Origin of the sequence: Streptomyces sp. NPDC048142 (assembly GCF_043202835.1) — a bacterium.
Lineage (GTDB): Bacteria > Actinomycetota > Actinomycetes > Streptomycetales > Streptomycetaceae > Streptomyces.
This window is the reverse complement of the sequence record NZ_JBIDBC010000001.1, coordinates 1-56,620: the sequence shown is the minus strand read 5'-3', so window position 1 is coordinate 56,620 and position 56,620 is coordinate 1. Positions and strand designations below refer to the sequence as shown.

Here is a 56,620-nt window from a genome sequence, read left to right as displayed (position 1 = left end):
CGGCGAGATGAACAGCTCCTCGGCGATCCTGCGGTTGGTGTGCCCGGCCGCGACCAGCCGGTGCACGTCCTGCTCGCGCGGGGTCAGCCCGAAGGACGCCACGGCGGCGACGGCGGGGTCCCGCTCCTCGGCCGACAGCGGCCCGGGGCCCTCTCCGTCGGGTACGACGGTCAGGACGGCCGGGTGGATCCCGGTGTCGGAGCCGGGTGCCGCGCCGGAGCCGTCCAGGGTGATGCGGGCCCGTGCCGCCAGCTGTTCGACCGCCTCGGCGAGCGGGCGCGCGCCGAGCCGGTGGGCCACCTCCCGGGCGCGGTGCAGCAGGGCCGTGGCGGTGGACCGGTCGCCGGGGGCGATGAGCAGGGATTCGGCCCAGCGTCGGTGGACCTGGGCCAGTTCGTACGGGCGGCTCAGCGGGCCGAAGGCCTCGGCGGCGCGTGCCCAGTGTCCGGGGGTGTCCGTGCCCTCCGCGCGGGCCAGCTCCGCGTCGATGAGAACGCCGTACGCCGCCCATACGGGGACGAGCATCGGGAGGTTCTTCACGCACCGGCGGATGAGCGCGAGCAGCTCAGGGCGGTCGGGTTCGGCGGCGGGCAGTCCGCGGGCGTCCGCCTCGATCATGGCGGCGGTCTGGAGCAGGGGCAGGGCGTAGCGCTGGGTGCCGGGCGGGAAACCGGGCCGGGCCAGTTCCTCGAACGCGGCCCGCGCCTCGGCGAGCCTGCCCTGTGAGGCGGCCAGCACCATGGCGTGCCGGACGGGGGCGATCAAGTGCTGGGGCTGCGGGTCGCGCTGGCCGAAGTGCTTCCGGGACAGGGCGAGCAGCTCCTCCCCCTGGGCGATGTCCCCGCGGGCGACGGCCAGTTCGGTACGGCGCAGGGCGGCGAGGCCCTTCGCCTTAGGGGCCAGTGCCAGGCGGGTGGCGGACGCGGCGGCTTCCTCGCTCCGGCGCCAGTGCCCGAGGGAGAACAGGGACTGTGCCTGGTTCGCGTACACCCAGGCCCCGGAGTCCGCCAGGCCGCGGCTGTGGCAGATCTCGATGCCGTGGTCGGCGGCGGCGACGGCCTCCAGCGAGCGGCCCATCGCTTCGAGCGAGGAGGGCAGATTGACGCTGACCCGGCCCAGGAGGTTCGTCAGGTGCAGCTTCTCGGCACGGTCCCGGACGGCGTACATCTCGGCGAGACCGTCCTCGATGCCGCCCGCGTCCGCGGTGAGCCAGCCCCGGGTGAGGCGGGCGTGCAGCTCGATGTACTCGTCGCCGACGAGCCGGGCGTACTCCACGGCGCGGTCGCTGTCGGCGAGCGCCTGCGGGCCCGGCTGGTGCAGCGCCCGCCAACTGGCCACATTGGTCAGGACGTCGGCCTGCACGGGGGATGGCGGCAGCCCGCGCACCAGCTCCTGCGCGGTGGCCAGCTCCTCCCAGCCGTCCCCCTTGTCGAGCCCCTGCATCAGGCGGGACCGCTGCACCCAGAACCAGGCCTCGCGCAGCGGGTCGGCCTCGGCGGCCAGGACCCGCATGGCCTTCTTGGAGATGGTCAGGGCGCGTTTGCGGTCGCCGCCGAAGCGGGCGGCGACGGTCGCCTCGGCCATCACGTCCAGGTAGCGCAGCGGCGCGTGCTCCGGGTCGCAGCCGGAGGCCGGGTAGACCTCCGCGTAGTCGAAGGGGCGCAGCGTGGCGAGCACCGCGTCGGGAACGTCGTCCCAGAGCTCCATCGCCCGTTCCAGCAGCCTCAGCTGCTCGGAGTAGGCGTAGCGCCGGCGGGCCTCGACGGCGGCCCGGAGCACGGCGGGCAGGGCCTTGGCGGCGTCGTGGGCGGCGTACCAGTAGCTGGCGAGGCGGGTGGCACGTTCGTCGTCCCGGACGAGGGAGGGATCGGCCTCCAGGGCTTCGGCGTACCGGCGGTTGACGCGGGTGCGTTCACCGGGCAGCAGGTCGTCGCTGACGGCCTCGCGGACCAGGGAGTGCCGGAAGCGGTAGCCGTCGCTGTCCGGCGCGGGTTGCAGCAGGTTGGCACCGACCGCGGCGCGCAGGGCCTCGTCGAGGTCGTCCTCACCGAGTCCGGCGACGGCGGCCAGCAGTTCGTGTTCGACGCTGGAGCCGCCCTCGGCGACGGTCCTGGCGATCCGCTGGGCGTGCTCGGGGAGCGCCTCCACGCGGACCAGCAGGAGGTCGCGGAGCGATTCGGTCAGCCCTGAGCTGTCGCCGCAGCACTCCACGGAGCGAGCCAGCTCCTCGACGAAGAAGGCGTTGCCGTCGGAGCGGTCGAAGATCTCGTCGACGAGTGCGGCATCGGGGGTCTCGGCGAGGATGCCGGCGAGCTGGCGGCCGACCTCGTCGTGGCTGAACCGGTCGAGTTCGACGCGGGTGACGCTGCGCAGCCGGTCCAGCTCGGCGAGGAGCGGGCGCAGGGGGTGGCGGCGGTGGATGTCGTCGGCGCGGTAGGTGCCGACGATCATGAGGCGGCCGCTGCTCAGGGTCCGGAAGAGATAGGCGAGCAGGTGCCGGGTGGAGGCGTCCGCCCAGTGCAGGTCCTCCAGGACGAGGACGACCGCCCGGTCGGCGGAGATCCGCTCCAGCAGTCGTGCGGTGAGTTCGAAGAGGCGGGCGATGCTGTGCTCGTCGGTCGCGTCCCGGTGGACCTCGCCCAGTTCGGGCAGGAGCCGGGCCAGCTCGCCCTCCTGGCCGGCGCAGGCGGCGGCCATCTCCTCGGGCAGGGCCCGGCGCAGGGCGCGCAGGGCGGTCGGGAAGGGGGCGAACGGCAGCCCGTCGGCCCCGATCTCCACACAGGACCCGACGGCCACCACGGCGTCGCGCCGCTCGGCCGCCGCGGTGAACCGCTCGACCAGCCGGGTCTTGCCGACGCCCGCCTCGCCGCCGATCAGCAGCGCCTGCGGGTCGCCGGACGCGGCACGCGCGAGCGCCTCGGTGAGCGAGGCGAGCTCCTCGGCGCGCCCGACGAACACGGGGCTGACTGACCTGGTCTCCACGCCGCTGAGCATCGCATACGCGTACGAGGCGGCGGGACCATTTTCGCCGACGGTGATCATGCTCCCGGTCAGGCCGCGGGGGCGAAGCGGGTGCGCCTGTCCTCCACCACCTTCCCTTCGGGGTCTCCGCGTCCGGTGCGGCGGGCGGCCCGGCGGGCGAGGCGGGCCCGGCCGATCTCGCGCTCGGCGTCGGCCCGGCGGATCAGCTCGGCGGAGGTGGAGCGGTAGAGCTCGTACTCGTACATGGGGTGCCCCTGGTTCCTGGTCGTGGCAGCGGACCGGAGGGTTGCCCGGCCGGTCGGCCGGGGCCCTGTGTTCGCTGTGTGTCCACTGTCGTCGGCCAGGAGGGGGCGCCGCATCGGGCGAGTTCCGCATCTTCGCGGCGGTGGGGGCCTTAGTGGGGGCCTTGGACGGGCTCACCCCGTGTCCGAGGGGTGCTTAGGGCGCCGTGGCCCGGCCGTCAGCCGGCGGCCGGGGTGCCCGCGGTGGGCAGCGCGACGAAGAGGTCGAAGTACATGCCCGCGGAGATCAGCACGCCGAGGACGCCGAGGGCGACACCGGCCAGGGCGACCGCGCGGACCCAGGTGGGCTGCGGCTTCTCGGAGGGGGCGCCGAAGGCGGGGCGGACCAGGACGAAGACGCCGACGAGCAGCGCCAGGACGGCGAAGACGCCGTTGACCAGGGCGGTGGTGTGCCAGGCGTCCCCGTAGATCTCGGAGATCTGCTGGGCCGCGCTGCCGCCGCCGGAGGTCTTGATCTGGCCGATGAGCGTCTCGCGCTCGGCGGCGACCCGGCCGGTCCAGGCGCCGGTCAGGGCGACGACGCCCAGGGCGGCGGAGACGACGGCGGCCGCGCCCGTGCCGACGCCGTGCCGGGCCTCGCCGAAGGGGTCGTCCAGGTCCTCGTCGTCGTTGAAGGGGTCGGGCTCCAGGTCCTCGTCCTCGTCGTCGGCCCGCCCGGCGATATCGCCGGAGTCCGTCGCGAAGTCGGTGGCGTCGGACGGTGTGCCGGTGGCGTCCTTCGCGAAGGCGCCCTTCGCGGTGGCCTCCCCCGTGGTGGAGTCCTGCGCGGTGGTGTCCGCCGTATCGGCGTCTGCGGGATCGGTCGTCCCGGCGGGCGGGGTGGTCGTGGAGGTCCTGGAGGGGGTGGTGTTCATACGCCGCACGCTAAGGGGCCCGGATGAGAGCCCTCTTAACGCCGGGGCCGCGCCGGGGCCGCGCCGGGGCCGTCCCCGGACTCCGCCGGGGCTCAGCGCCCGGCGCGGGCCCGCCATTCCGGGGCGAGGACGGACCATATCTCCGAGTCGTGGCGCACGCCCCGGTGCAGGTAGTTCTGCCGGATCACGCCGTCCCGGGTCATCCCTAGCCGCTTCGCCACCGCGATCGACCGGATGTTGGATGCGGACGCGTCCCACTCCACGCGGTGCATACCGCGCTCGTACACCGCCCAGTCGATGAGGTGCCCGGCGGCGCGGGTGACCAGTCCGCGGCCCTGGGCGGCGGACTCCAGCCACACCCCGATCTCGCAGTTGCCGGACCGCACGTCGAAGACCCGGAAGAGGACGCCGCCGACGAGGGTGCCCTCCAGCCAGATGCCGTACAGCCGCCCGGTGTCCGCCGCCTGCTTCTCCGCGTACCGCTGGAGCAGGGCGCGCGCCGAGTCCGGGTCGGCGGCGAAGGAGGCGAAGGGGATCCAGGGGTCGACCGCCTCCCGGGCCCGGTCCAGGTGGGCGAGGAACTCCTCGGCCTGCCAGACCTCCAGCGGCCGCAGCTCCGCCGTGTCGTCACCCAGGGATATGGCGAACATCGTGCTCCTTCTCGGACTCCCGTACCAGGTGGGCACGGTCCCCCGACGGTTCGATGCCCTCGTCCGAGCGCGCCCCCGGAATCCTCGCACGCAGCGGTACGCAGTCGGGCGGCTCGATGCTGATGCGGGGCAGCCGCCGCTCCAGCCGGCCCGGCAGCCACCAGTTCGCCCCGCCGAGCATGTGCATCAGGGCGGGCACCAGCAGGGTGCGCAGGACGAAGGCGTCCAGGGCCACGGCGGTGGCCAGCGCGATGCCGAACATGGCGATGACCCGGTCGCCGCTGAGCACGAAGGCGAGGAAGACGGAGATCATGATCACGGCGGCGGAGTTGATGACCCGGCTGGTCTCGGCGAGGCCGACCCGGACGGAGCGCCGGTTGTCGCCGGTCTCCAGCCACTCCTCGTACATCCGGCCGACCAGGAAGACCTGGTAGTCCATGGAGAGGCCGAAGAGGACCGAGACCATGATCACGGGGAGGAAGGGTTCGATGGGCCCGGCGCTGCCGAGGCCGAGCAGTTCGCTGCCCCAGCCCCACTGGAAGACGGCCACCACGACGCCGAAGGAGGAGGCGACGGCGGCCACGTTCATCACGGCGGCCTTGAGCGGGATGCCGATGGACCGGAAGGCCAGGAGCAGCAGCAGGCAGCCGAGTCCGATGACGACCCCGACGAAGAGCGGCAGCTTCCCGACGATGATCTCGGCGAAGTCGTCGTAGCTCGCTGTCATCCCGCCGACGTAGGCCTCCAGCGAGGTGTTTTCCTGGACCGGCGGCAGCACGTCGTCCCGGATCCGGTCGACCAGTTCGCTGGTGTCCTGCGACTGGGGGGACGAGTCGGGTACGACGGTGAGGAAGGCGGTGTCGCCGGCGCTGTTGTAGGTGACCGGGCCGACCGAGGCTATGCCGTCGGTGGCGCTCAGCTGCTCGGGCAGTGTGTCCAGCGCCGACCGGTCGTCCGCGCCGTCGAGCTGGGCGGCGATGGTGAGGGGGCCGTTGACGCCGGGGCCGAAGCCGTCGGCGAGCAGGTCGTAGGCCTGCCGGGTGGTGGCCGTGGCGGGGTTGTTGCCCTGGTCGGAGGTGCCGAGGTGGAGGCCGAGGGCGGGCAGGGCGAGCACCAGCATGACGACGGCCGCGATCCCGCCCAGCAGCTTGGGGTGGCGCTCCACGAAGGCCGACCAGCGGGCGGCGAAGCCGGTGGGCAGCTCGGGCCGTGGTCCGTGTTCGGCGAGCTGCCGGCGTTCACGGCGGCTGAGCGCCCGCATCCCGATGAGCGAGAGCAGGGCCGGCAGCAGGGTGACCGAGGCCATGACGGTGAGGACGACGGTGAGCGAGGCGGCGATGGCGACGCCGTTGAGGAAGCCGAGCCGCAGGATCAGCATGCCGAGCAGCGCGATGCAGACGGTGGCGCCGGCGAAGACGACCGCGCGGCCGGTGGTCGTGACCGCGTTCTGGGCCGCTTCGTCGACCGACATGCCGCGCCGCAGTCCTCTGCGGTGCCGGGTGACGATGAACAGGGCGTAGTCGATGCCGACGCCGAGCCCGATGAGCATGCCGAGCATCGGGGCGAAGTCCGCGACGGTCATGACGTGGCCGAGCAGCACGATGCCCGCGTAGGCGGTGCCCACGGAGACCAGGGCGGTGGCGATGGGCAGCAGGCTGGCGGCGAGCGAACCGAAGGCGAGGAAGAGCACGACGGCCGCGACGACGACGCCGATGCCCTCGGCGAGGTGGGCGGTGGGCGCTTCGGTGAGGGCGACGGCGCTGCCGCCCAGCTCGACCTGGAGCCCGTCGGCCTCGGCGGCCTTCGCGGTGTCGACGAGGGCCTGTGCCTGGGAGGCGGGGATCTCGTCGGCGGACCGTTCGAAGGTGACCGTGGCGTAGGCGGTGTGGCCGTCCTCGCTGATCTGGCCGGGGCCGGCCGCTCCGTAGGGTCCGGTGACCGCGCCGACGCCGGGCAGGTCCTCGATCGCGTGGAGCGTCCGGGTCATGGTCTGCTCGACGTCGTCGGCCCGGACCGTGGAGCCGGTGGTGTGCCAGACGACGGTGTCGGTGTCGCCGCCGAGGTCGGTGAAGCCGCGCGAGAGAAGCTCGGTGGCGCGGCCGGATTCCGTGCCGGGGACCTCGTAGTCGTTGGAGTACGCCGAACCCGCGAAGCCCGCCGCGGCGGCGGTCCCGCCGAGGGCGGCGAGCCAGATGAGGACGGCGACGAGACGGTGCCTGATGCACCAGCGGGCAATGGCAGCCAACGGACGAGCTCCCTGTGGGTTCGTGGACCTTTACCCACAGATAACGCGATCTGCCCGTAAACGTCTCATGACCTGAGACTGCCACTCTGACAGCAGAACCTCATCATTTGTCCGCTTCGTGGCCACGGTCACAGGGCTTGATCTGTTCCCTACACGGGATGGATCAAGCCCGGTGACCACCGGATCCGGTCAGCCGGAGACGCTGGCGCGGCCGTTCTCGATGTGCCCCATGAGCCGCCGCCGGAAGCCGTCCTCCCCGTCGACGGTGACGGCGAGGTCGTACCAGCCGTGGGCGTCGGCCGCCGAGTGCACGAGCGCCCGGCTGCGGCCCGGCTTGACCCTGACACGGCGGGTCCAGTCCCGTACGTCCTCCTCGTCCACGTAGCCGAGCGGCCGCACCAGGAAGGTCAGGGTCCGGCGGCCGGTGTTGCGCAGGATGAGATGCAGGTCGCGGTCGCGGTGATCGATGCGGGTGGCGACCTCCGCTCCCCCGTCGGCCGGTCCGGCGAACTCGCGGCGGAAGCCGTTCGGCCCGGTGACCGTGAAGCGGTACGCCTCGCCCGTCAGCGGGACGGTCCAGTGCGCGCTGCCGTGGACGTCCTTGTGCTGCGGGGCCGGGAACTCGCCCGCGTACGGGTACAGCGCGAAGTGCGCCGAGGACCGGCCGGTACTGGCGAGCTCCACCCGCAGGGCGTCGCCCGACCGCCGCACCCGGGCGTCCGGCCGGTACGGCAGCGGGCGCGCCGGGCGTGCGCCGGGCTCCTGCTCGGGGAGCTGCTGGACGGCGGGCGGCTTCGGCTGCCAGCGTCCGCTGAAGGGCGGGATCGCCCCCGGCTGCTCGACGACGGGCCGCCGCCGGGGCCGGTCGAAGTCGAAGGCGGAGGTGAGGTCGCCGGTGACCCGGCGCCGCCAGTCGCTGATGTTGGGCTCCTTCACACCGGTCCAGCGCTCCAGGAAGCGGATGACGGAGGTGTGGTCGAAGACCTCGGAGCAGACGTACCCGCCGACGGTCCACGGCGAGACGACCAGCAGCGGCACCCGGATCCCGAGGCCGGTGGGACGGCCCTCCCACTGCTCGTCGGTCACCTCGGGGGGTGCGACGGGCGGCGGGACGTGGTCGAAGAAGCCGTCGTTCTCGTCGTAGTTGATCAGCACGGCGGTGTGCCGCCACACCTCGGGGTGCTTGCCGAGCGCGTCGAGGATCTTGTAGACGACGGTGGCGCTGTGCACCGGCGAGGAGACGCTCGGGTGCTCGGAGTCGATCGCCGAGGGGACCAGGTAGGAGACCGCCGGGAGCGTCCCGGCCGCCACGTCCTTGGCGAACTCCTCCGCCAGCGTCCCGGTCGGAACCCGGCGCAGCCCCCGCTCGAACAGGCTGCGTTCGCGCCGGGTGAGGGTGGCGACGCCCTCCTCCAGCAGCCCGAGCAGCCGCTCGCGCTCGGCTTCGGACGCGCCCCGGACCTTCGCGTAGAAGGCTTCCATGTAGGTGTGGCCGCCGGTCCTGGCGAGCGCCTTGCGGGCGATCGCCTTGAAGGAGGCGAAGAACTCGATCTGGTTGTCGGTGAAGTTCTCCCACTCGGTGTACGTACGCCAGCTGTGCCCGGCCTTCTCAAGCCGCTCGGCGTAGGTCGGCCAGTCGTAGCCGGGGTGGGTCCCCTCGCTGTACGCGTCGTTGCCGACGGCCCGCTTCCCGTTCGCCTCGAAGCCGGTCCTGCCGCTCCACAGGTGGTTGCGGTTGGGGCTGGTGGAGGTGTGGATCGAGGAGTGGTAGGCGTCGCAGACGGTGAAGGTGTCGGCCAGCTCGTAGTGGAGCGGGATGTCACGGCGGTCGTAGTACGCCATCGTGGCCGCGGTCTTCGCGCTGATCCAGCCGTTCATCCAGCCGCCGCCCCAGGCCTTCGCACCGCCGTTCCAGGAGTGGTCGAGGGCGCCGATGTACTGGAGGTCCTTCTGCTGCTCCTCGGCCGCTCCGCGCACCGGGAAGGGCAGCACGGCGGAGCCGGCCGCGCCGGGCTGCTCGAACACCGTTCCGCCGGTGGGCAGCTCGATGGCGTTACGGTCGCCGAAGCCGCGTACCCCGCGCAGGGTGCCGAAGTAGTGGTCGAAGGAACGGTTCTCCTGCGTCAGGATCACCACATGCCTGATGGAGCCGAGGCCTCGCCCGCCGGACCCCGCGTGGGCGGGCTGCGCGGCGATGGCGGCCTGGAGCGACGGCGGCAGGAACGATCCGGCCGCAGCGGCGCCGAGTGCTCCGCCGCCCAGCGCGAAGAGCCGTCGCCGTGACATGTCCGTGGTCAAAAGAGCCTCCTGGTTCCGGTGGGTACAGCCGGGAAGCTAGTCAGCCCAGGTGGCATGGGGAAGGACTGCGTACGGACCGGTGGTGAACGTCCAACAGGCCGGACCGGAAGTCCAACCCACCTGCCGCCGCTCTACGCCGAAGGGGCGGTGCGCCCGTGGTACGGGTGCACCGCCCCTTCGGGGTGGTGATCGGCCGGTCAGCCCTCGACGCCGAGCTTCTCCAGGATCAGCTCGCGCACCCGCGCCGCGTCCGCCTGGCCGCGGGTGGCCTTCATGACCGCGCCGACGAGCGCGCCCGCCGCCGCGACCTTGCCGCCGCGGATCTTGTCCGCGATGGCCGCGTTGCCCGCGATGGCCTCGTCCACGGCCGTGGACAGCGCGCCCTCGTCCGAGACGACCTTCAGGCCGCGCTTCTCGACGACGGTGTCCGGGTCGCCCTCGCCCGCGAGGACGCCCTCGATGACCTGGCGGGCCAGCTTGTCGTTGAGGTCGCCCGCGGCGACGAGCGCGGCCACCCGGGCGACCTGCGCCGGGGTGATCGGCAGCGCCTCCAGGCCGCGGCCGGTCTCGTTGGCGTTACGGGCCAGCTCGCCCATCCACCACTTGCGGGCCTGGTCGGAGGGTGCGCCCGCCTCGGTCGTGGCGACGATCAGATCGACCGCGCCCGCGTTGAGGATGGACTGCATGTCGTGCTCGGTGACGCCCCACTCCTCCTTGAGCCGCGCCCGACGCAGCCGGGGAAGCTCGGGGAGGCCCTTGCGGAGCTCCTCGACCCACTCGCGGGCCGGCGCCACGGGCACCAGGTCCGGCTCGGGGAAGTAGCGGTAGTCCTCGGCGTTGTCCTTGATGCGGCCGGCCGTGGTGGAGCCGTCCTCCTCGTGGAAGTGCCGGGTCTCCTGCACGATCGTGCCGCCCGAGGACAGCACGGCGGCGTGCCGCTGGATCTCGAAGCGCGCGGCCCGCTCGACGGAACGCAGCGAGTTCACGTTCTTCGTCTCGGAGCGGGTACCGAACGCCTCGCGGCCGTGCGGGCGCAGCGACAGGTTCACGTCGCAGCGCATCTGGCCCATCTCCATGCGCGCCTCGGAGACGCCGAGAGCCTTGATCAGCTCGCGGAGCTCGGCGACGTACGCCTTGGCGACCTCGGGGGCGCGGGCGCCGGCTCCCTCGATCGGCTTGGTGACGATCTCGATGAGCGGGATGCCGGCCCGGTTGTAGTCGAGCAGGGAGTGGGACGCGCCGTGGATCCGGCCGGTGGCACCGCCGACGTGGGTCGACTTGCCGGTGTCCTCCTCCATGTGGGCGCGCTCGATCTGCACCCGGAAGATCTCGCCGTCCTCCAGCTGGACGTCCAGATAGCCGTTGAAGGCGATCGGCTCGTCGTACTGGGAGGTCTGGAAGTTCTTCGGCATGTCCGGATAGAAGTAGTTCTTCCGGGCGAAGCGGCACCAGTCGGCGATCTCGCAGTTGAGCGCGAGACCGATCTTGATGGCCGACTCCACGCCGATCTCGTTGACGACCGGCAGTGCGCCGGGCAGTCCGAGACAGACCGGGCAGGTCTGGGAGTTGGCGTCCTGCTTCAGCTCCGTGGAGCAGCCACAGAACATCTTGGTCTTGGTGCCGAGCTCGACATGGACCTCGAGGCCCATGACGGGGTCGTAGGACGCGAGCGCGTCCTCGTACGACACCAGGTCAGTGACAGTCACGGTGAAACTTTCCCTCTCTAGCCCAGCAGGACGTCATCGTCGCCGAGACGCTTCAGTTCGCGATAGAGGATCGCGAGTCCGGTGGCGATGGCGGCCGCGGAGACGGCCGCGTCGACGAGCCGCAGCATGTCGTTCTCGTTGCGGGCGAGCTTCGCCTGCTTGGCGACGCTGATCGCGCCGAACGCGGTGCTGCCGAGCGCGATGTACACGCCGGTCTTGGACTTCTTGAAGTTCTTGGCCTTCTTTGCCATGGCACTCACAGCGACGGAGCCTCCTCAAGCAGCGGATGCCCCCACTTTTCCACGAAGGCGGCCTCGACGGCCGCTCCGACCTTGTACAGCCGGTCGTCCTTCATGGCGGGGGCGATGATCTGCAGTCCGACCGGCAGACCGTCCTCCGGGGCCAGGCCGCAGGGCAGCGACATGGCGGAGTTGCCGGCCAGGTTGGTGGGGATGGTGCACAGGTCCGCGAGGTACATCGCCATCGGGTCGTCGGCGCGCTCGCCGATCGGGAAGGCGGTGGTCGGGGTCGTCGGGGAGACGATCACGTCGACCTGCTCGAAGGCCTTCTCGAAGTCCTGGGTGATGAGGGTGCGGACCTTCTGGGCCGAACCGTAGTACGCGTCGTAGTAGCCGGAGCTGAGCGCGTACGTCCCCAGGATGATGCGGCGCTTGACCTCGTCGCCGAAGCCGGCCTCGCGGGTGAGCGCGGTGACGTCCTCGGCCGACTTCGTGCCGTCGTCGCCGACCCGCAGGCCGTAGCGCATGGCGTCGAAGCGGGCCAGGTTGGAGGAGCACTCGGACGGGGCGATCAGGTAGTACGCGGAGAGCGCCAGGTCGAAGGACGGGCAGTCCAGCTCGACGATCGTGGCGCCCAGCGACTTCAGCAGCTCGACCGACTCGTCGAAGCGCTGGAGCACACCGGCCTGGTAGCCCTCGCCGCGGAACTGCTTGACGACGCCGACGCGCATGCCCTGTACGGAGCCGTTGCGGGCGGCCTCGACGACCGGCGGGACCGGGGCGTCGATGGACGTCGAGTCCAGCGGGTCGTGCCCGGCGATGACCTCGTGCAGCAGCGCCGCGTCCAGGACCGTACGGGCGCAGGGCCCGCCCTGGTCGAGGGAGGACGAGAAGGCGACCATGCCGTAGCGGGAGACGCCGCCGTAGGTGGGCTTGACGCCGACCGTGCCGGTGACGGCGGCGGGCTGGCGGATCGAGCCGCCGGTGTCCGTGCCGATGGCGAGGGGGGCCTCGTAGGAGGCGAGGGCGGCGGAGGAGCCGCCGCCGGAGCCGCCGGGAATGCGGGTGAGGTCCCAGGGGTTGCCGGTGGGTCCGTAGGCGCTGTTCTCGGTGGAGGACCCCATGGCGAACTCGTCCATGTTGGTCTTGCCGAGGATGACGACGTCGGCGGCGCGCAGCTTCTGCGTGAGCGTGGCGTCGTACGGCGGGACCCAGCCATCGAGGATCTTGGAACCGACGGTGGTCGGCATGTCCTTGGTGGTGAAGATGTCCTTCAGCGCGAGCGGGACGCCGGCCAGCGGGCCGAGCTTCTCGCCCGCCTCCCGCTTCGCGTCCACGGCACGGGCCTGGGCGAGCGCGCCCTCGCGGTCGATGTGCAGGAAGGCGTGGACCTTCTCGTCGACCGCGTCGATCCGGGCCAGATGGGCCTCGGTGACCTCGACGGCGGTCAGCTCGCCGGAGGCGATCTTCCCGGCGATCTCGGCCGCGGTCAGCTTGATGATGGTGCTGATGTCCGTCATGGCGATTAGTCCTCCCCCAGGATCTGCGGCACCTTGAAACGCTGCTGCTCCTGGGCCGGGGCGCCGGAGAGCGCCTGCGCGGGTGTGAGCGACGGACGGACCTCGTCCGCGCGCATGACGTTGGTCAGCGGCAGCGGGTGGGAGGTCGGCGGTACGTCTTGGTCGGCGACCTCGGAGACGCGGGCGACCGCGCCGATGATGTCGTCGAGCTGACCGGCGAAGTGATCGAGCTCTTCGCCCTTCAGCTCCAGACGCGCCAGCCGGGCGAGGTGGGCGACCTCCTCGCGCGTGATGCCAGGCATGCAGCGATCCTCAGGGGTTGGTGTGTGGTTCTGGCCGGGGCCGGTGGCACATTTCCGCGTCCGTCCGAAGGACGGGCCGCGCGGCGTCCGGTGCGTGCGATCGCAAGGCGCCGGAGCGCCCTCGTGGCGGAGTCACGTGGGCGTTTCGGCAACGCGGCGAGCGTGCGTGCCAGGCGTCGCGCGGCAGGTGGAAATGTGCCACCGGCCCCCAATCCTATGGGGTCTCCCGCGAGCGGGTGCCCCACCCCGACCGGCCCACGCCTTTCCGGCGACCCGATCATGATCACCGGGACGCCCCCGAGCGGCCTCATGGGCTCTCGGTCTCCGCCGTGCCGTTCACCGCGCCGTTCAGCGACGCGTTCATCGAGCCGGTCGCCGACCCGGTGGCGGCGGCCGCCGCCTGGGCCCTCAGCTCCGCGGGCCGCCGCCAGCCGTGCTCGCCGCGCGCCCGCAGCCAGGCCGTCGTCTCCTGGGGCGGCATCGCGGCCGCCACCAGCCAGCCCTGCACCGCGTCGCACCGCAGGTCCCGCAGCCGCTCCCACGTCTCGTCGTCCTCGACGCCCTCGGCGACGACGACCAGGCCGAGCGAGTGGGCCAGGTCGATGGTGCAGCGGACGATCTCCGCGTCCTCGTGGTCGACCGCCAGCCGGGCCACGAAGGAACGGTCGATCTTCAGCTCGCTCACGGGGAGTCTGCGCAGGTGGACCAGGGAGGAGTAGCCGGTACCGAAGTCGTCGAGGGACATCTTCACGCCGTGCGCGGTGAGTCCGGCCAGGGTGTCGGCGGCACGCTGCGGATCCTCCAGCAGCACATGCTCGGTGATCTCCAGCTGGAGCGCTCCCGCGGGCACGCCGTGGCGGGCGAGGCGGGCGGCGACGCCCCCCGCGAAGCCGGGGGTGTGGACGTCGCGCGGGGAGACGTTGACCGCGACCGGCACGAACAGGCCCTGCGCCCGCCAGCGGGCGACCTGGGCGAGCGCCGTCTCCAGGACGTACTCCGTGAGGTGCGGCATCAGGCCGGAGGACTCGGCGATGGCGATGAACTCGTCCGGGGGAACCCGGCCGCGCTCCGGGTGCACCCAGCGCACCAGCGCCTCCAGGCCGGCGACCTGCCCGTCGAAACGGACCTTGGGCTGGTAGTGCAGCTCGACCTGGCCCGCGTCCAGCGCCCGGCGCAGGTCCCCGAGGAGCCCGAGCCGGTCGGGGGTGTTGCTGTCCCGCTTGGACTCGTAGACCTCCACGCCCGTGCGGTCCCGCTTGGCCTGGTACATCGCGACGTCCGCCCGCCGCAGCAGGCCCTCGGCGTCCAGGGCGTGGTCCGGGTAGACCGCGACCCCGGCGCTGGCCTCCAGGACGAGGGTCAGCCCGTCGAGGTCCAGCGGCGAGGACAGCTCGGCGACCAGGTGGCGGGCGACCTGCTGGGCGCTGGTGGTGGAGTCGGTGTGCGGCAGCAGGACGGCGAACTCGTCGCCGCCGAGCCTGGCCGCCTCCGCGCCGCGCGGCAGAGCGAGCCGCAGGCGCTCCGCTATCTGCAGCAGCAGCCGGTCGCCGGCCAGGTGGCCCAGGGTGTCGTTGACCGCGCGGAAGCGGTCCAGGTCGATCAGGACCAGCGCGGAGCGGGTGCCGATGCTCTCCGCGTCCTCCAGCGCCGACCAGGTCCGCTCCAGCAGCCACTGCCGGTTGGGCAGCCCGGTCAGCGGGTCGCGCAGCTGCTCCTCGGCGCGGGCACGGGCGATCCAGAGTGTGGAGTCCAGGGCGATCAGCGGCACCGCGAAGAGCGGCAGCAGGACGGGCATGGACATCGCCACGGCGCAGATCAGCGGGGCGAGCCCGAGGAGCGCGACGGCGACGAGCCCCTGGCGCAGCATCGCCGTACGGGCGATGGTGGGCAGCCCGCCGTTGTGCGGAGCCTGGGCGTACCACAGCAGGACCCGGGTGACGAGCAGATACGTCGACGCCGTCAGGAGCAGTTCCGGGACGGCCGCGATGCCCCAGTCGAGTGGCTGCCAGGGCTTCTCGACGGTGGGCACCTCGCCGAAGGCGGCCAGGACGAGGGCGGCCGCGCCGATGCCCAGCATGTCCACCCCGCCGTGCAGCAGCCCCTGCCACCAGCGGTGTCGGCGGGCGGTCCCGACGAGCACCACGACGGCGAGGCTGACCAGCACGGCCGGCAGCCAGCCGTACAGCAGCAGCACGGCGAGGGTGAGGGCGGCCCCGGAGCCGGTGCCGCCCCACCAGCGGTCGCGGCCGAGCGCCACCAGGTGGCCGACGATGATCCCGGTGAGCACGGCGAGGGACCAGCCCACCGCTCCGTCCGGGAAGAGCGCGTGCCCCTGCGACACGGTCCGGTAGGAACCGACCGCCAGCAGTAACGCGGCGATCCCTACGACGGCGGCGCCCACGGGGGGCGTGAGGCCGACGAAACCTTGCAGCCGCGACACCGTTGCGGCGCTCTCGGTCGGTTTCATTCCGTCCCTCTCACAGCCGGCGGTGCCGATGGCCCTCGGTGGCGCCCGGTCCCGTGGCGCCACGGCCCGGTCGAGCGGCCGTGCACGGCGGGCGCACCCCTCAACAGTAGGCCGCTAAAGGCTTCCAGGGGCAGCGCTCTACAGCTCTTGCCCGAATGCGAACCGACCACCCGTCACCATCTGCTAGTGCACCGAACGGGTGGTGCGGCAGGGCCGTTCGGGGAGCGGCGGACCCTTCTTCACCCCTCTGCCCCGTTTCCTTCCCCGCTCGGGCCGCGCCACGCCGGGGCAGCGTCTCGATGGCGTCTCGATCCGGAGAACAGTGGGCGAAGGGCGGCCCGGCGGTCGGTTACTCGCCGCTGTCCCCCGGGTCGGTCCCGGGCGCGGCTTCCGGGGCGGGCAGCGCCGCTTCCTTGGCACGTTCGGGTCCCTGTTCGAGCAGGATCGCGAATCCGTCCTCGTCCAGCACGGGCACCTTCAGCTGCATCGCCTTGTCGTACTTGGAGCCGGGGTTGTCGCCGACGACCACGAAGGCGGTCTTCTTCGACACCGATCCGGCGACCTTCGCGCCGAGGCTCTGGAGCGCCTCCTTCGCACCGTCGCGGGTGTGGCCCGTGAGGGTGCCGGTGACGACGACGGTGAGCCCTTCGAGGGGGCGGGGGCCCTCGTCCTCGTCGGAGCCCTCGTCCGCCATCCGTACCCCGGCCTCGCGCCACTTGCGCACGATCTCGCGGTGCCAGTCCTCGGCGAACCACTGCTTGACCGAGGCGGCGATGGTGGGTCCGACGCCGTCGGCGTCGGCCAGCTCCTGCTCGGTGGCCTCCTCGATGCGGTCGACGGAGCGGAACTGACGGGCCAGCTCCTGGGCGGCGACGGGCCCGACGTGCCGGATGGAGAGCCCGGTGAGGATCCGGGCGAGAGGAGCTTCCCTGGCGGCGGCGATGCCCTCCAGCATGGCGACGGCGTTCTTCTTCGGCTCGCCCTGCTGGTTGGCGAAGACCGTCGCGATCTTCTCCTCACCGGTCTTCGGGTCGCGCTTGGGCAGCCCGCTGTCCTGGTCCAGGACGTACGCCCGGATCGGCAGCAGCTGGTCGATGGTGAGGTCGAACAGATCGCTCTCGTCCCGCAGGACGGGCTCGGCGGGCTCCAGCGGCCGGGTCAGAGCGGCGGCGGCCACATAGCCGAAGTGGTCGATGTCCAGGCTCTTGCGCCCGGCGAGGTAGAAGACCCGCTCGCGCAACTGGGCCGGGCAGGTGCGGGCGTTGGGGCAGCGGAGGTCGATGTCGCCCTCCTTCATCGGGCGCAGCTCCGTGTCGCACTCGGGGCAGTGGGACGGCATCTCGAAGGCCTTCTCGGTGCCGTCGCGCAGGTCGACGACGGGGCCGAGGATCTCGGGGATGACCTCGCCCGCCTTGCGGATGACCACGGTGTCGCCGATGAGGACGCCCTTGGCCTTGACCACGTTCTGGTTGTGCAGGGTGGCGAACTCGACCTCGGAGCCGGCCACTTCGACCGGCTCGACCTGGGCGTACGGAGTGACGCGGCCGGTGCGGCCGACGCCGACGCGGATGTTGACCAGCTTGGTGTTGACCTCTTCGGGGGCGTACTTCCAGGCGATGGCCCAGCGCGGGGCGCGCGAGGTGGAGCCGAGGCGCCCCTGGAGCGGGATCTCGTCGAGCTTGACGACGACGCCGTCGATCTCGTGCTCCACGGAGTGCCGGTTCTCGCCGTAGTACGCGATGAACTCCCGTACGCCGGCGAGGGAGTCGACGACCTTGTTGTGCCGGGCGGTGGGCAGGCCCCAGGCGTGGAGGAGGTCGTAGGCCCCGGAGAGGCGGTCGATGCTCAGGCCCTCGTGGGCGCCGATGCCGTGCACCACCATGTGCAGGGGGCGGGTGGCGGTGACCTTGGGGTCCTTCTGGCGCAGTGATCCGGCCGCCGCGTTGCGGGGGTTGGCGAAGGGCTTGTCGTCGGCGGCGACCAGCCGGGCGTTCAGCTCCTCGAAGTCCTCCATGGGGAAGAAGACCTCGCCGCGGATCTCGACGAGCGCGGGGATGTTCTCGCCCTTGAGGCGGTGCGGGATCTCGGCGATCGTACGGACGTTGGGGGTGATGTCCTCGCCGGTGCGGCCGTCGCCGCGGGTCGCCGCCCGGGTGAGGCGGCCGTGCTCGTAGGTGAGGTTGACGGCGAGGCCGTCGACCTTGAGCTCGCACAGGAAGTGGTGGTCGGGGGTGCCGACGTCCCTGGCGACCCGGTCCGCCCAGGCGGCCAGCTCCTCGTCGTCGAAGGCGTTGTCCAGGGAGAGCATGCGTTCGCGGTGTTCCACGGAGGTGAACTCCGTGCGGTAGGGCCCGGCGACCTTCTGGGTCGGGGAGTCCGGGGTGCGCAGCGCCGGGTGCTCCTCCTCCAGGGCCTCCAGGAGACGCATCTGCCGGTCGAACTCACCGTCGCTGACGACCGGCTGGTCCTTCACGTAGTAGCGGAAACGGTGCTCCTCGATCTGCTCGGACAGCAGCGCGTGCTTCTCCCGCACGTCCGCCGGAACCGAGCTCTCCTGCTCCACCCGCTGTTCGCCGGCCATCTTCCCGTCCTCCCGTTTGCCCGTCGTCCCCGTCACTCAGGGTTGTCCGCGAGCGACCTCGCCGCTCTGGCGCTGTGGGCGAGCGCGGTGCGGGCGTACGCGGGCGACGCACCCGCGAGACCGCACGACGGGGTGATCGCGACGGACTCGGCGAGAGTCCCCGGATTCAGCCCCAGCCTGCTCCACAGCGTCCTGACTCCCATGACGCTACCGCCCGGGTCTGACAATCCGTCCGAGGCGGCATCCGTGGAGGGCACCACGCCGAGGAGGAGGTGGGTGCCGCCCTCGACGGCTTCCCCGATCGCTTCCTCCTCACGCTCGGTGAGCAACGAGAAGTCGAACGAGATCCCGTCGGCCCCGGCCCGGCGCAGCAGCGCGAACGGCACTTCGGGGGCGCAGGAGTGGACGAGCGTCGTCCCGTCCTCGCCCGCCGCGGCCAGGACGTCGCGCAGGGTCGCCTCGACGACCTGGCGGTCGACGGCGCGGTAGGTGCGGTAGCCGCTGGCGGAGCGGACGCGGCCCAGCAGGACGGCGGTCAGGGAGGGTTCGTCCAGCTGGAGGACGACCTTCGCCCCGGGCATCCGGCGGCGGACTTCCGCCAGATGGGCACGGAGTCCCTCGGCGAGGGATCCGGCCAGGTCGCGGCAGGCGCCGGGGTCGGCCAGCATGGCTTCGCCGCCGCGCAGTTCCAGTCCGGCGGCCAGGGTCCAGGGTCCGACGGCCTGGACCTTGAGCAGGCCCTCGTACCCCTGGGTGAACTCCTCCAGGGCGTCCAGGTCCTCCCCCAGCCAGGAGCGGGCGCGCCGGGTGTCGCGGCCGGGCCGGTCGCTGATCCGCCAGCCGCTCGGCTCGACATGGCCGTACATCTCGACGAGCATGCCGATGGTCCGGCCGATCATGTCTGCGCCCGGCCCGCGCGCGGGCAGTTCCGCCAGGTGGGGGATGCCCTGGCCGTCGGCGAAGGAGCCGGTGACGGTCTTCGCCGCCTCCCTCGCGTCTCCTCCGGGCATCGACCCGATGCCGGTCGCCGGACACCCGCTGAACTTGCTCTTCTCGCTCACGCGGGAAGCCTACGGTCACCGGCGGGGAAGCCGCTCTCCAGGGCGTCAGCGTCCGGGTCGGACGGTGAGGTCGTTGACCTCGGCGTCGCGCGGCAGGTCGAGCGCCATCAGGATCGTGGTCGCCACCGACTCGGGGTCGATCCAGCGGGCGGCGTCGTACTCCTTGCCCTCCTGCTGGTGCACCTTGGCCTGCATGGGGCCGGCGGTACGGCCGGGGTAGACGGTGGTGACGCGCACGCCGTTGCCGTGCTCCTCGTGGCGCAGCGAGTCGGCGAGGGCCTTGAGTCCGTGCTTGCTCGCGGCGTACGCGCTCCACCCGGCGTGGGCGGCCAGCCCGGCGCCGGAGTTCACGAACAGGACCTGCCCCTGGGAGACACGGAGCTGCGGGAGCAGGAGGCGGGTGATCTCGGCGGGGGCGATCAGGTTGGCGTTGAGCTGGAAGTGCCAGGCCTTGGGGGTGAGCTCGCCGACCTCGCCGAGCTCGACGACGCCCGCGATGTGCAGCAGGGTGTCGATGTGCTCGGGCATGGCCTGCTGGCCGAACGCCCAGGACAGCCGGTCGGGGTTGCCGAGGTCGCCGACGAGCGTGCGCGCTCCCGGGTAGAGGTCGGCGAACTCCTTGGCGCGGCCGGCGTCGCGGGCGAGCAGGACGAGGTCGTCGCCGCGCTCCTGGAGGCGGCGGGCGACAGCGGCCCCGATGCCGGATCCGGCGCCGGTGATGAGGTGGGTAGACATGGGGCGATCCTAGGTGGAGCGGTGATCACCGGGTCCGACGGACTCCCCTGCTCACTGGTGACCGGCGGCCTCTTCCAGGTAGGCGAGCGCGCCGACGCCGTCCTTGGCGAAGAAGACCAGGTCGGCCAGGGGGACGGGGAGGAAGCCCTCGTCCTCCATGCGCTGGAACTGCTGGCGCAGCCCGTCGTAGAAGCCCGCCGTGTTCAGCAGGACGACCGGCTTGGTGTGCTTGCCGTGCTTCTTCAGCTCCAGGATCTCGGTGGCCTCGTCGAGCGTCCCGGTCCCGCCGACCATGATCACGACGGCGTCGGCCTTCGCCAGGAGGAGCGCCTTGCGCTCGGCGAGGTCGCGGGCGATCACCATCTCGTCGGCGTCGGTCCGGGCGCTCGCGGCAAGGAATTCGACCGACACTCCGACGAGCCGCCCGCCCGCAGCCCGTACGCCGTCCGCGACGACCTTCATCAGGCCGCGCTCCGATCCGCCCCAGACGAGGGTGTGCCCGCCTCTGCCGAGCAGTTCGGCGAACTCCCGGGCGGGCACGGTGTAGTGGTCGTCGAGGTCGGCGGCGGAGAGGAAGACGCAGATGTTCATGGGAAAACCGTACGACCCGCCTCGGACACTCCCCTGCTCGCTCCCTCGTTCACTCCCCGGTTCACTCCCTCGTACGCTCCCTCGTTCCGGGGAGGATTCCGGCCACAGCAGAGGAACGGGGAAGATTACGGACCCCTGCGCCGCTGGAACAGGCATGACTGCCACGCGAGGACACCGCATCACCGTCGAGCCGGGCACCGAGCACGTCCGGGTCGTGCACGACGGACAGGTGCTGGCCGACAGCCGCCGCCCGCTCGTGCTCCGCGAGACGGGCTTCCCCGCCCGCTACTACCTGCCGCCCGAGGACGTCCGCACCGAGCTGCTTTCCCCGTCGGACACCAGTACTCACTGCCCGTTCAAGGGGGACGCCTCCTACTGGTCGCTGCCCGGGGCCGCCGATCTCGTCTGGGCCTACCCGGACCCGAAGCCCGAAGTCGCCGCGATCAAGGACCACTTCTGCTTCTACGCCGCGGAAACGGTGCCGGAGGGAGAAGAGACGCGGATGGTGCCGGAGGCGAAGACGGAAGCGCCGTGAGCGGTGCCGGGAACACCGTCCGGATGACCGCCGGTTCGCCTTCCTGGAATTTTCTTCCGCCGGAACGATGAGTTTTCCGGACCGCCCCGGTCTCCTCTCCCATGGACAGGACTCTCTCCGCCGACGGCACCCCTATCGCCTACCGCCGTCAGGGCGAGGGGCCGCCGCTGGTGCTGGTCGGCGGGGCGCTGAGCGCCGGGGCGGCCGGCGCACCGCTGGCCGCCCTGCTCGCGCCGCAATTCACGGTGCTCACCTACGACCGCCGGGGCCGGGGCGCCAGTGCTGACGCCGGGCACTGCACCGTGGCGCGGGAGGTCGAGGATCTGGCCGCCGTCGTCGGTGCGGCCGGTCCGGGCGCGTCGGTCTTCGGGATGTCGTCCGGCGGGGCGCTGGCCCTGGAGGCGGCGGCCGCCGGGCTCCCGGTGGAGCTGCTCGCCGTGTACGAGCCGCCCTACACGCCGGGCGCGTCCGACCTGCTGTTCAAGGCCCGCTGCACGGTCCGGCTGCACCGGCTGCTGGCGGCCGGGGACCGGGGCGGGGCGGTGGAGCTGTTCCTGTCCATGACGGGCGTCGCCGAGGAGACGGCCGCCCGGATGCGGCGCACCCCGGTGTGGGCGGAGCTGGAGGCGATGGCGCACACCCTGGCGTACGACGACGCCCTGCTGGGCGACGGGTCGGTCCCGGCCGAGCGGTTCGCGGCCGTCGCCGCCCGGACGCTGGTGATCTGCGGCGGCTTCAGCAGCGCCCCGGCACGCGCGGCGACCGGGACGCTGGCCGAGGCCCTCCCGCGCGGCCGGCACCGCACGCTGACGGGCCAGATGGGCGAGGTGGCACCCCAGGTGATCGCCCCGGTGCTGGCGGACTTCTTCGCCACGAACGTGTACGCGCTCCGGCAGACGTCGTGAGCCGGTGGGCCGGTTACGCGCGTCGGGCGTCAGGCGTCGCGAGCCGGTAGGACGGCCGGTTACGCGCGTCAAGCGCCGTGAGCGTCCCCGGCCGGTCCGGACGAAGGGCGCGGGCTCAGCCGCCCGTCGCCACCCGCTCGCGGCGGGACGTCGTGGCGATGGTGGCCGAGCCGACCACGCGCGTGCCGTCGTACAGGACGACCGCCTGGCCGGGGGCCACGCCCCGGACCGGCTCGGTGAAGGTGACGTTCAGCTCCGTGCCGTCCACCAGCTCGGCCGTGACTTCGCTCTCGCCGCCGTGGGCGCGCAGCTGGGCGGTGTACGTACCTGGGCCTGCCGGGGGCGTACCGCACCAGCGGGGCTTGATGGCGGTCAGCGAGGTCACGTCGAGGGCCTCGACCGGGCCGACGGTGACGGTGTTGTTCACCGGGGAGATGTCAAGGACGTAGCGCGGCTTGCCGTCGGGCGCCGGGTGGCCGATCTTCAGGCCCTTGCGCTGGCCGATGGTGAAGCCGAACGCGCCCTCGTGGGTGCCCAGCTTCGTACCGGACTCGTCGAGGATGTCGCCCTCGGCGGGGCCGCCGAGGCGGTTCGCCAGGAAGCCCTGGGTGTCGCCGTCGGCGATGAAGCAGATGTCATGGCTGTCGGGCTTCTTGGCGACGGCCAGGCCGCGGCGCTCGGCCTCGGCGCGGATCTCGTCCTTGGTGGTGAGGGTGTCGCCGAGCGGGAACATGGCGTGGGCGAGCTGCTTCTCGTCCAGGACGCCGAGCACATAGCTCTGGTCCTTGGCCATGTCGGAGGCGCGGTGCAGTTCGCGGCTGCCGTCCTCGGTGAGCACGACCGTGGCGTAGTGGCCGGTGCACACCGCGTCGAAGCCGAGGGCGAGGGCCTTGTCGAGCAGCGCGGCGAACTTGATCTTCTCGTTGCAGCGCAGGCAGGGGTTGGGCGTGCGCCCGGCCTCGTACTCCGCGACGAAGTCCTCGACGACGTCCTCGCGGAAGCGTTCCGCCAGGTCCCAGACGTAGAACGGGATACCGATGACGTCGGCCGCGCGGCGGGCGTCCCGGGAATCCTCGATGGTGCAACAGCCGCGCGCCCCGGTCCGGAAGGACTGGGGGTTCGCGGACAGGGCGAGGTGGACACCGGTCACGTCGTGGCCCGCCTCGGCGGCGCGGGCCGCGGCGACGGCGGAGTCCACGCCGCCCGACATCGCGGCGAGGACACGCAGGGGGCGCTGGGAAGTCTGAGTCATAGCTCCTCCAGGGTACGGGTCGCCGGGAACCGAACGCTCGCGGATATGCGTTGACGGTCACATGGGGAACAACGGGAGCACCCGGGCATCGCGAAAGCCGTCGGGAAAGCCGTCGCGCAAGCCTTCGCGGAAGAAGGCGGCGGACGGCGTCAGCAGGCGCGCACTGCTGATCGGCGGCGGCGCGGTGGCGGCCGCCGGCACCGCCGCCGTGCTCGCGCGCGACAAGGCGAAGCGCCTGTGGTGGCGGCTGCCCGGCGTCGAGAAGCCCCGGAAACCGGGCGAGCTGGACTACGCGGGGGCGACCTGGGTGGCCGCGTCCGAGGCGAACTGGCGGCGTGCGGACCGCCCGGACGACTTCACGATCGACCTCGTGATCATCCACGTCACCCAGGGCAGCTTCGACAGCGCGGTGAAGGTGTTCCAGGACCCCGCACACCAAGCCGCAACACACTACATAGTGGGGCAGGACGGGCGGGTGGTGCAGATGATCCGCGAACTGGACGTGGCATACCACGCGGGCAACCGCGCCTACAACGAGCGCGCCGTCGGCATCGAGCACGAGGGGTTCGTGGACCGGCCGAAGGACCTCACGAAGGCGATGTACGCGTCCTCGGCGCGGCTCACGGCGTCGGTCTGCGCCCGGCACGACATACCCATCGACCGTGAGCACATCATCGGGCATGTGGAGGTGCCGGGCACCGACCACACCGATCCGGGGCCGCACTGGGACTGGGACCGCTACCTGGAGCTGGTACGGCGGGCCGCGGCGGCGCCGCCCAGCCCTTCCCCCTCGCCGTCCGTGAAGGCGTAGCCACGCCTTCCTCAGCTGAGCCCGGCCGTCCTCGCCCGCTCCACCGCCGGGCCGATCGCCTCCGCGAGCGCCTTCACGTCGTCCTCGGTCGAGGTGTGGCCGAGCGAGAAGCGCAGAGTGCCCCGGGCCAGGTCCGGATCGGTACCGGTGGCGAGCAGGACGTGGCTGGGCTGGGCGATCCCGGCGGTGCAGGCGGAGCCGGTGGAGCATTCGATGCCCTGGGCGTCCAGCAGCAGGAGGAGCGAGTCGCCCTCGCAGCCCGGGAAGCTGAAGTGGGCGTTGGCCGGAAGGCGTCCGGCCGGATCCGGGTCACCGCCGAGCACGGCGTCCGGCACGGCCCGGCGCACGGCGGCCACGAGGTCCTCGCGCAGGGAGCCCACGCGCCGGGCGAACTGCTCGCGCCGCTCGGCCGCCAGCCGTCCGGCGACCGCGAAGGAGGCGACGGCGGGCACGTCCAGGGTCCCGGAGCGCACGTGCCGCTCCTGGCCGCCGCCGTGCAGCACGGGTACGGGGGTGTGGTCACGGCCCAGCAGCAGCGCGCCGATCCCGAACGGCCCGCCGATCTTGTGCCCGCTGACCGTCATCGCGGCCAGTCCGGAGCGGGCGAAGTCGACCTCCAGCTGGCCGAACGCCTGGACCGCGTCGGCGTGCATGGGGATGGCGAACTCCGCGGCGACGGCCGCCAGTTCGCGGACCGGCATGATGGTGCCGATCTCGTTGTTGGCCCACATCACGGTGATCATCGCGATGTCGTCGGGATTGCGGAGGATCGCCTCGCGCAGGTCTTCGGGATGGACCCGGCCGTGACGGTCGACCGGAAGGTAGTCGACGGTCGCGCCCTCGTGTTCGGCGAGCCAGTCGACGGCGTCCAGGACGGCGTGGTGTTCGACGGGACCGGCGAGGACCCTGGTGCGGCGGGGGTCGGCGTCGCGGCGGGACCAGTAGAGGCCCTTCACGGCGAGGTTGTCGGCCTCCGTGCCGCCGGAGGTGAGGACGACCTCGCTGGGGCGTGCGCCGAGGGCGTCGGCGAGGGCTTCTCTGGACTCCTCGACGGTACGGCGGGCCCGGCGTCCGGCGGCGTGCAGTGAGGACGCGTTGCCGGTGGCGGAGAGCTGGGCGGTCATCGCCTCGATCGCTTCGGGAAGCATCGGGGTGGTCGCGGCGTGGTCGAGGTAGGCCATGGTGGAGCCGATTCTACGAGCCCTGGCGGGGCGCATGCCGGGCGCATCGCGGCCCGGCCCTCGCGCACGCCCGCGCGAGGTGCGGCGGACCGGCTCACAGCCCGGTCGGGGACCTGCTCCGGAGTCCGGTCCGGCACGGGGAGAGCGGCTCACGGGCCGCGTCGGGGGCGTCCGTCAGCCGCCGAAGTTCCAGGCGGCCGCGCCGTTGGCGGTGACCAGCCCGCCCCCGTACAGCCACTCGCTGCGCGGCGCCCGCCCCCGTACGGCTACTCGCTGCGCGGGGCCTTGGCGAGCTGGCGGGACTGGGCGACGAGGCGGTCGGCGCTGTCCCAGACCTCCGCGTCCTCCTCCAGGAAGCCGCCCGCGAGGTTGCGGGTGGTGATGGCGACGCGCAGCGGGCCCGGGGCGGGGCGGCAGCGGATGTGGGTGGTCAGCTCGACGGTGGGCGTCCAGCCGGTCAGGCCCAGCTCGAACGAGGTCGGCGGCAGGGCGTCCACCGTGAGCAGCAGCGACAGCGGGTCCGGGTCGCGGCCGTCGGCCAGGCCGAACCAGCCGCGCATCTCGCCCTTGCCGGACGGGGCACCGACGGCCCAGCCGACGGTCGCCGGGTCGAGCTTGATGTCGAGGCGGTCGGTGATCGCGGAGCTGCCGGGGATCCTGGGCGCGCCGTCGCTCGGGCCGAGGCAGTGGTCCCGGTCGGGCATGGCGGGCGGGAGGGCCGTCGTGCGGACGTCGTCGGGGAGCGTGTCCAGGTCGCCGTACGTGGCCAGGACGCGGATGCGCTCGATCTCGCTGCCGTCCTCGGCGTACTGGAAGAGGGAGGCCTGGCCCGTGGAGAGGGTGCGGCCGGTGCGGACGGTCTGGGTGCGTACGACGGCGGGGCCCGGCACGGAGGCGGTGAGGTAGTACGCCGAGACGGAGAACGGGTCGGAGTGCGGCAGGGCCTCGCCCAGGGCCCGGCCGAGCAGGGCCAGGAGGTAGCCGCCGTTGACGGCGTGGATGATGGTCCAGCCTGCGGAGAGCTCGGCGTCGTAGACGCCCTCCTCGCGCAGGGTGACCGCGGTGTCCCGGTCGAATTCGCTGTCGCCGATGGTTGCCCGTGCGGTCTGCGCCGCCTCAGTCGCTGCCTGTGCCATGGCATGGACGGTACATCGATCACCCTACTGAGCGGTAGCTTTTTGGTCCCGCAATACTCGGCTACGTGGCCGCCGCGCCCTCCTCGGCCCGTGCGGAGGAACGGTTGTACGCGCGCGGCGCCCGCCAGTGGAAGCGCAGCGCCAGCAGGCGCAGGGCGAACGCGGCGATCACCGCCAGGCCGCTGGTCAGGGCGTTGAGGGTGTCGAAGCGGATGCACAGGACCACCATGGTCGCGCCGACGATCGCGGGCACCGCGTAAAGGTCGCGGTCCCAGCGCAGCAGCGAGGGCACCTCGTTGGCCAGTACGTCGCGCAGCACACCACCGCCGACCGCGGTGGCCAGGCCCAGCGCCGCCGACGCGGTGAGCCCGAGGCCGTACTCGTACGCCTTGACCGTGCCGGTCACGCAGAACAGACCGAGGCCCGCCGCGTCGAAGACGTTGACGCCGACCTGGATGCGCTCCACGTGCGGGTGGAGGAAGAAGACCAGCACGGCGGCGAACAGCGGGGTGATGAAGTAGCCGAGGTCGGTGAAGGCGGCGGGCGGGATCGCGCCGATCATCACGTCGCGGAACAGCCCTCCGCCCAGCGCTGTCACCTCCGCGAGGACCGCGATGCCGAAGACATCGAAGTTCTTGCGGACGGCGAGCAGGGCGCCCGAGATCGCGAAGACGAAGATCCCGGCGATGTCGAGCGCGTGCAGGACGGAGGGCGTGAACAGTTCGGTGAGCACCGGACAATTGTGCCGGTCCTAGTCCTGGGCTCCGTCCTTGGCCGGTGCGTCGGCGGGCACACCGCCCTGACCAGGCACCTTCGCGGCCGCCGCCGTTTCGGCCGCCGCCGCCGTTTCGGCCGCCACCGCCGTTTCGGTCGTCGCCACCGCCCCGGTCGCCACCGCTTCCGTGCCGATGGCCTTCCCGCCGCCCGTGGCCGGATTCTGCTTCACCGTTCCGGCCTCGATCTCGGCCGTGAAGTGGCAGGCCACCTTGTGCCCGTTGCCGGTGTCCAGCAGCGGCGGGCGTTCCGTGGCGCACTTGGTCTCCTGCACCCACGGGCAGCGGGTGTGGAACCGGCAGCCGGCCGGCGGGTTCGCCGGGGAGGGCAGGTCGCCGTGGAGCAGGATCCGCTCACGGCGGTCCTCGATCTCGGGGTCGGGCACCGGGACCGCCGACATCAGCGCCTTGGTGTACGGGTGCCGGGGCCCCGCGTACAGCGCGTCGCTCGGGGCCTCCTCGACGAGCCCGCCGAGGTACATCACCCCGATGACGTCCGAGATGTGCCGGACGACCGCGAGGTCGTGCGCGATGACCAGGTAGGTCAGACCCAGCGATTCCTGGAGGTCCTCCAGCAGGTTGATCACCTGCGCCTGGACCGAGACGTCCAGCGCGGACACCGGCTCGTCGCAGATGATCACGTCCGGTTCCAGGACCAGGGCGCGGGCGATGCCGATGCGCTGGCGCTGGCCGCCGGAGAACTCGTGCGGGTAGCGGGACATCGCGTTGGACGGCAGGCCGACCTTGGCGAGGATGTCCTCGATCTTCTTCCGGCGCTCCGACGCGTCCTTCCCGATGCCGTGGGCCGCCATGCCCTCGGCGAGGATGGACTCGATGTTCTGCCGGGGGTTGAGGCTGCCCAGCGGGTCCTGGAAGACCATCTGGAGGCGGCGGCGGAAGGCCCGCATCTCCTCGGAGGGCAGCTTCGCCAGGTCGGTGCCGTCGAAGACGACCCCGCCCTCGGTGATGTCGTTCAGCCGCAGGACCGCGCGGCCGAGCGTCGTCTTGCCGCAGCCCGACTCGCCCACCAGTCCGTACGTCTGACCGGACTCGACGCTCAGCGAGACGCCGTCGACCGCGTAGACGTGACCCACCGTACGGTCGAAGAAGAGGCCCTTCTTGACCGGGAAGTGGACTTTGACGCCGTCCAGTTCGAGAAGGCTCATGCCGGGACCTCCGCCTTGGGCAGGACCGGGTTGACGCAGCGCACCTGGTGTCCGGCCGTGCGTGGTTCGGTCAGTTCGGGGGTGCCGGTGAGGCACTCCATCGTGTAGTGGTCGCACCGGGGTGCGAACGCGCAGCCGTCGGCCCAGGCGATCTTGTCGTTGATGGACCCGCGGATCGGGTGCAGCGCCTCGCCGCGCGGCGCGTCCAGCCGCGGGATGGAGCCGAGCAGCCCGTGCGCGTACGGGTGGGTGGGGTGGGCGAACAGCTCGCGGCGGCCCGCCGACTCCACGGCCCGCCCGGCGTACAGGACGTTGACCTCGTCGCAGAGGCCGGCGACGACGCCGAGGTCGTGCGTGATCATCAGCAGGGCGGTGCCCTCCTGGTCGACCAGCTCCTTCAGGAGCTCCAGGATCTGCGCCTGGATGGTCACGTCCAGGGCGGTCGTCGGCTCGTCGGCGATCAGCAGCCGGGGGGCGCAGGCGACCGCCATGGCGATCAGCGCGCGCTGGCGCATCCCGCCGGAGAGCTGGTGCGGGTACTCCTTGAGCCGCCGGTCCGGGTCGGGGATGCCGACCCGGTCGAGCAGCGAAGCGGCTTCCTTGCGGGCCTTCTCGCCCTTCAGCCCGCGGTGGCGCTGGAGGATCTCGGTGACCTGGATCCCGATCGGGACGACCGGGTTCAGCGAGGAGAGCGGGTCCTGGAAGATCATCGCCAGCTGGCTGCCGCGCAGATCGCGGAGCTTGCGCTCGTTCATGGTCAGCAGGTTCTGGCCGTCGAACTCGGCACGGCCGCCGACCCGCGCGCCCTTGCGGGGCAGCAGCCCCATCAGGGCGAGCGAGGTGACGGACTTGCCGCAGCCCGACTCGCCGACCAGGCCCACGACCTGGCCCTGGTCGACCTCGAAGGAGACACCGTCCACAGCCGTGGCGTCCTTGCGGCCGCGGGCGGTGAAGGTGACGCTGAGTTCCTCAACGGAGAGCAGTGACATAGGATTTCAGCCTCGCAACTTCGGGTCGAGGGCTTCGCGCATGGCCTCGCCGAGCAGGGTGAAGCCGAGGGCGGTGATGATGATGCCGACAGCCGGGTAGGCCGCCATCATCGGGTCGTTGTCGAAGAAGCGCTGCGCCTGGGAGAGCATCACGCCCCACTCGGGAACGGCCGGGTCGGGGTTGCCGAGGCCCAGGTAGGACAGGGCCGCGGCCTCGATGATCGCGGTGGCCAGGCTCAGGGTGGCCTGGACGATCACGGGGCTCAGCGAGTTCGGCAGGATCTGCGTGAGCACGATCCGCTTGCGCCGGATGCCGACCGCCTTCGCGGCGAGCACGTAGTCGGCGCCGCCCTGGACGAGCATCGAACCGCGCAGCAGGCGGGCGAAGATGGGGATCTGGACGACCCCCACGGCGATCATCACGGTGGTCAGCGACTGGCCGAGGACCGCGGCGATGGAGACGGCGAGCAGCAGCGAGGGCAGCGACAGCATGATGTCGGTGAAGCGCATGATCACCGTGTCGACGCGCTGGCCGACCTTGCCGCCGAGGGTGGCGGCGGCGCCGGAGAGCACACCGACCAGCGCGCCGACGGTCAGGCCGATGAGCATGGAGACCACACCGACGAGGAGCGTCTGCCGGGCCCCGACGAGCCAGCGGGAGAACATGTCGCGGCCCAGGTGGTCGAGGCCGAACCAGTTCTCGCCGCGCATGCCGATGAACTTGCCCTGGTTGGGGAAGACCTCGCTGCGCCAGAGCTGCGCGGTGGGGCCGTGCGGTGCGACCCAGGGGCCGACGATCGCGACGAGGACGAACGCGCCGATGATGACCGCGCCGATGATCGCCATCTTGCTGGACCGCATGCGGCGGAAGGCCTCGCGCCACAGGCTGGTGCCGGTGACCGTCGCCGAGCTCTGCGTCAGCTCGGCGAGACGGTCGATCTTGTCTGCTTTGTTGGTCAGGATCGTCACGTCAGTGCACCCGCACTCTCGGGTCGATGATGCTGTACGCCAGGTCGACCAGCAGGTTGATCAGCACGTACACCATCGCGATGAAGAGAATGAACCCGACGAGGACCGGGTAGTCGCGGCCGTCGATCGCGGTACGGATGAAGGAGCCCAGGCCGCCGAAGTCGAAGACGGACTCGGTGAGCACCGCACCGGAGAGCAGGCTGCCGGTCAGCAGACCGACCGCGGTGATCACGGGCAGCAGCGCGTTGCGCAGGACATGGCGACCGCGCACGGTCCTCTTGTCGAGGCCCTTGGACTCGGCGGTACGGATGTAGTCCTCGCCGAGCACCTCCAGGACGCTGGCGCGGGTCATCCGGACGATGACGGCGAGCGGGATCGAGGCCAGCGCGACGGCGGGCAGGACCAAGTGTTCGATCGCGTCCCAGCTCGCGTCGAGCTCGCCGGTCAGCAAGCCGTCCAGGACGGCGAATCCGGTGACGTCGGTGGCGTTGATGCCGGAGTCGAGCCGGCCCTGACTCGGGAACCAGCCCAGCTCCACGGAGAAGATCCCGCGCAGCAGCACGGCCAGGAAGAAGACCGGGATGCAGATGCCGAGCAGTGATCCGGAGACGGAGGCCACGTCCAGCCAGCCGCCGCGGTGCTTGGCCGCGAGGTAACCCATCGGAATGCCCACGACGACGGCGATCAGGATCGCCGTGACGCTCAACTCCACCGTGGCGGGGAAGGCGCGGGTGAATTCGTCCCACACCGGCTGCCCGGTCTGGGTGGAGGTTCCGAGGTCGAGCTCGAAGATGCGCTTGAGGAAGCGCCAGTACTGGACGTGGACCGGCTCGTCGAGCCCGAGTGCCCGGTTGATTCTCGCCACTTCGGCTTCGGTGGCCCGCTCGCCCAGGATCGCTGTGGCGGGCCCGCCGGGCAGTCGGTTCAGCCAGAGGAACAGCAGGACCGACAGGCCGAGCAGGGTGGGAATGAGCTGGAGAAGTCTTCTTACGACGAGTCGCAGCACCCCGCATGCCCCTTTCTCACGTGCGTCGATGCGGGTCCGCCCGGCCACCTCGTTGCTGTGGCCGGGCGGACCCGCTGGTGTGCGATTACTTGAAGGAGACCTCGGCGAAGTTCTCCTGCGTCAGCGGGGAGACCTTCGGCGGGTTGACGTTCTTGGCGAACGCGATGGCCGGCGGCGACGACGAGATCGGCACGCCCGGGACGTACTCCATGATGGCCTCGTTGGCCTTCTTGTACGCCTCGGTGCGACCGGCGGTGTCGGTGACCTTGGAAGCGGCGTTCACGGCGTCGAAGACCTTCTCGTCCTTGAAGCCCCACTGCTTGTCCGGCCCGGAGAACCAGGTGCCGATGAAGTTGTAGCCGTCGTTGAAGTCACCGGTCCAGCCGAGCATGTGCAGGGCGCAGGAGCCCGCCTCGGTGGCGTCCAGGTAGTCCGGGGCCCACTTCATGGCCTTCGGCTTGACGGTGATGCCGGCCTTCTCCAGGTCGGCCTTCATCAGCTCGAACATGTCCTGCGGGGCAGGCATGTACGGGCGGGTGACCTCGGTCGGGTAGCAGAAGTCGAGGCTCAGCTTCTCCTCGCCGGCCTGCTTGAGGAGGTCCTTCGACTTGGCGGTGTCGAACGGGTACGTCTTCACCTTGTCCGAGTAGCCGGCGACCGTGTCGGGCATGAACTGCGTCCCGACCTTGCCGCCCTCGGGCAGCTGGGTGTTGACGAGGTTCTCGCGGTCGATGGCGTGCGTGATCGCCTGACGGACCTCGGGCTTCTTGAGCGCCGGGTTCGCCGACTGGCTCATGCCCAGGTAGAAGATATTGAAGACGTCACGGGTCGGAACCTCGTAACCCTCCTTCTCCAGCGTCGTCACATCGGCCGGCGCGACCAGGTCGTAGCCGTCGATGTCACCCGCCTGGAGCGCCTGGCGGCGGGTCTCCTCGGTGGAGATGGTGCGGAAGACCAGGTTCTTCACCTTGGCCTTGTCGCCCCAGTAGCCGTCGAAGGCCTCCAGGGAGACCTCCTTGTTGCCCTTGTTCCACTTCACGATCTTGTACGGGCCGGTGCCGGCGACCGTGCCGGCCTCCTGGCTGTACTTGGGGTACGTGATCGCGTCGCCCTTGGCGGTCGCGTTCTGCTTCGCGTACTCCTTGAGAGCCTTCGGCGAGTGGATCGCCAGGGCCTGGAGGGAGAAGCCGCCCGGGAGGTTCGCCGAGGGCTCGTTGACCTCGATGACAGCCGTGTTGTCGTCCTTGGCGGTGCAGGACTTGTAGTTCGGCTTGGGCGTCTCGGGGTCCTCGTTCTTCGCGAACCCGCCCATGATGCTCTGCCAGTAATAGGAGACCGCGCTGGACTGGTACGTGCCCGTCCAGTTGAACCAGTAGTCGTAGTTCGCGCAGACGGCGGCGGCGTTGAACGCCTCGCCGTCGTGGAACTTCACACCCTGGCGCAGGTTGAACGTCCAGACCTTGCCGGCCGGGTCGCTCTCCCACTTCTCGGCGAGGCCGCCGACGAGCTCGCTTCCACCGGGCTCGTGCTCCAGGAGCGCCTCGAAGGCCTGACGGGTGACGCGGAACGTCTCGCCGTCGCTCGCGAGGGCCGGGTCGAGGGAACCGGGGTCACCGGCTCCGGCGAAGACGAAGGTGTCCTTGTCGCCCCCCTTGGAGCCGCCTTCGTCCCGCTCGCTGGAACAGCCCGTGGCGATCAGACCGACAGCGACCGCTGTCGTGATCGCCCGGACAGCCCGGGACTTGAATATGCGCATGGGTCCACCCCTGGTTCGCCATGTGGTGAGGTTGATGGCCGCACACTACAGACGGTGCCTGCCGCTGAGAACAGTCCGGATAGCGGTGAGACCTAGTCGAGACCCGGACAGTTAACAAACCGTCCAGATCCGGGACATCCTCGCGGGGGAAGTTAACAAGCCGGACATCAAGGGGTGTTCGACGGAGGGTGACCGGAGGCGGCGGGCGCGCCCGACCGCTCGGCGCAGTTCAGCGGGGCTGGGGCGGGTATCCGTAGCCGGGGGCGGCGAGCGGCGGCGGACCGGCGGGGACGTGTGCCTCACGGTCGTAGAACGGGCGGGCGTTCGCGCGCAGCCACATGCCGACCGGGTCGTACTCGTCGGACATGGCGACGGTGGAGACGGGCAGCCCCTCGGGGACCGCCCCGACCGACTGCCGCATCATCTCGCGCACCGATTCGACGGAGGCGCGGCCGGTGTCGTAGAGGTCGAGGCCGATCGCGAGATACGGGACGCCGACCGCGGGGTGCACCCAGGCGCGGCGCAGGGAGCGGATCGCGGGGGTGCGGTGGGCGTTCTGGGTGAGCAGGGCGTAGAACTGCGGGAGTTCGATGGCGGGGTCGGAGAGCCGGAGCGGTCCGGCGGGCAGCCGGTCCAGGCCGGTGGCGACGCGGCGCAGGTCGAGCCAGGGGACGCCGACGCCTCCGCCGGGGGCGTGCGGGTTGAGCCAGATGCCCCAGCGGTCCGGGAAGAGGGCGCGGGCGATGTCGCGCCCGGTGACCAGCTCGTGGGCTCGGTTCCAGCCGCTGGCGGAGAGCTCCTGGGCGGAGGTGACGCAGGGGGCGTAACCCAGGCCGTCCACCTCCATGTTCCCGTACTGGGCGTCCGGTGAACCGGCCGTGCCGTGCCAGAGCAGCATCCAGATCCGGCCCTCGGCGATAGCGGCGAGCAGCGCCTCGTAGGTGTCGTAACGCCCGGGGGTCACCTGGCGCAGCATGTGCTCGACCTTCCCGGCCGCCGCGGTGCCTGACGCACTCACCCTGGGTCCCGCCCCTCGTCGATCCGTCGCGTTCGCGCCGCCGCTCCCGGGCACACGGGAGCGACCACGCCATCAAACCAGCTTAGACCCACCGGCAATTGGGGGGTGGCGTCACGGGGCTGGGCACGCACTCCCCCAAGCTCTCGGCTCCGCTCGACCAGGGGAGACCCCATCTGCCTCAATCCTCCGCCTTGCAGCTGCACGCACCCAGCCCCGCTCCTTCTCCCACCCCCCAATTGCCGGTGGGTCTTATGCGCCACTTCTGACACCGACTTGACGGCACGGTCCGGCGGCGCAGTGACCCGGCTGCCCTCCGGTCCGGCCGGTGGACCTCGTGCCGGTGGATCAGTGGCCCTCGCGCCGGTAGAACGGGCGTACTTTCTCCCGCATCCAGTCGCCGACGAGGTCCTGGGCCACATCCAGCAGGACCAGGTTGACCGGCCAGGGCACCTGGACCCGGCCGAGCGCGCGGCCGATGGCGTCCATGGGGGCGCTCTGCCCCGCGCCGTCCCAGGTGGCGAACTCGACGCCGACGAAGAGGACCGGGTCCCCGCCCTCGATGCTGGCCAGCGCCCGGCGGGCGGTGCTCACCACACCGGCGGCCTCGAACTCCTCGGACACGGCGGTGAGGAAGTCGACCGGGTCGTGCTGCCAGTCCGGCTCGAACAGCCGGACCCGGCCGCCGGTGGCGGGCCCGTCCAGGGCGCTGCGGCCGGTCCGGCAGAGCTCGGCGACGGCCGGCGGGGGAAGCGGTACGCCGACCGCGCCGCCGGGGTTCACGGCGATGCCGACCTGCGGGGGCAGGCCCCGGGCGAAGTCGCGGGCGGGCGCGACGGCGAAGGACATGTGGCTGCCGACGCAGCTGAGGAACTGGGCCTCGGAGCTGAAGACGGGGACGAAGGCCGCGCCCTCGATCTCCATCATCGGCAGGTCGAGGTCCGCGCTCGCGGGGCTGCCGCCGCCGGGCAGCGGCACCCAGACGGAGCTGCGGCCGAGCACCTCGACGAGGCGGCCGCCCGCGTCCGGGACGCCGAGCGAGGCCGTCAGCACCTCTTCGAGCTCGTTCGCGGGCCACCCCTGCCGGGGGTGCGCCGGTGCGGGTGCCGGAATGTCCACTGGCTCTGTGCCCTCTCTTCACCGCCTCGGCCGCGCGCGGCGGCCGTCGTGCTCCGGCCAGCACCTTAGCCGGAGTGGACGGCCGGGGCTCAGGCGTCCGTGAAGGAGATCCGGCCGAGCGCCCCCGCGGCCACCCGGTCCAGCAGCACCGCGGAGGAGCAGCCGGCGGGCAGCAGCCCCTGTTCGGTGTCACGGAGCAGCCGGGCCACCGCGTGCCGGTGGCGGGCGAAGGCGTAACCGGAGACCCCGCGTCCACGCTCGCGCTGCCCCCGCCGGGCCACCTCGGGCGTCACGTCGAGCAGGATCAGATGGAGGGTGCGGCCCCGGCTCACGGCGTGCCGGGCGAGCCAGCGGCGTACCCAGGTCTGGGTGCCGCAGTCGTGCACGACGACGGATTCGCCGGAGCGCAGGGCGTTCCAGAGGCCCAGGTAGTGCGCGGCGCGGACCAGCGGGCGGTAGAGGGCGTAGGGAAGTAAGCCGGGCAGGGCCGCGGCCCAGCTGTCGCGGGTGTTCTGGGAGTCGATGGCGCGGCCCCGCGCGGCCCGCCGGATGAGGGTCGACTTCCCGCTGCCGGGGAGTCCGGAGACCACCACGACGTCACCGGCGGTGAAATCGAGGTCGTACGGGCCGCAGAGAGTGCGCCCGCGCAGGTCGCGTACCACCGGCGCGCCCTCCGTGAGCAGCTCCCGTACGGGTGCGCCGGGCTGTGCGGGCATCGCGCCGTGCGCCACCCCCGCGGTCGGTACCGACCGCTGCAACGTCATCGCCCATCCCCCTGCTGTCGGGTCACCCACGCCTGGCTCTGAAGTGTAAAGAAAAGGTAATGCGGCACAACCGGCCCGGGGCCTGCCCGGCGGATCGGGCCGGGCTCGCGGGTCCCGGCCGTCTTCATCCGCGTGGGGACCTGACCCCCCACTCTCCCCCAATGCGTGCGATGATGACCCCGCCAACTGCATACCGGCCGTTCGAATCCGCGCGGGAGAGTTCCGGCCACAGTGTGAGCCGGGCGCCGAAGGAGCAAGATCCTCCCTTGAATCTCTCAGGCCCCGTACCGCGTGGATGAGGCAGATCTGAAAAGCGAGCCGCCCCGCGGCTCCACCCAAGGTGCAAGCCGAGCCCCCTGAACAGGGGCGCCCTCCCAGGGCATACCCCGTCAGGGGCTATCGGCGAACCTCTCAGGTTCCGATGACAGATGGGGAGGATTCGTCCTGACGTCGTCATGCCCTGGAGCTGTATCCATGAGCACTGCCCCCCGTCTCACCGCCCTCGATGCTCTGCACCGCTCGCTCGGCGCCACCATGACCGACTTCGCCGGCTGGGACATGCCCCTGCGGTACGCCAGTGAGCGCGACGAGCACAACGCCGTACGCACCCGGGCCGGGCTCTTCGACCTGTCGCACATGGGCGAGATCACCGTCACCGGCCCCGGGGCCGCCGCCTTCCTGAGCTACGCGCTGGTCGGCAACATCGCCACCGTCGGCAACGGCCGCGCCCGCTACACGATGATCGTCCAGGAGGACGGCGGGATCGTGGACGACCTGATCGTCTACCGGCTCGGCGATTCGGAGTACATGGTCGTCGCCAACGCGGGCAACGCGCAGATCGTGCTGGACGCGCTGACCGCCCGCGTCGGGGGCTTCGACGCCGAGGTGCGCGACGACCGGGACGCGTACGCGCTGCTCGCGGTCCAGGGTCCCGAGTCGCCCGCCATCATGAAGGCCGTCACCGACGCCGACCTGGACGGGCTGAAGTACTACGCGGGCCTGCCCGGCACGGTCGCCGGGGTCCCGGCGCTCATCGCCCGTACCGGCTACACCGGTGAGGACGGCTTCGAGCTGTTCGTCGCACCCGAGCACGCCGAGCAGCTGTGGCGTGCCCTGACCGAGGCGGGCTCGGCGCACGGACTGATCCCGTGCGGCCTGTCCTGCCGGGACACGCTGCGCCTGGAGGCGGGCATGCCGCTGTACGGGCACGAGCTGACGACGGCGCTCACCCCGTTCGACGCGGGTCTGGGCCGGGTCGTGAAGTTCGAGAAGGAGGGCGACTTCGTCGGCCGCGAGGCGCTGATCGCCGCCGCCGAGCGCGCCGGGACCGCCCCGCCGCGCAAGCTGGTCGGCCTGGTCGCCGAGGGCCGCCGGGTCCCGCGCGCGGGCTTCCCCGTGGTCGCCGACGGCAAGGTGATCGGCGAGGTCACCTCCGGCGCCCCCTCCCCGACCCTGGGCAAGCCGATCGCCATGGCCTACGTGGACGCGGCCTTCGCCGCGCCGGGCACCGAGGGCGTGGGCGTGGACATCCGCGGCACGCACGAGCCGTACGAGGTCGTCGCGCTGCCGTTCTACAAGCGCCAGAAGTGATATCCCGGTAGAAACCGGCCTTCTCACTCACACGCAGGCGTCACGGAAGTGACGTACCTCCGTCTCACCCCGTAAGACCACCGTTCATCAGCACTCCCCCGCGTACAGGAGAATTCAGGTCATGAGCAACCCCCAGCAGCTGCGGTACAGCAAGGAGCACGAGTGGCTGTCGGCCCTCGAGGACGGCGTCGCCACCATCGGCATCACGGAGTACGCGGCCAACGCGCTCGGTGACGTCGTCTTCGCCCAGCTCCCGGAGGTCGGCGACACGGTGACCGCGGGCGAGACCTGCGGCGAACTGGAGTCGACCAAGTCCGTCAGCGATCTGTACTCGCCGGTGACCGGTGAGGTGACGGCGGCCAACCAGGACGTCGTGGACGACCCCTCGCTGGTGAACTCCGCTCCCTTCGAGGGCGGCTGGCTGTTCAAGGTGCGCGTCGCGGAGGAGCCGGCCGATCTGCTCTCCGCCGACGAATACACCGCGTTCTCCGGCAACTGAGACCTTAAGGGACCCCCTGATGTCGCTTCTGAACTCCTCCCTCCACGAGCTGGACCCGGACGTCGCCGCCGCCGTCGACGCCGAGCTCCACCGTCAGCAGTCCACCCTCGAAATGATCGCCTCGGAGAACTTCGCTCCGGTCGCCGTCATGGAGGCCCAGGGCTCCGTCCTCACCAACAAGTACGCCGAGGGCTACCCGGGCCGCCGCTACTACGGCGGCTGTGAGCACGTCGACGTCGTCGAGCAGATCGCGATCGACCGGATCAAGGCCCTGTTCGGCGCCGAGGCCGCGAACGTGCAGCCGCACTCCGGTGCCCAGGCGAACGCCGCCGCGATGTTCGCGCTGCTGAAGCCGGGCGACACGATCATGGGTCTGAACCTGGCCCACGGCGGTCACCTGACCCACGGCATGAAGATCAACTTCTCCGGCAAGCTCTACAACGTGGTCCCGTACCACGTCGACGAGAGCGGCGTCGTGGACATGGAGGAGGTCGAGCGCCTCGCCAAGGAGTCCCAGCCGAAGCTGATCGTGGCCGGCTGGTCCGCCTACCCGCGCCAGCTGGACTTCGCCGCCTTCCGCCGTATCGCGGACGAGGTCGGCGCGTATCTGATGGTCGACATGGCGCACTTCGCGGGCCTGGTCGCGGCGGGCCTGCACCCCAACCCGGTGCCGCACGCCCATGTCGTGACCACCACCACGCACAAGACCCTCGGCGGTCCGCGCGGCGGCGTGATCCTCTCCACCCAGGAGCTCGCCAAGAAGATCAACTCGGCGGTCTTCCCGGGTCAGCAGGGCGGCCCGCTGGAGCACGTGATCGCGGCCAAGGCGGTCTCGTTCAAGATCGCGGCGGGCGAGGAGTTCAAGGAGCGCCAGCAGCGCACCCTGGACGGCGCGCGGATCCTGGCCGAGCGCCTGGTCCAGCCGGACGTCACCGAGGTGGGCGTCTCCGTCCTCTCCGGCGGCACCGACGTGCACCTGGTCCTGGTCGACCTGCGCAACTCCGAGCTGGACGGCCAGCAGGCCGAGGACCGGCTCCACGAGCTGGGCATCACGGTCAACCGGAACGCCATCCCGAACGACCCGCGTCCCCCGATGGTCACCTCGGGCCTGCGGATCGGCACCCCGGCGCTGGCCACCCGCGGCTTCGGCACCGAGGACTTCACCGAGGTCGCGGAGATCATCGCCGCCGCCCTCAAGCCGTCCTACGACGCGGACGACCTCAAGGCCCGCGTGGTCGCGCTGGCCGAGAAGTTCCCGCTGTACTCCGGCCTGAAGTAGCACCTGGCCTGCGGTTCTGCACGTTCGGGCGGGGCACCGCGCACACTGAACAGTGTGGGCGCGGTGCCCCGACCCGTGTGTCCCCCGCTCCGCCCTTCGCCCTGCTCGTTCCGCGGGCCCCACCCCCGGCCCGTTCCGCACCACCCGGCCCGTTCCGCACCACCCGGTCCGTTCCCGCACCACCTGGCCCGTTTCCCGCACCACCCAGGCAGACAACGGCGTCTTCCAACCCCCAAGGAGTACTCCCGTGGCCATCTCGGTCTTCGACCTCTTCTCGGTCGGCATCGGCCCGTCCAGCTCCCACACGGTGGGCCCGATGCGCGCCGCCCGGATGTTCGCGCGCCGCCTGAAGAACGAGGGCCTGCTCGCGCACACCGCCTCGATACGGGCCGAGCTGTACGGCTCCCTCGGCGCGACCGGCCACGGGCACGGCACGCCCAAGGCGGTCCTGCTCGGCCTGGAGGGCGAGTCGCCCCAGACCGTGGACGTGGAGTCCGCCGACGGCCGGGTCGAGGAGATCCGCGCCAGCGGCCGGATCAACCTGCTCGGGATGCACGAGATCCCGTTCGACTTCGACCAGGACCTGGTCCTGCACCGCCGCAAGGCGCTCCCGTACCACGCCAACGGCATGACGATCCTCGCGTACGACACCGAGGGCGCCCCGGTCCTGGAGAAGACGTACTACTCGGTCGGCGGCGGCTTCGTCGTCGACGAGGACGCGGTGGCCGGGGAGAACCCGATCGTCCCGGACGACACCGTCCTGCGGCACCCCTTCCGGACCGGCGACGAACTGCTGCGGCTCTCCCGGGAGACCGGCCTGTCCATCTCCTCGATGATGCTGGAGAACGAGCTGGCCTGGCGCACCGAGGCGGAGATCCGCTCCGGGCTGCTGGACATCTGGCGCGTCATGCAGGCCTGCGTCTCACGCGGCATGTCGCGCGAGGGCATCCTCCCCGGCGGCCTCAAGGTCCGCCGCCGCGCCGCGAACTCGGCCCGCCAGCTGCGCGCCGAGGGCGACCCGCAGGCGCACGCGATGGAGTGGATCACCCTCTACGCGATGGCGGTCAACGAGGAGAACGCGGCGGGCGGCCGCGTCGTCACCGCCCCCACCAACGGCGCGGCGGGCATCATCCCCGCCGTTCTGCACTACTACATGAACTTCGCGGCCGGCGGCTGCACCGAGACCGAGAAGGAGGACAGCGTCGTCCGCTTCCTCCTCGCGGCCGGAGCGATCGGCATGCTGTTCAAGGAGAACGCCTCGATCTCCGGCGCCGAGGTCGGTTGCCAGGGCGAGGTGGGCTCCGCCTGCTCGATGGCGGCCGGAGCCCTGGCCGAGGTACTCGGCGGTTCCCCCGAGCAGGTGGAGAACGCCGCCGAGATCGGCATGGAGCACAACCTGGGCCTGACCTGCGACCCGGTCGGCGGCCTCGTCCAGATCCCCTGCATCGAGCGCAACGGCATGGCGGCGGTGAAGGCGGTCACCGCGGCGCGGATGGCGCTGCGGGGCGACGGCAGCCACAAGGTCTCCCTCGACAAGGTCATCAAGACCATGAAGGAGACCGGGGCCGACATGAGCGTGAAGTACAAGGAGACGGCGCGGGGCGGGCTCGCGGTGAACATCATCGAGTGCTAGGGCCCGGACCAGCGCTTTTCTATCTTTCAGCACTGGTCGGGGCCTTCCCTGCCTGCACGGCGGGAAGTCCCTGGATCGGCCCTGGGACAGACGCGAAAGTCCCTGGGATATCCCTATGCAAGCAGCCTTCCGGGGCCCGGGACCAGGGCCTCAATCCCTCGAAGGGACCGGCGAAGCCACCGTTCGGCATAACGTTCAAGGCCCTCTCCTCCGCTCCACACAGCGGGGGAGACGAAGGTGTCGTGAAGTTCGGTGCGTCGTTCCCAGCGGACGGCGAGACGCTTGAAGTGGTGGAGGAGCGCGAAGGTCTGCTCGACGACGTGGCGGAGCTTGACCATCTTTAATGTTCGGGAAGCCCTTGCGCGAGATGACTGGCAGGATCCGTCGCTTGCGTAGCGCGTCGCGGTTCGGGTTGGAGTCGTAGCCCTTGTCGCCGAGCAGGGCGTCGGGCCGGCGGCGGGGCCGGCCCGGGCGCCCTGCGACGGGTGGGACCCCGTCGACCAGGGCGAGCGTCTGGGTGACGTCGTTGACGTTCGCGGCAGTGGCGATGACCTTGAGCGGGGTGCCGCGTCCGTCGCAGATCAGGTGGTGCTGGAGCGGACTGGCACCACTCGTCGGCCTGGCCAGGGCCTTCCACGAAGATCGCCATGCAGTCGCTCAGGGCATCACGACCTCGTACAACTCCGGAGTCAACGAAGGCCGCATCACGGACGTCGAACTGCAGAAACGCATCATGGCCGGACGAGCCGGCGTCCGTCTCCTCCGCCACCGCGTGGTCCTGATCGCTCACCTCCGCCTACGAAAATCTTGCCAGATCCGTGAACGCACGTAGCCGCGTACGGATGAGCGTGCAGAGTGAGGGGACACAGTCATTTCGGGCCCGGGGGCCAGCGGTCCCCTTGCAGGACCGCGAAAACATAACGGGGGTGCCGTCGGAGACCCTGATGAGAGACCCGGCCACCGTCCGGTCCGGCGCAATGCCAGCGGTTCGCGGGCGGCAGGTCTGCATGACGTGGATGCGCGAGCACGGCGCTACCGCCATGGCCGGCAAGGTCAACGAGCGGGGTAGCATGCAATGTTCGACATCGAAGGCGTGGGTGTCTTCCTCGGGATGGACGTCGGCAAGACGGCCCACCACGGTCACGGGATCACCCCGGCCGGGATGAAGGTCTTCGACAAGCCGACGCCCAACAGCGAACCGAGGCTACGGAACCGTCTTCGACAAGCTCAAGGCCAAGTTCGGCACTGTCCTGGTGATCGTGGACCAGCCCGCTATCCGATGACGGACATGCAGACGGAGGCCGCCGACCCCGGGCGGCTCGTCGTCGGGCACCCCTTGATCTCCACGCCGATCATTCCGGTCAAGCAGCATGATCCACCGGCGAATCCCAAGATCCCCAACAGAGTCGCTCATTGATCTGTGGGCCGCGCCCGTTGACTGAGGGCGAGTGCGGCGCGGCGGAGGAGCGACGCGGAGGCGGGGTGACGGTGGAAGGCGCGGGACTGGGCGATGGCCTGGTGCAGCGCGGCGGTGATCCGCGCGCTGTTTACGGGCGGGATCGCGTCGAGGAACAGGTGCCAGGTCGCGTAGGCCTGGTCGAACTGCTGACCGTCCAACCGTGTGGTGGCTATCTGCGCCAGGGTCAGGGCCCTGGCGCGCTGTTCGCCCGCCGGGCGCTGGCTCAGAGCATCATCCAGAGAGGCCAGCGTGTTGGGGTGGTCCTTTGCAGCCCGGAACAACTGTGCTCCCTGGTAGGCGAGTGCCGCAAGGTGGAAGCCGCCGACCGCAGGGGACGTATCGTCGGCGCCGTGCATCAGGTGCTCGGCTCGGGCCAGTGCCGCTCGGCCGCTTCTGTAGTCGCCGCAGGCGCCGTAGGTGACGGCGAGCTGACTGAGCAGGGATGCGCCGGTGTGCGGAGGGACACAGCTGCCCGCGATCTCGAGGGCGCTTTGCGCGAGCTTCCTGGACTCGGTCCGGTTCCCCAAGGACAGGGTGAGAATGCTCAGCCCGCGGAGTGCCATGGCGGACATCACGGGATCGTTCGCCTCGTAGGCCAGGCGCAGAGCAATCAGGTAGTAGTGCCGCGCCTGGCCGGGCCGGGCGCAGTCCATGTTCGTGAAAGCACCGAGATAGCTGAGCTGGGCCGCCACGACCAGCAGCTCACGCCGTGCGGTGGGGCCAGTAGGGCTTCGCAGCCATGGGGCGACCGTCCAGGCGAGATAGCTCTGGAGTGCCTGCCGGGCATGGCCACCACCGAAAGTAAGGTCGCCTTTGGAGAAGAGTTCGAGGAGTTGCCGTGCAGAGGCCACTTCCTTGCGGCCGACCCTCCACGACGCCCTGGAGTCCTGAGACGGAACTAAGGGGCCGGCCGGCTCGAACATTCCCTGGGGGCGGAAAACGAGCGATCCAGGATGTGCGGTCGGGCGCTTGTCTGCTTGTGCGAGGAGTGTAAACAGATCGGTCATGTCGCTGTGGGGTGGCGGGGCGGTTGGGTGGAATCCGGCATCAGCGACCTCCAGGGTTCTGCCTAGGCATTGGGAGAGCACCGCCGCGATGAGTTCCGCCGCGGGTGGCCGGGGCATGGTCCCGGTCAGCCAGTGGGCAACGGATGTTCGATCGTAGCGCAGGGTGATACCTCTGCGGGCTCCCGCCTCGTTTACTGCGTTCGCCAACCGCTGGCTCGTCCAGTGCGTTTCGTCGAGGAGTGCACGGAGCTTGATGTTGGTGTTCATTCCCTTGGGGTGATTCTCCGCAAGGACCGCGCCAAGATGCTCTGTCCGCCCATGGATCATCACCCGCCCTCCTTCCGATCCTGCTCGTTCATCCCACCCAGGGTGGTTCCCCGCGCCGAGGGCGAAGATGCGCTGCTTCAACCATTCCCCGTTCGAGCGTCTTTGGCGCATGCAAGACAGCCGAGACTCTGCGGGCTGCATGAATTCCCGCTAAAAGCACACGAGTTCGATGCCGGGGGTCACCCATACGGGCTACTTGGAATATTTCAACACCGTCGGGATTTCAACATCAGCCGGCGTATTCGTCCTGTACAGGATCCAAGGGCCTCTGTTGTCCTGAACTGCGTGCGGTGAAGCGCACAAGAGACCCAAGGAGGGCATCTGATGATGGGAAATACGGCAGCCCCCAGCCCTGTGTTCGCTGTCATCGCCGCCGAGGTGGCGAGGCTCGCGGAGATCCCGGTGGGAGGTGTCCTGCCGCACGCGGATCTGCGGGACGACCTGGAGCTGGACTCGCTCAGCATGGTCGAGCTTCTGGCCGTCGTGGAGGACCGCTACGGCTGCGTCGTACCTGACGAGGAGGCGGAGCAGATCCGTACAGTCACGGATCTCGTGACCCTTGTGGAAGTCGTCCGTTGACGGTCGGCGATGGCGGTGAAGGAGAGGTGGGTGAATCCGTGGACTGGCGCGGGGACGCGGTGGTGATCACCGGTGTGGGGATGACCACCCCCCTGGGGGGTGACACGCCCTCGACCTGGGAGGCGGTGGCTGCGGGCTGCTCGGCGGGACGCTGGCTGGCGGACGCCCGGGGCACCGCGCGGCCTGCGGGGATCGGCGCCCCCGTGGCGGTCGAGCCGCTGTCCGTACTAGACGGGCGCGGTCTGCGGCGGCTCGATCGCTCGGGGCAGTTGGCCCTGGTGGCGGCGCGTGAGGCGTGGACGGACGCCGGGCTGCCACGTCCCATTCCGGCTTTCGGTGACCGGCTGGACCCGGCCGAGACCGCGGTGGTGGTGGGAACGGCCCTCGGCGCGGTGGAACGCACTCTTGCGATGCACGACGAGCTGAGGGAGAAGACCACGCGGAAGGCTTCCCCGTTCACCATTCCGGCGATGATCGCCGACAGTGCGGCGGTACGGATCGGCCTCGATCTCGGAGTTCGGGGCGGCGTGCACACTCTGGTGAGCGCGTGCGCCGCCGGGGCGGAGGCCGTGGCCGCCGGTGTGGCCTTGCTGCGGTGCGGTCAGGCACGAGCGGTACTAGCCGTCGGAACCGACGCGGCGCTGATCCCGCTGGTCATGGCCGGCTTCGGTGCGGCCCTCGCCCTGGCACCGGACTCCGACGGAAACCCCGCCGGAGTGTCACGCCCCTTCGACCGGCGCCGCCGCGGCTTCCTGCTCGCCGAGGGCGCCGCCGCGGTCGTGCTGGAGCGGCGCTCTACCGCATGGGCCCGTGGTGCCGTGCCCTACTGCGAGGTCGCCGGGGTGGGCCGTACCTCCGACGCCTACGACCTCGTCCAGCCAGCGCCGGACGGCCGGGGGATCGCGGCAGCCGTCCGTGCTGCCCTCGACGACGCCGGCACGGTCCCGGAGGCGGTTGCCATGGTCAGCGCCCATGCGACCGGAACCCGGCGCGGTGACGCGGCCGAGGCCGCGGCCCTGCGTCAGGTGTTCGGGCCGTTCGCAGGCCGGATTCCGGTCTGCGCCGTCAAGTCGGGACTGGGGCACATGCTGGGCGCGGCCGGGGTGGCCCAGACCGCGCTCGCCGCACTCTCGCTCAGCCGGCGTCTGGTGCCGCCCATCGTCAACCTGGACGAGCCCGAAGACCTGGGTCTCGATCTGGTACATGACGCCCCACGGCCCCTCGACGGAGTGCCGGGTGCGATGGCGCTGAGCAACGCCTCCGGGTTCGGCGGGCACAACGTCGCCCTCGTGTTGCGTGCGGTGGGCCCCGACAGGTCGGGGCGCGGTCATGAATGACCCGCTCCGCCCCGAGGGAGAGCCCGACGGCCCCACGATGGTCGGCCGTGCTTCGGGACCGAGGGAAACATCGGGGAGCCCGGCCGGTGACCCGCGCAGGAGGCAGTGCGCCACTCCCGCATCGAATCCGTCGGCGTGTACCTGCCTGAGAAGCGGGTGACCAGCGCAGAGCTGGACGACGAGATGACTCATCGGCTCTCCTTGGGGCTCGGCCGGTTCTCAGGCGTTTCCGAGCGGCGCGTGTGCGGCGTGCACGAGGACAGCGTCACCATGGCGGCCGAGGCCGCACGCCGATGCCTGGAGCGCTCCCGCTACTCCGTCGGCGACCTGGACGCAGTCGTGTGCACGCCGGTCATCCGGCTGCGGGAGCCCGGCCGACTCGCGTGGGAGCCTTCTTTGGCGGCTGAGACGGCACGCGCGCTCGGCGCCCGTCCGTCCGTCCAGTTCGACCTGATCAACGCCTGCGCCGGCATGCTCACCGGGATCCTGGTCCTGGACCGGATGATCCGGTCGGGGCGGATCCGCAATGGCATGGTGGTCAGCGGGGAGCCATGCAGCACCCTGGCCCGCCGAGCCCTGCGCGACGTGGACGGGCCACGCCACCCACAGCTCGCTTCCCTCACGACAGGAGATGCCGCCGCCTGCGTCATCGTGGACGCCGCAAGGGATACGTCCCCGGACCGTATCCATGGCATCGAGATGATGACCAGCGCGGAGTTCGCACACCACTGCAAGGCGATGCCCTCGCCCGTGCGTCCCGGCCTCGTCATGCTCACCGACACCGCCCGGCTCCACGACACCCGAGCCGTCCGACAGTGGACCGCCCTGCACGCCGCGCGTCCGGAGTCGTTCACCGACCCGACACCGAGCCAGTGCGACTACCTGATTCCCCACCAGGTCAGTACCCACTTCGTCCAGCGCATCCGGCGCAGCGGGCAGCGAGCCCTCGGGCCCATGCCACCGGCCGTCAGCGTGGTCGGCAGGTACGGCAACACAGCCAGCACCTCGCTGTTCGTGGCCCTGCACGATCACTTCACCACCCGGCGCCCCGAACGGCCCGAGCGCTTCCTGCTCGTCTCCAAGGCATCCGGCGTCGTCAGCGGCATCGCCACCGTGACACTCTCGCCCCGGGCGGTGGTTTGATGACACTGATCACGGCAACCGCCTTCCGCTACGGACCCGGTGACGGAGTCGTTTCCCAAGCCGTCCGCGTGGCCCGACAGGTACTGCACCGGCAGCCGGAACCGGACCGGAAAGTGGACCTTCTCGTCTTCGCAGGCATCTACCGCGACGACAACCTGATCGAACCCGCCACCGCCGCACTCGTCCAGCACGGACTCGCGCTCGGCCTGGTACACGACCCTGACGAGCCCCCCGCCTCCCCTACCCTCTCCTTCGACCTCCTCAACGGCTCCTGCTCAGTGCTGGAAGCCGTGGCGACCGTACGGTCCTTCTTCCTCACGGGCAGCGCGCGAACAGCTCTGATCGTGGCAGCCGACGGCTTCCCGGTCGACGGCCCACCCACCCCGTTCACCCCCGCGGCCGGAGCCTTCCTCCTCGTCGCCGCCGAACCAGGCATCGGATTCGGGCCGGTACACACTCGCTACGAACCGAAGGAAGCCTCACCGCTGGAGTCGTACGGCAACATCCACGAATCCACCACCCGCATCCTCCTAGACGTCGATGCCGCCGACCGTACGGCCGCGCGCTCCACAGCTCTGGCCCTCGCCGTCGCTGAGGAACACCAACTCGACCTGGCCCGGCTCACACTGTTCCTCAACGCCCCCGTCCGCGGTGTCGCACACAAGGTCGCCCGCCGTCTCGGTATCTCTCCGCATCAGGTACGCGAGCCCGACCCCATGCCCGGACTCCCGCACACAGCTGCGCCGATGCTCGCCTACAGCCAAGCTCTCACGGCCGGACGGGTCCACTCGGACAGGCCCCTGCTCTTCCTTTCGGCTGGCTCCGGCCCATCGGAGTCCTGCGTCCTGTACCGACCGGTCTGAACGAGAGGACTACCCGTCATGTCCCGTTTCACCGACGGTCACCCTGCCACCGTTGCCTTGGTCACCGGGGGCGGCTCCGGCATCGGCCTCGCCCTGGCACGTCGGCTCCTGGCCCGCGACGGCGTCACCATAGTGATCGCAGGCCGCAACGAACAGCGTCTGCTCACGGCCGTCAAGGAACTGCGCGGCGTCTCCCCCCGGGCCTCCCACGCCGTCCTGGACGTACGGGACCCAGAAGCGTTCCACGACGTGTGCACCCGCGTCCAGCGCGAACACGGCTCGCTGGACCTCCTGGTGAACAACGCAGGCGTCGCCGTCGCGGGATCGGTCGCCGAACTGGGTCTGGCGCACTGGCAGCGCTCGATCGAGACCAACCTGTGCGGCGCGGTCCATGGAGTGCTGGCCGCCTACCCGCTGATCGCAGCCCAGGGCCGAGGCCACATCATCAACATCTCCTCCCTGGCAGGCATCATCCATGCTCCGCTCATGGGGCCCTACACCGTCGCCAAGGCCGGTGTCACCTCCCTGACGATGGTGCTGCGCGCCGAGGGCGCGCGGCACGGCGTGCGAGCCACCGCCGTCTGCCCCAGTCTGGTGGAAACTCCGATGCTGGAGCGGGTGAACGACGCACTGCCGGCCACGTGGATGAATGGCCACGCGAAGGAACAGATCAGCCGTCGCGGTCTGGGAATCGTCACCGCGGACTCCTTGGCCCGCCGGGTGCTGCGGGCCGTCGACCGCGACCGTGCGGTCGTCGTTGCCTCCTTCCGAGACCGGGTGGCCTGGTCCCTGGAACGCCACCTGCCCGCCGTGTCCGCCCGGGTCCGCTCGCGCTACGTCCGCGGCTACTCCGACTCCTCGGCGCCCGGTCCGGACGCCGTGAAGACGCGCTGACCCCAGGGTCGTTCCGCGCATCCCCCCGATGACCGGCCCCGCCCGACGCGGGTCGCCGCGTCCTGTCCCCCCCTACAACCGTCCCCGGCCGTGACCGGGGCACACGGAGGCAACCGGTGACTGTCTATCTCGTCGTCCACGCCCACGAACTGAAGCCCACCGAGAACTGGATGGAGTACTTCACCACCCTGGACACCGTCCTGAAGGCCCACGGTGCCCGCCACCTGGCGGTGGGCCTGCCCGACGCAGTGATCGAGGGGAGCTGGGACGGGGCCGTGGCCATCCTCGAATTCCCCAGCACCGAAGCCTTCCACGCCTGTTATCAGGACCCTGCCTACCAGCGCGTCCTGCCGCTCAGGCAGAACTCCGCACGGCTGGACGCCGTCCTGGTCACACAGGCCGCACCAGGAGGGGCGACCCAGGCCGCCCGCACGATGAGCGGAGGGGCCACGTGACTTCACAGCGGGATGAGCGGGTCGCCGTCATCCGAGGCATCGGCACCTGCCTGCCACCACGATCTGTCGACAACACCGAACTCTCCCGCACTCTGGACACCGGCGACGCATGGATCCGCTCCCGCACCGGCATCGCGGCGCGGCGCCGAGTGGCCCCCGGCACTTCGACCGGCGACCTGGCCGTCGCCGCAGGTGCGGCCGCCCTGCGTTCGGCCGGCATGGTGCGGCCGGGCACCGTCATCGTCGCCACCTCCACCCCGGACCACCGGCTGCCCTCCACCGCACCCGCCGTGGCGACCCGCCTCGGCCTCGACGGCGCGGCCGCCTTCGACCTGAACGCTGTCTGCGCGGGATTCGTCTACGCCGTGTCCTACGCGTCGGCGATGATCCGTGCGGGTGCCGGGGACATCCTGGTCATCGGCGCAGACACCTACTCCACGATCGTGGACCCACTGGACCGGGGCACCGCCGTCATCTTCGGCGACGGCGCCGGCGCCATCCTGCTGACGGCAGGGAGAGCGGACGAGCCGGGCGCCGTCATCGCCACGCATCTGGGCAGCGACGGAGCCGGGCTGCCTCATGTACTCATCGAGGCGGGAGGATCGCGCTGTCCCGTCGCACCCCACGACACACCCCGAGCTGCCCGCCACCTGGCGATGAACGGCCGTCACGTCTACCTCCAGGCCGTACGCCGGATGACAGAGTCCTCGCTCGAGGTGTTACGCCGGGCCCGCTGGAAACCGGAGGAACTACACGCGGTGGTCGCCCACCAGGCCAATGAGCGCATCGTGGACGCCGTGGCGGAACGGCTCGAACTGCCAGCCTCCCTCATGGTCAAGTACATCCGAGACGTGGGGAACACAGCCGTCGCCTCCATCCCCCTGGCCCTCGCGGACGCGACCAAGCGCACCGCAGCACCCCCGTCCTCCCCGGCCCTGGCCACCGCCTTCGGCGGCGGCTTCTCCTGGGGCTCGATCGCGTTCACCTGGCCCGACGTGCACCCGGAAGAAGCTCCCCCCGCCTCCTGAGCGAGATGCCCCCACGCAGGCGGGCAAAGAGGGCGTCGCGGTCCTCCTGGCCCATCCGGGCCGTCGTCAGAGCGAGAAGCGATTGGTCGTCACACATCGCTCCATAGCAGGGCGGCTTCAAGTCTGAGTGATCTTGTAGGTGTGCAGGTCACGGCAGTGTGAGCCATACGCTGCGGAGCAGGAAGAAGGCCCGGACCGCGTGGAACCAGGCCGTCGTACGACGACCCCGGTTCTTCGCCCACCGGGTCTGGACCACCACACCCCCGTGTCTGGTGACCGGAACGACAAGAGCCGTATGACGAGAGATCGCCACGTACGGACCTGTGAGGGCCGAGGAGTGAGAGTCCCCTCGGCTACTCGGCGGGGAACTTCAGTGCTGGAGGTGCCAGGCGAGGCTCAGGATCGCGCCGACGGGCAGGGCGAACAGGCCAAGCAGGACCCTGTGCCGACGAGTGTTGGGGAGCCCGGCAAGCGCGGGGTAGGCAAGCAGCGCCCCGGCCGCGACGACATCCACTACGAACACGATCGGCGGGGGCTTGATGGGGTGTGCCGCGGTGCGGTTCGCCCAGCCGGTGACGACTTCGAAGCTCGACAGCAGAATGAAGACCGCGGACAGGACGTTCGGGATCGCGGTCAGCGCGGCGTGCGGTATGGAGTCGTCGTCGGGGCGCCGGCCGATCGCGACGAGGAGCCCGATGCTGTAAAGAACCGTCAGGACGGGGACTGCCATCAGGGCCAGGGTCAACGTTTCTTCCCGCTTCCCGTGGACGATGCCGCCGCAGCGGCGGCGGGAATGATGATCACGATCAGAAGAAGCACGACCAGGATGGCCAGGAGGTCGGATGTGGGTTCATCCTCGGGTGGGCCGATCCTTGCGATCGGGGTCGCTTCCCCCGATGTCTGTACCTGCGCCAGGGCCACCGTTGTCGGTACGGGCGATGCTGTCGCGTCGCTGCTCTGCGTGGGAAGGGGAGGGTCTACGCGCAGCACCTCCGTCGTGGAAGGTTCGGTTTCCACGCGCTGGATGGTCGCGGGTTGTGGCAGTGCCACGGCGAGTACAGCGGAAGGTGCTACCGGGTCCTGTGGTGCCTGTGGTGCTGGAAGCGAGGGCTGGACGATCGCGGTCGAGCCTTCGGGATCGGGCAGGGAAGGCGGCGTGCCGGGCGCGGTCGTCGCTGCTGGGGGCGGTGTCGCCGTGGTGGGTGTGGGAAAGGGCTTGGGAGTGGGGGTGGGTGAGAGCGAGGGGGTCGGTGTGGGGGCGATGGTGGGCGACGGTGGTGCCGGGGATGTGGGAAGCGGCGTTGCCGGGGTGGCTGAGGGCGTGGCGGTGGGGCTGTCGGGTGTGCAGTGCGGCTGATGCGGCGGCTGGGGGGTACCGCCCCTCTGGCCGGTGTCATTGAGCATGGGCGACCTGGAGTGCTGCTTCGGTTCCCGAGGCGATGGCTCCCGCGATCCAGGCGTGGTAGCGCGGCTGGCAGTGGTCGCCGGCGAAGTAGAGGGTGCCGCCGACGGGTGTGGACACGTGCGGTCCGAGGCTGAGGAGTTGTCCCGGTGTTTCGATGACGGCCTCGCCCAAGGCCCAGCGGTTCCGCAGCCAGGACTGGGAGACGCAGCGGTCGGTGGCGTATCTGCGGATGCGTTCGCCGTAGAGGGCCGTGAGGTGGTCGAGGGCTTCGGTGTGCCGGTCATGGGGGGTCAGGGCGTCGAAGCGCAGTGCGTCGCCGGCCCAGTTGTACGCGGCCAGGACGACCCCGCCGGGGGAGTCGTCGTCTGAGGGGTGGGAGGGGAAGTAGACGAACCGGCTGGCTTCGTCGGAGACGCAGCCTCCGCCGACGGCCGGGACGGCCGGGCCGTGCGGAGCGGGCCGGTAGGCGCTGCCGAGTTCTGCCTTCCAGGTGTCCTCGTCCCATTCCCACCAGCGGCGGGTGAACTCGATGAGGACCTTGTGGGCCGTGTCATGGTGGAGTTCGATGATGGCGCGTCGTTTGCCGTAGGGCAGGATCGGGTCAAAGGTGACGTGCCGTAGCGCGGCGAAGGGAACGGCCAGGACGACGGCATCGGCATCGTAGGTATATCTCGGTTCGCCAGTGCCGCCGTGGAGGGCTTCGTCCTCCGGGCCGGTCTCGGGCGCCGCGTGGACCGTGACCCCACGTTCGTGCCAGGCGACACTGGTCAGGACCCGGCCCGTTTCGATGCGCAGGCCGCGGGCCAGGGCACGGGGGAGGGTGTCGGTGCCGCCGGTGAACTCGAAGTACGTCACGGCAGGGTTGATGTCCACGGCGTCGAGGGCGGAGTGCAGCAGCCCGTAGGAGAGTCGGCTGGTGAGGTTCTCCAGGGTTCCCACGGCCTGGATCTGGGCGGTGCCCCATCCAGCGATGTCGGTGAGGTACTGGTGCAGCGACATGTCGTCGAGGTCGTCCAGGAGCCGGGCCATGCCTTCGACCCGGTCCACGATGGGCATGTCCGACCACGTTCCGTCCGCATTCCGCGTCTGGGTGTAGGCGCGGGTCTTCTCCACCGCCTGGGCCCACGCTTGCGACGCCGGCGTCGCACTGTCCCATCCGAAGCTCTTGTTGACCGGACGTGGATCGCGCAGGTACTCCGCCTTGGTCACGGTCTGGCCGTTGACGTGCAGGAGTCGGCTACCCAGGCCCGGACCGACCTGATAGGGCTTCTTGTTGCCGGTGCTGAACAGTTCCCCGGTCCAGGAGCGGTAGGAGACACGGCTGGCGCCCGGGCTGATGTCCGGGGAAGGAGGTACGTCCACCTGGTGGAAGGGCCTGCGTGCCACGCCGAGCGAATCCGCGAGTGCGAGGGTGAGGACGTGAGTGGAGGGGATGCGCATGGCCCCCGCCTCGGCCCGCAACCGCGGATCCTGCCAGACCTTCCCCCGGAAGGTCTTGACCCGTCCGCCGATCCGGTTGCCGTTGGCCTCCAGCACTCGCACATCGTGACCGGCTGCCGTCAGCAGGCGGGCACAGGTCAGTCCGGCGACGCCGGCTCCCACGACGATCACCCGCCTCCTGCCCTTTCCGGGCAGACGGGCACTTCCGGTCAGGAGTCTCAGGTACCGCAGGGTCAGGTCGGTGTGCTTGTCGTCCGTGAGCAGCACGCGGCGGGCCATGCTGAGGGCAGCCTCGGAGCGTGCGTGGTCGGGTCCGGGCCCTGTCCGTGCGGAACGGTTCACAGCGGCAGCGGGCCGGGGGGGCGCCGCTGCCGTACCGGCCAGTGTCACCCCTGAGACGTTGAAGAACGTACGACGGCTGAACATAGCGGCCAGCCTCGCACCCCCCTCGCGCCCGGCCTTCGACGGCGAGATCCCGAACCCACGAGTTCACCCGAATGCCGCCGCTGGCAGTAGGACGGCACCTGGCCGCAGGTCTTCGCAGATCTGCAGGCGCAGGCCGACGGCGAGGAGCTCATCACCTGGGACCTCAACGTAGACTCCGCCGTCAGTCGGACTCACCCGCACGCTGCCGCGGCGCGGAAGGGGATCCTTCAGAAGGAGCCGCCCCGGCGGGATCGGCGTCGAGCCGGACAATCATGGACTCGGCCGCTCGCGAGGCGGCCTGACCACTACTGGTGCCGGACAGCCGCGGACCGGGCCGCCCGGCGGGCCGCCGACGTGAAGCCGGCCGACCAGATACGGGCGGTGAACGCAGACCTCAGTCGTGGCCCTCGCATCACTGGCACAGTGAGAGTCTGGTGCTCCTGGGACAGATCCGCCGGGCTGAATGTTCTTCCTCGCCTCTAACGGCCTTAGGGTGTGCCGAAGAATAAGTTGTGTGTTTCCAGTCTTGACACCGCAGCTCAGGCGGGGTGTTCGACAGCAGGTTAATTCCCGGCAAGCCCTTAGTGGTCGGCTCCGGAAGTCCTTCGGGGGTTGATCATGCTGCGTGTCGGGACGCACCGAAGATTTCAGCAGCGCACGGAAGATTTCAGCAAGGGAAACCTACGTTGCCGTCAGGGCTGATCGGCGGGCCGGAGGTTCGGGCGAGCGCGCCCGCTCCGTCGGCTACTGAAATCTTCGGTGCGTCCCGACACCGCGAGTGCCGTGGAGGATTCTTCCGGCAGGTCGGTGAATGCGTGCCGGTCGAGTCTGGCCAGCAGATCGTCCAGGTCGGAGGTGGCGAACTTCCACTGGAACGGCTGTGCCGTGGCGTTGTAGCGGTCTTCGAATCTTCGGAGACGGTCCCTGACCTGGTTGAGGTCGGTGAAGTCGTTGGGTGAGACGACCTTGCGCTGCACGATGGAGAAGAAGATCTCTGTCTGGTTCAGCCAGGAGGCATGGACGGGTGTATGGACCATGACGGCGTTCGGAAACCTGTTGGCCAGGCGGTCTATGGCCGACTGGCCGCGACGTGAGGAGCCGTTGTCTACGAACCAGGACACGCGTTTCGCGCTGGCGCAGGGCTCGCCGGTCATCACCTGCTCGACCAGTTTCATGAACGGCACGGTGCCGGTGGTCTGTTCACAACGGCCGAAGACTTCGGCCCGGTGGATGCCGTAGGCGGCCAGGTAGGCCAGGGCTCCGCCACGCCCGTAGGTGTGGTTGACGCGCATCGCGCGGGCCTGCCCCGGGGGCCAGGGTGGGGTGGCAGCGGCAGCGGGCTTGGATGGAGGTCTTCTCGTCCGCGGAGATGACGTACTCGTCTTCGCCGAGCGGGACGCTGTCGAAGGTGCGGGCGTAGAGGTCCAGGATCCCTTGAGCGGCGGCGCGGAAGTTCGGGTCGCGGATGAAGGTCCAGGAGCGGTGCTGCCAGGGCTTGAGTGCGTCGTCCTTGAGCCAGCGGCGCACCGTGGAGGCGGAGATCGTCCTGGTGATGGCCCGAGTGACGGCCTCGCGTACGAGCTCGGGGCATGACCGGCGGGAGAGCGGGGTTTCGGTTTCGGTGGGCAACTGGCAGGCCATCGCCTTGATTTCGGCGATCTGCAGCGCGGTGAATGCCGGCCGTCGTCCCGGTCGCTTGCGGTCGGCCAGGGCAGGCACCCTGCCGGCCGCGAATCGGCCGCGCCAGCGGCGCACGGTGTCCACGTACAGGTGGGTTTCGGCGGCGATCCGGGCGTTGCCGCGACCTCGTGCCGCCAGGAGCACGATCGTCGCCCGTTGGCGTGCCTGGTGCGGGGTTTTATGGCCGTAGGCCATCTTCTTGAGTCGGTGGCGCTCGGAAGCGGTCAGCTCCACGGACATGGCGAGGCACACGGGCATGGAAGGAGAGCGGCCCATCTCTCGGGGCGGTGAACGGGAGGGACAGCGCCGTCTTCCCTCGCCGGCGCGGCCCTCGAGTCCCCGGCGGCCAAGGCGTGCCCGATAGGTCGTTGACGAACACGCCCCTCGGGGTCAGCTGGTGACGTACTGGTCGCGGTACTCCGCGGTGGGGGCGATGGGCGTGATCACGTCGATCAGGACACCGTTGGGATCGGCCACGATGAAGTGCCTTTGTCCGAAGTCCTCGCTGCGCAGTTCAAGGATGGGGTGCAGCCCTTCGCTGGTGACGAGCCGTTCCCATTCCGCGTCCACGTCCTCCACCTCGAAGTTGAGCAGCAGACCCTGTGCGGGGACCCGGTGGCCGTTGGGAACCGTCGGGTGGCTGTGGTCGAGGAGGGCGAGCTCGTACCCGGGATCTCCCGGCTGGCGCAGACTGACGTACCAGTCGGCCTCGAACGTCGTCTCGAATCCCAGCAGCCGGGTGTAGAAGTCCTGAGACTCTCGCAGCTTCGCTGTGCCGATCACGGGATAGAAGCCGGTCAGCTTCATGCCTGAACCCCTTTCGCATACCATCAGTATGCGAAAGACACTATTCGCATACCTTCGGTATGTCAATGAGGAGTGCGATGCGACAGCACGGCATCCGGGCACAGCAGTGGGAGCAGACCAGGCAGGCGCTGCTGCGGGAGAGCAGACGCCTGTTCTCCCGCAGCGGCTACGGCGCGGTGGGCCTGGCGGAAATCGTCCAGGCAGCCGGAGTGACCAAGGGCGCGCTCTACCACCACTTCACCGGCAAGGCAGACCTCTTCCGCGCCGTCTTGGAGGAGATGCAGCAGGAGGTGGGCCGACGCGTGGCCGCGGCCGCGGACGCCTACGACGATCCCTGGGCCCAGCTGACCGCCGGCTGCCAGGAGTTCCTCACCGCGACCACCGATCCGGACATCCAACGCGTCATGCTGGTCGACGGGCCTGCCGTACTGGGATGGAGCCAATGGCGGGCGATGGACGAAGCCGCCTCGGCCCGCCACCTCGCCGACGCGTTGTCCTCCCTCATCGACGCAAGGATCATCACCCCGCAACCGGTCGCACCACTGGTCCACCTGCTGTCAGGGGCAATGAACGAGGCCGCCCTGTGGCTCGCATCCTCCTCCGACCCCGAGGACCTGGACCACACCAAAGCCGCGCTGACGCAACTGCTGCAGGCATTGCGCGCCGCCTGACGTGACGTCCACATCACAGGGCGCGATCACTCCCACAAACACCGCACGACCAGTGCTCAAGTCAACCCCCGAAGGACTTCCGGAGCCGACCACCTAGTGCCGCGTCAGCCAGGGTTCGCCCTCTCGTGACGTGTCGCCCGGTTGCTGCGGTCGGCAGCTCCGGGCGGTCAGAATGATCACGTGGCTGA

The 56,620-nt window shown here is 70.7% G+C and carries 49 protein-coding genes, 2 pseudogenes and 1 riboswitch (1 of these 52 cut by a window edge); of the genes and pseudogenes, 16 read left to right on the top strand and 35 right to left on the bottom strand.

Annotated elements, in window-relative coordinates; genetic code table 11:
• From ACGF2Y_RS00255 to ACGF2Y_RS00185, 15 genes are all read right to left on the bottom strand, one after another.
• Positions 1–3,042: the 5' portion of an AAA family ATPase gene (locus tag ACGF2Y_RS00255; protein ID WP_392941619.1), read on the bottom strand. Its footprint begins 108 nt before the window's first position; 3,042 of the gene's 3,150 nt are visible here — the first part of the coding sequence; the start codon lies at positions 3,040–3,042; its stop codon lies off the left edge, out of view.
• Between the two features lie 8 nt (positions 3,043–3,050).
• On the bottom strand, positions 3,051–3,227 hold the full coding sequence (locus tag ACGF2Y_RS00250) for a hypothetical protein (protein WP_392941616.1): 177 nt from the start codon (positions 3,225–3,227) through the stop codon (positions 3,051–3,053).
• Between the two features lie 215 nt (positions 3,228–3,442).
• Positions 3,443–4,138 carry a hypothetical protein gene (locus ACGF2Y_RS00245; RefSeq protein ID WP_392941614.1) on the bottom strand — a complete coding sequence of 232 codons (696 nt, stop codon included), beginning with the start codon at positions 4,136–4,138 and terminating at the stop codon, positions 3,443–3,445.
• A gap of 92 nt (positions 4,139–4,230) precedes the next feature.
• A complete protein-coding gene (locus ACGF2Y_RS00240) occupies positions 4,231–4,788 on the bottom strand; it encodes a GNAT family N-acetyltransferase (protein ID WP_392941611.1) in 558 nt (185 codons plus the stop codon).
• Positions 4,766–7,033 carry an MMPL family transporter gene (locus tag ACGF2Y_RS00235; protein WP_392941609.1) on the bottom strand — a complete coding sequence of 756 codons (2,268 nt, stop codon included), beginning with the start codon at positions 7,031–7,033 and terminating at the stop codon, positions 4,766–4,768. Before ACGF2Y_RS00235 ends, ACGF2Y_RS00240 begins: the two co-directional genes overlap by 23 nt.
• A gap of 189 nt (positions 7,034–7,222) precedes the next feature.
• On the bottom strand, positions 7,223–9,331 hold the full coding sequence (locus tag ACGF2Y_RS00230; RefSeq protein ID WP_392941607.1) for a phosphocholine-specific phospholipase C: 2,109 nt from the start codon (positions 9,329–9,331) through the stop codon (positions 7,223–7,225).
• A 197-nt stretch (positions 9,332–9,528) separates the two neighbouring features.
• Entirely contained in the window at positions 9,529–11,037 is a 1,509-nt protein-coding gene (gatB, locus tag ACGF2Y_RS00225) for an Asp-tRNA(Asn)/Glu-tRNA(Gln) amidotransferase subunit GatB (protein ID WP_392941605.1), read from the bottom strand.
• A 17-nt stretch (positions 11,038–11,054) separates the two neighbouring features.
• The gene (locus ACGF2Y_RS00220) at positions 11,055–11,288 is read right to left on the bottom strand and encodes a hypothetical protein (RefSeq protein ID WP_392942548.1); all 234 of its coding nucleotides are present in this window, start codon (positions 11,286–11,288) and stop codon (positions 11,055–11,057) included.
• A gap of 5 nt (positions 11,289–11,293) precedes the next feature.
• Positions 11,294–12,796, bottom strand: coding sequence for an Asp-tRNA(Asn)/Glu-tRNA(Gln) amidotransferase subunit GatA (gatA, locus tag ACGF2Y_RS00215; RefSeq protein WP_392941602.1), 1,503 nt, complete (start codon positions 12,794–12,796; stop codon positions 11,294–11,296).
• A gap of 5 nt (positions 12,797–12,801) precedes the next feature.
• Positions 12,802–13,098: an Asp-tRNA(Asn)/Glu-tRNA(Gln) amidotransferase subunit GatC gene (gene gatC / locus ACGF2Y_RS00210; RefSeq protein ID WP_003966094.1), complete on the bottom strand. Its 297-nt coding sequence runs from the start codon at positions 13,096–13,098 to the stop codon at positions 12,802–12,804.
• Positions 13,099–13,405: 307 nt separating this feature from the next.
• On the bottom strand, positions 13,406–15,565 hold the full coding sequence (locus ACGF2Y_RS00205; RefSeq protein WP_392941599.1) for a putative bifunctional diguanylate cyclase/phosphodiesterase: 2,160 nt from the start codon (positions 15,563–15,565) through the stop codon (positions 13,406–13,408).
• Between the two features lie 349 nt (positions 15,566–15,914).
• The gene (ligA, locus tag ACGF2Y_RS00200) at positions 15,915–18,146 is read right to left on the bottom strand and encodes an NAD-dependent DNA ligase LigA (protein ID WP_392941597.1); all 2,232 of its coding nucleotides are present in this window, start codon (positions 18,144–18,146) and stop codon (positions 15,915–15,917) included.
• 32 nt (positions 18,147–18,178) lie between these two features.
• Positions 18,179–19,207, bottom strand: a complete 1,029-nt coding sequence (locus ACGF2Y_RS00195) for a methionine synthase (protein ID WP_392941594.1) — start codon at positions 19,205–19,207, stop codon at positions 18,179–18,181.
• Between the two features lie 45 nt (positions 19,208–19,252).
• A complete protein-coding gene (locus tag ACGF2Y_RS00190) occupies positions 19,253–19,942 on the bottom strand; it encodes an SDR family oxidoreductase (RefSeq protein WP_392941591.1) in 690 nt (229 codons plus the stop codon).
• Positions 19,943–19,993: 51 nt separating this feature from the next.
• Entirely contained in the window at positions 19,994–20,533 is a 540-nt protein-coding gene (locus tag ACGF2Y_RS00185) for a TIGR00730 family Rossman fold protein (protein ID WP_392941589.1), read from the bottom strand.
• A gap of 154 nt (positions 20,534–20,687) precedes the next feature.
• On the opposite strand from ACGF2Y_RS00185, the gene ACGF2Y_RS00180 reads away from it, so the two are divergent.
• Together ACGF2Y_RS00180 and ACGF2Y_RS00175 are read left to right on the top strand one after the other, a co-directional pair.
• Positions 20,688–21,068, top strand: coding sequence for a DUF427 domain-containing protein (locus ACGF2Y_RS00180; RefSeq protein ID WP_392941587.1), 381 nt, complete (start codon positions 20,688–20,690; stop codon positions 21,066–21,068).
• A gap of 101 nt (positions 21,069–21,169) precedes the next feature.
• Entirely contained in the window at positions 21,170–21,973 is an 804-nt protein-coding gene (locus ACGF2Y_RS00175) for an alpha/beta fold hydrolase (RefSeq protein WP_392941584.1), read from the top strand.
• A gap of 115 nt (positions 21,974–22,088) precedes the next feature.
• On the opposite strand, the gene mnmA is transcribed toward ACGF2Y_RS00175, so the two are convergent.
• The gene (mnmA, locus tag ACGF2Y_RS00170; RefSeq protein ID WP_392941582.1) at positions 22,089–23,225 is read right to left on the bottom strand and encodes a tRNA 2-thiouridine(34) synthase MnmA; all 1,137 of its coding nucleotides are present in this window, start codon (positions 23,223–23,225) and stop codon (positions 22,089–22,091) included.
• Between the two features lie 61 nt (positions 23,226–23,286).
• Between mnmA and ACGF2Y_RS00165 the strand changes: the two genes are divergently transcribed.
• A complete protein-coding gene (locus ACGF2Y_RS00165) occupies positions 23,287–24,036 on the top strand; it encodes an N-acetylmuramoyl-L-alanine amidase (protein ID WP_392941580.1) in 750 nt (249 codons plus the stop codon).
• Positions 24,037–24,047: 11 nt separating this feature from the next.
• Here the strand turns inward: ACGF2Y_RS00165 and ACGF2Y_RS00160 are convergent, their stop codons facing one another.
• The 11 genes from ACGF2Y_RS00160 to ACGF2Y_RS00110 all read right to left on the bottom strand — a co-directional run bounded on the left by ACGF2Y_RS00160 (position 24,048) and on the right by ACGF2Y_RS00110 (position 35,910).
• Entirely contained in the window at positions 24,048–25,217 is a 1,170-nt protein-coding gene (locus ACGF2Y_RS00160; protein ID WP_392941578.1) for a cysteine desulfurase family protein, read from the bottom strand.
• A gap of 266 nt (positions 25,218–25,483) precedes the next feature.
• Positions 25,484–26,353, bottom strand: coding sequence for a thioesterase family protein (locus tag ACGF2Y_RS00155; protein ID WP_392941575.1), 870 nt, complete (start codon positions 26,351–26,353; stop codon positions 25,484–25,486).
• Between the two features lie 61 nt (positions 26,354–26,414).
• Positions 26,415–27,086 (bottom strand): trimeric intracellular cation channel family protein, encoded by a 672-nt coding sequence (locus tag ACGF2Y_RS00150; protein ID WP_392941572.1) that lies wholly within the window; start codon positions 27,084–27,086, stop codon positions 26,415–26,417.
• An 18-nt stretch (positions 27,087–27,104) separates the two neighbouring features.
• Complete coding sequence (locus tag ACGF2Y_RS00145) at positions 27,105–28,292, bottom strand: ABC transporter ATP-binding protein (protein ID WP_392941569.1); 1,188 nt, start codon at positions 28,290–28,292, stop codon at positions 27,105–27,107.
• On the bottom strand, positions 28,289–29,281 hold the full coding sequence (locus ACGF2Y_RS00140) for an ABC transporter ATP-binding protein (protein ID WP_392941566.1): 993 nt from the start codon (positions 29,279–29,281) through the stop codon (positions 28,289–28,291). Before ACGF2Y_RS00140 ends, ACGF2Y_RS00145 begins: the two co-directional genes overlap by 4 nt.
• Positions 29,282–29,287: 6 nt before the next feature.
• Positions 29,288–30,250: an ABC transporter permease gene (locus ACGF2Y_RS00135; RefSeq protein WP_392941563.1), complete on the bottom strand. Its 963-nt coding sequence runs from the start codon at positions 30,248–30,250 to the stop codon at positions 29,288–29,290.
• Between the two features lies 1 nt (position 30,251).
• Complete coding sequence (locus ACGF2Y_RS00130; RefSeq protein ID WP_392941561.1) at positions 30,252–31,256, bottom strand: ABC transporter permease; 1,005 nt, start codon at positions 31,254–31,256, stop codon at positions 30,252–30,254.
• An 85-nt stretch (positions 31,257–31,341) separates the two neighbouring features.
• The gene (locus tag ACGF2Y_RS00125) at positions 31,342–33,012 is read right to left on the bottom strand and encodes an ABC transporter substrate-binding protein (protein WP_392941558.1); all 1,671 of its coding nucleotides are present in this window, start codon (positions 33,010–33,012) and stop codon (positions 31,342–31,344) included.
• Positions 33,013–33,241: 229 nt separating this feature from the next.
• Positions 33,242–34,030: an enhanced serine sensitivity protein SseB C-terminal domain-containing protein gene (locus ACGF2Y_RS00120; RefSeq protein WP_392941555.1), complete on the bottom strand. Its 789-nt coding sequence runs from the start codon at positions 34,028–34,030 to the stop codon at positions 33,242–33,244.
• Between the two features lie 345 nt (positions 34,031–34,375).
• Positions 34,376–35,146: an enhanced serine sensitivity protein SseB gene (locus ACGF2Y_RS00115; protein ID WP_392941553.1), complete on the bottom strand. Its 771-nt coding sequence runs from the start codon at positions 35,144–35,146 to the stop codon at positions 34,376–34,378.
• Between the two features lie 89 nt (positions 35,147–35,235).
• On the bottom strand, positions 35,236–35,910 hold the full coding sequence (locus tag ACGF2Y_RS00110; RefSeq protein ID WP_392941550.1) for an AAA family ATPase: 675 nt from the start codon (positions 35,908–35,910) through the stop codon (positions 35,236–35,238).
• A 202-nt stretch (positions 35,911–36,112) separates the two neighbouring features.
• Positions 36,113–36,210: riboswitch (glycine riboswitch) on the top strand.
• A gap of 174 nt (positions 36,211–36,384) precedes the next feature.
• Between ACGF2Y_RS00110 and gcvT the strand changes: the two genes are divergently transcribed.
• The 4 genes from gcvT to ACGF2Y_RS00090 all read left to right on the top strand — a co-directional run bounded on the left by gcvT (position 36,385) and on the right by ACGF2Y_RS00090 (position 40,911).
• Positions 36,385–37,500 (top strand): glycine cleavage system aminomethyltransferase GcvT, encoded by a 1,116-nt coding sequence (gene gcvT, locus ACGF2Y_RS00105; protein ID WP_392941548.1) that lies wholly within the window; start codon positions 36,385–36,387, stop codon positions 37,498–37,500.
• A gap of 121 nt (positions 37,501–37,621) precedes the next feature.
• Entirely contained in the window at positions 37,622–37,999 is a 378-nt protein-coding gene (gcvH, locus tag ACGF2Y_RS00100; RefSeq protein WP_007457159.1) for a glycine cleavage system protein GcvH, read from the top strand.
• 19 nt (positions 38,000–38,018) lie between these two features.
• On the top strand, positions 38,019–39,278 hold the full coding sequence (glyA, locus tag ACGF2Y_RS00095) for a serine hydroxymethyltransferase (protein ID WP_392941545.1): 1,260 nt from the start codon (positions 38,019–38,021) through the stop codon (positions 39,276–39,278).
• Between the two features lie 247 nt (positions 39,279–39,525).
• Positions 39,526–40,911 (top strand): L-serine ammonia-lyase, encoded by a 1,386-nt coding sequence (locus ACGF2Y_RS00090; protein ID WP_392941542.1) that lies wholly within the window; start codon positions 39,526–39,528, stop codon positions 40,909–40,911.
• A 357-nt stretch (positions 40,912–41,268) separates the two neighbouring features.
• Here the strand turns inward: ACGF2Y_RS00090 and ACGF2Y_RS00085 are convergent.
• Positions 41,269–41,460 (bottom strand): annotated as a pseudogene (locus ACGF2Y_RS00085) (transposase); the annotation flags it as partial.
• A 526-nt stretch (positions 41,461–41,986) separates the two neighbouring features.
• Between ACGF2Y_RS00085 and ACGF2Y_RS00080 the strand changes: the two are divergent.
• A pseudogene (locus ACGF2Y_RS00080) lies at positions 41,987–42,185 on the top strand (transposase); the annotation flags it as partial.
• Positions 42,186–42,321: 136 nt separating this feature from the next.
• Here the strand turns inward: ACGF2Y_RS00080 and ACGF2Y_RS00075 are convergent.
• A complete protein-coding gene (locus ACGF2Y_RS00075; RefSeq protein WP_392941539.1) occupies positions 42,322–43,644 on the bottom strand; it encodes a hypothetical protein in 1,323 nt (440 codons plus the stop codon).
• Between the two features lie 384 nt (positions 43,645–44,028).
• Here ACGF2Y_RS00075 and ACGF2Y_RS00070 point away from each other — a divergent pair, with 384 nt between their 5' ends.
• The 7 genes from ACGF2Y_RS00070 to ACGF2Y_RS00040 all read left to right on the top strand — a co-directional run bounded on the left by ACGF2Y_RS00070 (position 44,029) and on the right by ACGF2Y_RS00040 (position 50,003).
• Entirely contained in the window at positions 44,029–44,283 is a 255-nt protein-coding gene (locus ACGF2Y_RS00070) for an acyl carrier protein (RefSeq protein WP_392941536.1), read from the top strand.
• A 26-nt stretch (positions 44,284–44,309) separates the two neighbouring features.
• Positions 44,310–45,620: a beta-ketoacyl-[acyl-carrier-protein] synthase family protein gene (locus tag ACGF2Y_RS00065; protein WP_392941533.1), complete on the top strand. Its 1,311-nt coding sequence runs from the start codon at positions 44,310–44,312 to the stop codon at positions 45,618–45,620.
• Between the two features lie 156 nt (positions 45,621–45,776).
• Complete coding sequence (locus ACGF2Y_RS00060) at positions 45,777–46,763, top strand: 3-oxoacyl-ACP synthase III family protein (RefSeq protein ID WP_392941531.1); 987 nt, start codon at positions 45,777–45,779, stop codon at positions 46,761–46,763.
• A 68-nt stretch (positions 46,764–46,831) separates the two neighbouring features.
• A complete protein-coding gene (locus ACGF2Y_RS00055) occupies positions 46,832–47,626 on the top strand; it encodes a hypothetical protein (protein ID WP_392941528.1) in 795 nt (264 codons plus the stop codon).
• 18 nt (positions 47,627–47,644) lie between these two features.
• A complete protein-coding gene (locus tag ACGF2Y_RS00050) occupies positions 47,645–48,520 on the top strand; it encodes an SDR family NAD(P)-dependent oxidoreductase (RefSeq protein ID WP_392941526.1) in 876 nt (291 codons plus the stop codon).
• A gap of 116 nt (positions 48,521–48,636) precedes the next feature.
• Positions 48,637–48,975, top strand: coding sequence for a DUF1330 domain-containing protein (locus ACGF2Y_RS00045; protein WP_392941524.1), 339 nt, complete (start codon positions 48,637–48,639; stop codon positions 48,973–48,975).
• On the top strand, positions 48,972–50,003 hold the full coding sequence (locus ACGF2Y_RS00040) for a beta-ketoacyl-ACP synthase III (RefSeq protein ID WP_103532738.1): 1,032 nt from the start codon (positions 48,972–48,974) through the stop codon (positions 50,001–50,003). The genes ACGF2Y_RS00045 and ACGF2Y_RS00040 overlap by 4 nt, the downstream gene beginning before the upstream one ends.
• A gap of 370 nt (positions 50,004–50,373) precedes the next feature.
• On the opposite strand, the gene ACGF2Y_RS00035 is transcribed toward ACGF2Y_RS00040, so the two are convergent.
• From ACGF2Y_RS00035 to ACGF2Y_RS00010, 6 genes are all read right to left on the bottom strand, one after another.
• Positions 50,374–50,733 (bottom strand): hypothetical protein, encoded by a 360-nt coding sequence (locus tag ACGF2Y_RS00035; RefSeq protein ID WP_392941521.1) that lies wholly within the window; start codon positions 50,731–50,733, stop codon positions 50,374–50,376.
• A gap of 11 nt (positions 50,734–50,744) precedes the next feature.
• Positions 50,745–51,020 carry a hypothetical protein gene (locus ACGF2Y_RS00030; protein ID WP_392941518.1) on the bottom strand — a complete coding sequence of 92 codons (276 nt, stop codon included), beginning with the start codon at positions 51,018–51,020 and terminating at the stop codon, positions 50,745–50,747.
• Between the two features lie 376 nt (positions 51,021–51,396).
• Positions 51,397–53,127, bottom strand: a complete 1,731-nt coding sequence (locus ACGF2Y_RS00025; RefSeq protein ID WP_392941516.1) for a flavin monoamine oxidase family protein — start codon at positions 53,125–53,127, stop codon at positions 51,397–51,399.
• Positions 53,128–53,966: 839 nt separating this feature from the next.
• A complete protein-coding gene (locus tag ACGF2Y_RS00020) occupies positions 53,967–54,566 on the bottom strand; it encodes a transposase (protein ID WP_392941513.1) in 600 nt (199 codons plus the stop codon).
• A complete protein-coding gene (locus tag ACGF2Y_RS00015) occupies positions 54,475–55,212 on the bottom strand; it encodes a helix-turn-helix domain-containing protein (RefSeq protein WP_392941510.1) in 738 nt (245 codons plus the stop codon). Before ACGF2Y_RS00015 ends, ACGF2Y_RS00020 begins: the two co-directional genes overlap by 92 nt.
• Before the next feature lie 132 nt (positions 55,213–55,344).
• Positions 55,345–55,761: a VOC family protein gene (locus ACGF2Y_RS00010; protein WP_392941508.1), complete on the bottom strand. Its 417-nt coding sequence runs from the start codon at positions 55,759–55,761 to the stop codon at positions 55,345–55,347.
• A gap of 77 nt (positions 55,762–55,838) precedes the next feature.
• Between ACGF2Y_RS00010 and ACGF2Y_RS00005 the strand changes: the two genes are divergently transcribed.
• Positions 55,839–56,432: a TetR/AcrR family transcriptional regulator gene (locus ACGF2Y_RS00005; protein WP_392941506.1), complete on the top strand. Its 594-nt coding sequence runs from the start codon at positions 55,839–55,841 to the stop codon at positions 56,430–56,432.
• Positions 56,433–56,620: the final 188 nt, after the last annotated feature.

What these genes read in the sequence shown, in the direction of transcription:
- ACGF2Y_RS00250 (WP_392941616.1), bottom strand. Translation starts at nt 3,227, where the DNA reads ATGTACGAGTACGAGCTCTACCGCTCCACCTCCGCCGAGCTGATCCGC.
- ACGF2Y_RS00245 (WP_392941614.1), bottom strand. Translation starts at nt 4,138, where the DNA reads ATGAACACCACCCCCTCCAGGACCTCCACGACCACCCCGCCCGCCGGG.
- ACGF2Y_RS00240 (WP_392941611.1), bottom strand. Translation starts at nt 4,788, where the DNA reads ATGTTCGCCATATCCCTGGGTGACGACACGGCGGAGCTGCGGCCGCTG.
- ACGF2Y_RS00220 (WP_392942548.1), bottom strand. Translation starts at nt 11,288, where the DNA reads ATGGCAAAGAAGGCCAAGAACTTCAAGAAGTCCAAGACCGGCGTGTAC.
- gatA (WP_392941602.1), bottom strand. Translation starts at nt 12,796, where the DNA reads ATGACGGACATCAGCACCATCATCAAGCTGACCGCGGCCGAGATCGCC.
- gatC (WP_003966094.1), bottom strand. Translation starts at nt 13,098, where the DNA reads ATGCCTGGCATCACGCGCGAGGAGGTCGCCCACCTCGCCCGGCTGGCG.
- ACGF2Y_RS00205 (WP_392941599.1), bottom strand. Translation starts at nt 15,565, where the DNA reads ATGAAACCGACCGAGAGCGCCGCAACGGTGTCGCGGCTGCAAGGTTTC.
- ligA (WP_392941597.1), bottom strand. Translation starts at nt 18,146, where the DNA reads ATGGCCGGCGAACAGCGGGTGGAGCAGGAGAGCTCGGTTCCGGCGGAC.
- ACGF2Y_RS00190 (WP_392941591.1), bottom strand. Translation starts at nt 19,942, where the DNA reads ATGTCTACCCACCTCATCACCGGCGCCGGATCCGGCATCGGGGCCGCT.
- ACGF2Y_RS00185 (WP_392941589.1), bottom strand. Translation starts at nt 20,533, where the DNA reads ATGAACATCTGCGTCTTCCTCTCCGCCGCCGACCTCGACGACCACTAC.
- ACGF2Y_RS00180 (WP_392941587.1), top strand. Translation starts at nt 20,688, where the DNA reads ATGACTGCCACGCGAGGACACCGCATCACCGTCGAGCCGGGCACCGAG.
- ACGF2Y_RS00175 (WP_392941584.1), top strand. Translation starts at nt 21,170, where the DNA reads ATGGACAGGACTCTCTCCGCCGACGGCACCCCTATCGCCTACCGCCGT.
- mnmA (WP_392941582.1), bottom strand. Translation starts at nt 23,225, where the DNA reads ATGACTCAGACTTCCCAGCGCCCCCTGCGTGTCCTCGCCGCGATGTCG.
- ACGF2Y_RS00165 (WP_392941580.1), top strand. Translation starts at nt 23,287, where the DNA reads ATGGGGAACAACGGGAGCACCCGGGCATCGCGAAAGCCGTCGGGAAAG.
- ACGF2Y_RS00160 (WP_392941578.1), bottom strand. Translation starts at nt 25,217, where the DNA reads ATGGCCTACCTCGACCACGCCGCGACCACCCCGATGCTTCCCGAAGCG.
- ACGF2Y_RS00155 (WP_392941575.1), bottom strand. Translation starts at nt 26,353, where the DNA reads ATGGCACAGGCAGCGACTGAGGCGGCGCAGACCGCACGGGCAACCATC.
- ACGF2Y_RS00145 (WP_392941569.1), bottom strand. Translation starts at nt 28,292, where the DNA reads ATGAGCCTTCTCGAACTGGACGGCGTCAAAGTCCACTTCCCGGTCAAG.
- ACGF2Y_RS00140 (WP_392941566.1), bottom strand. Translation starts at nt 29,281, where the DNA reads ATGTCACTGCTCTCCGTTGAGGAACTCAGCGTCACCTTCACCGCCCGC.
- ACGF2Y_RS00125 (WP_392941558.1), bottom strand. Translation starts at nt 33,012, where the DNA reads ATGCGCATATTCAAGTCCCGGGCTGTCCGGGCGATCACGACAGCGGTC.
- ACGF2Y_RS00110 (WP_392941550.1), bottom strand. Translation starts at nt 35,910, where the DNA reads ATGACGTTGCAGCGGTCGGTACCGACCGCGGGGGTGGCGCACGGCGCG.
- gcvT (WP_392941548.1), top strand. Translation starts at nt 36,385, where the DNA reads ATGAGCACTGCCCCCCGTCTCACCGCCCTCGATGCTCTGCACCGCTCG.
- gcvH (WP_007457159.1), top strand. Translation starts at nt 37,622, where the DNA reads ATGAGCAACCCCCAGCAGCTGCGGTACAGCAAGGAGCACGAGTGGCTG.
- glyA (WP_392941545.1), top strand. Translation starts at nt 38,019, where the DNA reads ATGTCGCTTCTGAACTCCTCCCTCCACGAGCTGGACCCGGACGTCGCC.
- ACGF2Y_RS00075 (WP_392941539.1), bottom strand. Translation starts at nt 43,644, where the DNA reads ATGAACACCAACATCAAGCTCCGTGCACTCCTCGACGAAACGCACTGG.
- ACGF2Y_RS00070 (WP_392941536.1), top strand. Translation starts at nt 44,029, where the DNA reads ATGATGGGAAATACGGCAGCCCCCAGCCCTGTGTTCGCTGTCATCGCC.
- ACGF2Y_RS00050 (WP_392941526.1), top strand. Translation starts at nt 47,645, where the DNA reads ATGTCCCGTTTCACCGACGGTCACCCTGCCACCGTTGCCTTGGTCACC.
- ACGF2Y_RS00035 (WP_392941521.1), bottom strand. Translation starts at nt 50,733, where the DNA reads ATGGCAGTCCCCGTCCTGACGGTTCTTTACAGCATCGGGCTCCTCGTC.
- ACGF2Y_RS00025 (WP_392941516.1), bottom strand. Translation starts at nt 53,127, where the DNA reads ATGGCCCGCCGCGTGCTGCTCACGGACGACAAGCACACCGACCTGACC.
- ACGF2Y_RS00020 (WP_392941513.1), bottom strand. Translation starts at nt 54,566, where the DNA reads ATGCGCGTCAACCACACCTACGGGCGTGGCGGAGCCCTGGCCTACCTG.
- ACGF2Y_RS00015 (WP_392941510.1), bottom strand. Translation starts at nt 55,212, where the DNA reads ATGCCCGTGTGCCTCGCCATGTCCGTGGAGCTGACCGCTTCCGAGCGC.
- ACGF2Y_RS00010 (WP_392941508.1), bottom strand. Translation starts at nt 55,761, where the DNA reads ATGAAGCTGACCGGCTTCTATCCCGTGATCGGCACAGCGAAGCTGCGA.
- ACGF2Y_RS00005 (WP_392941506.1), top strand. Translation starts at nt 55,839, where the DNA reads ATGCGACAGCACGGCATCCGGGCACAGCAGTGGGAGCAGACCAGGCAG.